Origin of the sequence: Ornithinimicrobium sp. CNJ-824 (assembly GCF_001942405.1) — a bacterium.
GTDB lineage: Bacteria > Actinomycetota > Actinomycetes > Actinomycetales > Dermatophilaceae > Ornithinicoccus > Ornithinicoccus kibberensis.
Genome location: NZ_MKKA01000011.1, coordinates 1 through 56,711 on the forward strand (window position 1 = coordinate 1; position 56,711 = coordinate 56,711).

The 56,711-nt window shown below is 69.9% G+C and carries 58 protein-coding genes and 7 pseudogenes (1 of these 65 running past the window's edge); 35 read left to right on the forward strand and 30 right to left on the reverse strand.

Annotated features, from left to right (window positions below):
- The 3 genes from BJF81_RS04340 to BJF81_RS19095 form a co-directional block, all read left to right on the forward strand.
- On the forward strand, positions 1-202 hold a 202-nt coding region (locus BJF81_RS04340), incomplete at its 5' end, for a helix-turn-helix domain-containing protein (RefSeq protein ID WP_143780662.1).
- Positions 199-474 (forward strand): hypothetical protein, encoded by a 276-nt coding sequence (locus BJF81_RS04345; RefSeq protein ID WP_075957312.1) that lies wholly within the window; start codon positions 199-201, stop codon positions 472-474. The genes BJF81_RS04340 and BJF81_RS04345, both read left to right, overlap by 4 nt.
- 944 nt (positions 475-1,418) lie before the next feature.
- Entirely contained in the window at positions 1,419-1,730 is a 312-nt protein-coding gene (locus BJF81_RS19095) for a hypothetical protein (RefSeq protein WP_237770018.1), read from the forward strand.
- A gap of 32 nt (positions 1,731-1,762) precedes the next feature.
- Here BJF81_RS19095 and lnt read toward each other — a convergent pair whose 3' ends face one another.
- From lnt to BJF81_RS04390, 9 genes and pseudogenes are all read right to left on the reverse strand, one after another.
- The gene (lnt, locus tag BJF81_RS04355; RefSeq protein ID WP_237770019.1) at positions 1,763-3,079 is read right to left on the reverse strand and encodes an apolipoprotein N-acyltransferase; all 1,317 of its coding nucleotides are present in this window, start codon (positions 3,077-3,079) and stop codon (positions 1,763-1,765) included.
- Complete coding sequence (locus BJF81_RS19100) at positions 3,076-3,312, reverse strand: hypothetical protein (RefSeq protein WP_237770020.1); 237 nt, start codon at positions 3,310-3,312, stop codon at positions 3,076-3,078. The genes lnt and BJF81_RS19100 overlap by 4 nt, the downstream gene beginning before the upstream one ends.
- A 43-nt stretch (positions 3,313-3,355) precedes the next feature.
- Positions 3,356-4,269 (reverse strand): annotated as a pseudogene (locus tag BJF81_RS04360) (cation diffusion facilitator family transporter).
- Positions 4,266-6,257: pseudogene (locus BJF81_RS20245) on the reverse strand (heavy metal translocating P-type ATPase). Before BJF81_RS20245 ends, BJF81_RS04360 begins: the two co-directional pseudogenes overlap by 4 nt.
- On the reverse strand, positions 6,254-6,682 hold the full coding sequence (locus tag BJF81_RS04370) for an ArsR/SmtB family transcription factor (protein ID WP_010148050.1): 429 nt from the start codon (positions 6,680-6,682) through the stop codon (positions 6,254-6,256). The pseudogene BJF81_RS20245 and the gene BJF81_RS04370 overlap by 4 nt, the downstream one beginning before the upstream one ends.
- A 55-nt stretch (positions 6,683-6,737) precedes the next feature.
- Complete coding sequence (locus BJF81_RS04375) at positions 6,738-7,280, reverse strand: vitamin K epoxide reductase family protein (protein ID WP_010148049.1); 543 nt, start codon at positions 7,278-7,280, stop codon at positions 6,738-6,740.
- 55 nt (positions 7,281-7,335) lie between these two features.
- Entirely contained in the window at positions 7,336-7,995 is a 660-nt protein-coding gene (locus BJF81_RS04380) for a DsbA family protein (RefSeq protein ID WP_006593161.1), read from the reverse strand.
- A 152-nt stretch (positions 7,996-8,147) separates the two neighbouring features.
- Positions 8,148-8,702 (reverse strand): cadmium resistance transporter, encoded by a 555-nt coding sequence (locus BJF81_RS04385; protein ID WP_075818543.1) that lies wholly within the window; start codon positions 8,700-8,702, stop codon positions 8,148-8,150.
- 91 nt (positions 8,703-8,793) lie between these two features.
- Entirely contained in the window at positions 8,794-9,240 is a 447-nt protein-coding gene (locus tag BJF81_RS04390; protein ID WP_237770021.1) for a signal peptidase II, read from the reverse strand.
- A 536-nt stretch (positions 9,241-9,776) separates the two neighbouring features.
- Here BJF81_RS04390 and BJF81_RS04395 point away from each other — a divergent pair.
- The 4 genes and pseudogenes from BJF81_RS04395 to ccsB all read left to right on the forward strand — a co-directional run bounded on the left by BJF81_RS04395 (position 9,777) and on the right by ccsB (position 13,800).
- The gene (locus BJF81_RS04395) at positions 9,777-10,373 is read left to right on the forward strand and encodes a TlpA family protein disulfide reductase (protein WP_006593164.1); all 597 of its coding nucleotides are present in this window, start codon (positions 9,777-9,779) and stop codon (positions 10,371-10,373) included.
- Positions 10,370-11,116, forward strand: a complete 747-nt coding sequence (locus tag BJF81_RS04400; protein ID WP_006593165.1) for a cytochrome c biogenesis CcdA family protein — start codon at positions 10,370-10,372, stop codon at positions 11,114-11,116. The genes BJF81_RS04395 and BJF81_RS04400 overlap by 4 nt, the downstream gene beginning before the upstream one ends.
- A gap of 124 nt (positions 11,117-11,240) precedes the next feature.
- A pseudogene (resB, locus tag BJF81_RS04405) lies at positions 11,241-12,766 on the forward strand (cytochrome c biogenesis protein ResB).
- The gene (gene ccsB / locus BJF81_RS04410) at positions 12,763-13,800 is read left to right on the forward strand and encodes a c-type cytochrome biogenesis protein CcsB (protein WP_006593167.1); all 1,038 of its coding nucleotides are present in this window, start codon (positions 12,763-12,765) and stop codon (positions 13,798-13,800) included. Before resB ends, ccsB begins: the two are co-directional and overlap by 4 nt.
- 208 nt (positions 13,801-14,008) lie before the next feature.
- Here ccsB and BJF81_RS04415 read toward each other — a convergent pair whose 3' ends face one another.
- Together BJF81_RS04415 and BJF81_RS04420 are read right to left on the reverse strand one after the other, a co-directional pair.
- Positions 14,009-14,566, reverse strand: a complete 558-nt coding sequence (locus tag BJF81_RS04415) for a methyltransferase family protein (RefSeq protein ID WP_075957313.1) — start codon at positions 14,564-14,566, stop codon at positions 14,009-14,011.
- A 66-nt stretch (positions 14,567-14,632) separates the two neighbouring features.
- Positions 14,633-15,250, reverse strand: coding sequence for a class I SAM-dependent methyltransferase (locus BJF81_RS04420; protein ID WP_187345494.1), 618 nt, complete (start codon positions 15,248-15,250; stop codon positions 14,633-14,635).
- Between the two features lie 118 nt (positions 15,251-15,368).
- Between BJF81_RS04420 and BJF81_RS04425 the strand changes: the two genes are divergently transcribed.
- Both BJF81_RS04425 and BJF81_RS19120 read left to right on the forward strand, forming a co-directional pair.
- Complete coding sequence (locus BJF81_RS04425) at positions 15,369-15,953, forward strand: FAD-dependent oxidoreductase (protein WP_446740542.1); 585 nt, start codon at positions 15,369-15,371, stop codon at positions 15,951-15,953.
- Positions 15,954-16,019: 66 nt separating this feature from the next.
- A complete protein-coding gene (locus tag BJF81_RS19120; protein WP_446740543.1) occupies positions 16,020-16,184 on the forward strand; it encodes a hypothetical protein in 165 nt (54 codons plus the stop codon).
- Here BJF81_RS19120 and BJF81_RS04430 read toward each other — a convergent pair.
- A pseudogene (locus BJF81_RS04430) lies at positions 16,159-16,488 on the reverse strand (transposase); the annotation flags it as partial. The gene BJF81_RS19120 and the pseudogene BJF81_RS04430 sit on opposite strands and share 26 nt — an antisense overlap.
- 165 nt (positions 16,489-16,653) lie before the next feature.
- Between BJF81_RS04430 and BJF81_RS18510 the strand changes: the two are divergent.
- Genes BJF81_RS18510 through BJF81_RS04445 form a run of 5 tightly spaced genes read left to right on the forward strand, consistent with a single transcriptional unit; the run spans position 16,654 to position 19,847 of the window.
- Entirely contained in the window at positions 16,654-17,268 is a 615-nt protein-coding gene (locus BJF81_RS18510; RefSeq protein ID WP_202817421.1) for a site-specific integrase, read from the forward strand.
- Complete coding sequence (locus BJF81_RS18515; protein WP_202817422.1) at positions 17,265-17,858, forward strand: tyrosine-type recombinase/integrase; 594 nt, start codon at positions 17,265-17,267, stop codon at positions 17,856-17,858. The genes BJF81_RS18510 and BJF81_RS18515 overlap by 4 nt, the downstream gene beginning before the upstream one ends.
- Entirely contained in the window at positions 17,855-18,811 is a 957-nt protein-coding gene (locus BJF81_RS04440) for a tyrosine-type recombinase/integrase (protein ID WP_075957315.1), read from the forward strand. The genes BJF81_RS18515 and BJF81_RS04440 overlap by 4 nt, the downstream gene beginning before the upstream one ends.
- Complete coding sequence (locus tag BJF81_RS18520; protein ID WP_202817423.1) at positions 18,808-19,017, forward strand: hypothetical protein; 210 nt, start codon at positions 18,808-18,810, stop codon at positions 19,015-19,017. Before BJF81_RS04440 ends, BJF81_RS18520 begins: the two co-directional genes overlap by 4 nt.
- Entirely contained in the window at positions 18,969-19,847 is an 879-nt protein-coding gene (locus BJF81_RS04445) for a tyrosine-type recombinase/integrase (protein ID WP_202817424.1), read from the forward strand. The genes BJF81_RS18520 and BJF81_RS04445 overlap by 49 nt, the downstream gene beginning before the upstream one ends.
- 89 nt (positions 19,848-19,936) lie before the next feature.
- Here BJF81_RS04445 and BJF81_RS19125 read toward each other — a convergent pair.
- Positions 19,937-20,898 (reverse strand): annotated as a pseudogene (locus BJF81_RS19125) (IS3 family transposase); the annotation flags it as partial.
- Positions 20,899-20,955: 57 nt separating this feature from the next.
- On the opposite strand from BJF81_RS19125, the gene BJF81_RS17235 reads away from it, so the two are divergent.
- Both BJF81_RS17235 and BJF81_RS04460 read left to right on the forward strand, forming a co-directional pair.
- On the forward strand, positions 20,956-21,102 hold the full coding sequence (locus BJF81_RS17235; RefSeq protein WP_237770077.1) for a hypothetical protein: 147 nt from the start codon (positions 20,956-20,958) through the stop codon (positions 21,100-21,102).
- A gap of 99 nt (positions 21,103-21,201) precedes the next feature.
- Positions 21,202-22,156, forward strand: a pseudogene (locus BJF81_RS04460) (arsenic resistance protein).
- A 169-nt stretch (positions 22,157-22,325) separates the two neighbouring features.
- On the opposite strand, the gene BJF81_RS04465 reads toward BJF81_RS04460, so the two are convergent.
- A complete protein-coding gene (locus tag BJF81_RS04465; RefSeq protein WP_075957609.1) occupies positions 22,326-22,919 on the reverse strand; it encodes a cadmium resistance transporter in 594 nt (197 codons plus the stop codon).
- Positions 22,916-23,275 carry a Cd(II)/Pb(II)-sensing metalloregulatory transcriptional regulator CmtR gene (cmtR, locus tag BJF81_RS04470; RefSeq protein ID WP_075957317.1) on the reverse strand — a complete coding sequence of 120 codons (360 nt, stop codon included), beginning with the start codon at positions 23,273-23,275 and terminating at the stop codon, positions 22,916-22,918. The genes BJF81_RS04465 and cmtR (BJF81_RS04470) overlap by 4 nt, the downstream gene beginning before the upstream one ends.
- A 224-nt stretch (positions 23,276-23,499) precedes the next feature.
- Here cmtR (BJF81_RS04470) and BJF81_RS04475 point away from each other — a divergent pair, with 224 nt between their 5' ends.
- The 13 genes from BJF81_RS04475 (at position 23,500) to BJF81_RS04530 (ending at position 39,185) form a co-directional block, all read left to right on the forward strand.
- A complete protein-coding gene (locus BJF81_RS04475) occupies positions 23,500-24,426 on the forward strand; it encodes a hypothetical protein (protein ID WP_143780664.1) in 927 nt (308 codons plus the stop codon).
- Positions 24,315-24,719 carry a hypothetical protein gene (locus tag BJF81_RS17240; RefSeq protein WP_143780665.1) on the forward strand — a complete coding sequence of 135 codons (405 nt, stop codon included), beginning with the start codon at positions 24,315-24,317 and terminating at the stop codon, positions 24,717-24,719. The genes BJF81_RS04475 and BJF81_RS17240 overlap by 112 nt, the downstream gene beginning before the upstream one ends.
- A gap of 67 nt (positions 24,720-24,786) precedes the next feature.
- Positions 24,787-25,137, forward strand: a complete 351-nt coding sequence (gene cmtR, locus BJF81_RS04480) for a Cd(II)/Pb(II)-sensing metalloregulatory transcriptional regulator CmtR (protein WP_029202581.1) — start codon at positions 24,787-24,789, stop codon at positions 25,135-25,137.
- Positions 25,134-25,730, forward strand: a complete 597-nt coding sequence (locus tag BJF81_RS04485) for a cadmium resistance transporter (protein ID WP_075957319.1) — start codon at positions 25,134-25,136, stop codon at positions 25,728-25,730. Before cmtR (BJF81_RS04480) ends, BJF81_RS04485 begins: the two co-directional genes overlap by 4 nt.
- A 248-nt stretch (positions 25,731-25,978) precedes the next feature.
- Positions 25,979-31,723, forward strand: a complete 5,745-nt coding sequence (gene mobF / locus BJF81_RS04490; protein WP_075957320.1) for a MobF family relaxase — start codon at positions 25,979-25,981, stop codon at positions 31,721-31,723.
- A gap of 265 nt (positions 31,724-31,988) precedes the next feature.
- On the forward strand, positions 31,989-33,023 hold the full coding sequence (locus BJF81_RS04495) for a tyrosine-type recombinase/integrase (protein ID WP_075957321.1): 1,035 nt from the start codon (positions 31,989-31,991) through the stop codon (positions 33,021-33,023).
- Positions 33,024-33,348: 325 nt separating this feature from the next.
- Positions 33,349-33,705 (forward strand): hypothetical protein, encoded by a 357-nt coding sequence (locus BJF81_RS04500; RefSeq protein WP_202817425.1) that lies wholly within the window; start codon positions 33,349-33,351, stop codon positions 33,703-33,705.
- 323 nt (positions 33,706-34,028) lie between these two features.
- Positions 34,029-35,048, forward strand: coding sequence for a hypothetical protein (locus BJF81_RS04505; RefSeq protein ID WP_143780666.1), 1,020 nt, complete (start codon positions 34,029-34,031; stop codon positions 35,046-35,048).
- Positions 35,049-35,229: 181 nt separating this feature from the next.
- Positions 35,230-35,898 carry a hypothetical protein gene (locus BJF81_RS04510; RefSeq protein WP_143780667.1) on the forward strand — a complete coding sequence of 223 codons (669 nt, stop codon included), beginning with the start codon at positions 35,230-35,232 and terminating at the stop codon, positions 35,896-35,898.
- 133 nt (positions 35,899-36,031) lie between these two features.
- Positions 36,032-36,934 (forward strand): ImmA/IrrE family metallo-endopeptidase, encoded by a 903-nt coding sequence (locus BJF81_RS04515; protein ID WP_158068611.1) that lies wholly within the window; start codon positions 36,032-36,034, stop codon positions 36,932-36,934.
- Positions 36,935-37,059: 125 nt separating this feature from the next.
- On the forward strand, positions 37,060-37,185 hold the full coding sequence (locus BJF81_RS20250; RefSeq protein WP_269087308.1) for a hypothetical protein: 126 nt from the start codon (positions 37,060-37,062) through the stop codon (positions 37,183-37,185).
- Positions 37,182-38,084: a nucleotidyltransferase gene (locus tag BJF81_RS04520; protein WP_143780668.1), complete on the forward strand. Its 903-nt coding sequence runs from the start codon at positions 37,182-37,184 to the stop codon at positions 38,082-38,084. Before BJF81_RS20250 ends, BJF81_RS04520 begins: the two co-directional genes overlap by 4 nt.
- Positions 38,085-38,606: 522 nt before the next feature.
- Positions 38,607-39,185: a hypothetical protein gene (locus tag BJF81_RS04530; RefSeq protein WP_075957325.1), complete on the forward strand. Its 579-nt coding sequence runs from the start codon at positions 38,607-38,609 to the stop codon at positions 39,183-39,185.
- A gap of 364 nt (positions 39,186-39,549) precedes the next feature.
- Here BJF81_RS04530 and BJF81_RS04535 read toward each other — a convergent pair whose 3' ends face one another.
- From BJF81_RS04535 to BJF81_RS04550, 4 genes are all read right to left on the reverse strand, one after another.
- The gene (locus BJF81_RS04535; protein WP_158068612.1) at positions 39,550-40,374 is read right to left on the reverse strand and encodes a transposase; all 825 of its coding nucleotides are present in this window, start codon (positions 40,372-40,374) and stop codon (positions 39,550-39,552) included.
- Positions 40,263-40,805: an IS110 family transposase gene (locus tag BJF81_RS04540; RefSeq protein WP_075957327.1), complete on the reverse strand. Its 543-nt coding sequence runs from the start codon at positions 40,803-40,805 to the stop codon at positions 40,263-40,265. Before BJF81_RS04540 ends, BJF81_RS04535 begins: the two co-directional genes overlap by 112 nt.
- Positions 40,806-41,036: 231 nt before the next feature.
- Positions 41,037-41,684, reverse strand: coding sequence for an adenylate/guanylate cyclase domain-containing protein (locus BJF81_RS04545; protein ID WP_075957328.1), 648 nt, complete (start codon positions 41,682-41,684; stop codon positions 41,037-41,039).
- A 25-nt stretch (positions 41,685-41,709) separates the two neighbouring features.
- Positions 41,710-42,186 (reverse strand): hypothetical protein, encoded by a 477-nt coding sequence (locus BJF81_RS04550; RefSeq protein ID WP_143780670.1) that lies wholly within the window; start codon positions 42,184-42,186, stop codon positions 41,710-41,712.
- A gap of 191 nt (positions 42,187-42,377) precedes the next feature.
- On the opposite strand from BJF81_RS04550, the gene BJF81_RS04555 reads away from it, so the two are divergent.
- The 6 genes and pseudogenes from BJF81_RS04555 to BJF81_RS04580 all read left to right on the forward strand — a co-directional run bounded on the left by BJF81_RS04555 (position 42,378) and on the right by BJF81_RS04580 (position 46,509).
- The gene (locus BJF81_RS04555) at positions 42,378-42,707 is read left to right on the forward strand and encodes an ArsR/SmtB family transcription factor (RefSeq protein ID WP_075957330.1); all 330 of its coding nucleotides are present in this window, start codon (positions 42,378-42,380) and stop codon (positions 42,705-42,707) included.
- Between the two features lie 124 nt (positions 42,708-42,831).
- Positions 42,832-43,938, forward strand: coding sequence for an ACR3 family arsenite efflux transporter (gene arsB / locus BJF81_RS04560; protein ID WP_075957331.1), 1,107 nt, complete (start codon positions 42,832-42,834; stop codon positions 43,936-43,938).
- A gap of 34 nt (positions 43,939-43,972) precedes the next feature.
- A complete protein-coding gene (locus tag BJF81_RS04565; protein ID WP_237770023.1) occupies positions 43,973-44,566 on the forward strand; it encodes an arsenate reductase/protein-tyrosine-phosphatase family protein in 594 nt (197 codons plus the stop codon).
- A 37-nt stretch (positions 44,567-44,603) separates the two neighbouring features.
- Positions 44,604-45,023, forward strand: coding sequence for an arsenate-mycothiol transferase ArsC (locus BJF81_RS04570; protein WP_075957612.1), 420 nt, complete (start codon positions 44,604-44,606; stop codon positions 45,021-45,023).
- A pseudogene (locus tag BJF81_RS04575) lies at positions 45,020-46,089 on the forward strand (ArsO family NAD(P)H-dependent flavin-containing monooxygenase). Before BJF81_RS04570 ends, BJF81_RS04575 begins: the two are co-directional and overlap by 4 nt.
- 3 nt (positions 46,090-46,092) lie before the next feature.
- On the forward strand, positions 46,093-46,509 hold the full coding sequence (locus BJF81_RS04580; protein WP_075957333.1) for an arsenate reductase ArsC: 417 nt from the start codon (positions 46,093-46,095) through the stop codon (positions 46,507-46,509).
- 22 nt (positions 46,510-46,531) lie between these two features.
- On the opposite strand, the gene BJF81_RS04585 is transcribed toward BJF81_RS04580, so the two are convergent.
- The 11 genes from BJF81_RS04585 to BJF81_RS04635 form a co-directional block, all read right to left on the reverse strand.
- A complete protein-coding gene (locus BJF81_RS04585) occupies positions 46,532-46,909 on the reverse strand; it encodes an ArsR/SmtB family transcription factor (RefSeq protein WP_075957613.1) in 378 nt (125 codons plus the stop codon).
- Positions 46,910-47,075: 166 nt separating this feature from the next.
- Positions 47,076-47,624 (reverse strand): hypothetical protein, encoded by a 549-nt coding sequence (locus BJF81_RS04590; protein ID WP_143780671.1) that lies wholly within the window; start codon positions 47,622-47,624, stop codon positions 47,076-47,078.
- A gap of 169 nt (positions 47,625-47,793) precedes the next feature.
- Positions 47,794-48,450, reverse strand: coding sequence for a hypothetical protein (locus tag BJF81_RS04595; RefSeq protein WP_075957335.1), 657 nt, complete (start codon positions 48,448-48,450; stop codon positions 47,794-47,796).
- Positions 48,447-49,922: a type IV secretory system conjugative DNA transfer family protein gene (locus BJF81_RS04600; protein WP_075957336.1), complete on the reverse strand. Its 1,476-nt coding sequence runs from the start codon at positions 49,920-49,922 to the stop codon at positions 48,447-48,449. Before BJF81_RS04600 ends, BJF81_RS04595 begins: the two co-directional genes overlap by 4 nt.
- Positions 49,919-50,368: a hypothetical protein gene (locus BJF81_RS04605; RefSeq protein WP_075957337.1), complete on the reverse strand. Its 450-nt coding sequence runs from the start codon at positions 50,366-50,368 to the stop codon at positions 49,919-49,921. Before BJF81_RS04605 ends, BJF81_RS04600 begins: the two co-directional genes overlap by 4 nt.
- A gap of 66 nt (positions 50,369-50,434) precedes the next feature.
- Positions 50,435-52,009 carry a peptidoglycan DD-metalloendopeptidase family protein gene (locus BJF81_RS04610; protein WP_075957338.1) on the reverse strand — a complete coding sequence of 525 codons (1,575 nt, stop codon included), beginning with the start codon at positions 52,007-52,009 and terminating at the stop codon, positions 50,435-50,437.
- Between the two features lie 5 nt (positions 52,010-52,014).
- The gene (locus BJF81_RS04615; protein WP_202817426.1) at positions 52,015-53,034 is read right to left on the reverse strand and encodes a hypothetical protein; all 1,020 of its coding nucleotides are present in this window, start codon (positions 53,032-53,034) and stop codon (positions 52,015-52,017) included.
- Between the two features lie 523 nt (positions 53,035-53,557).
- Positions 53,558-55,066, reverse strand: a complete 1,509-nt coding sequence (locus tag BJF81_RS04620) for an SCO6880 family protein (protein ID WP_075957339.1) — start codon at positions 55,064-55,066, stop codon at positions 53,558-53,560.
- A gap of 70 nt (positions 55,067-55,136) precedes the next feature.
- Positions 55,137-55,805 (reverse strand): hypothetical protein, encoded by a 669-nt coding sequence (locus tag BJF81_RS04625; protein WP_075957340.1) that lies wholly within the window; start codon positions 55,803-55,805, stop codon positions 55,137-55,139.
- On the reverse strand, positions 55,796-56,590 hold the full coding sequence (locus BJF81_RS04630) for a hypothetical protein (RefSeq protein WP_075957341.1): 795 nt from the start codon (positions 56,588-56,590) through the stop codon (positions 55,796-55,798). Before BJF81_RS04630 ends, BJF81_RS04625 begins: the two co-directional genes overlap by 10 nt.
- Before the next feature lie 22 nt (positions 56,591-56,612).
- Positions 56,613-56,711: the 3' end of a hypothetical protein gene (locus BJF81_RS04635; RefSeq protein ID WP_075957342.1), read on the reverse strand. It continues 726 nt past the right edge of the window; only the last 99 of its 825 coding nucleotides appear in the window; the start codon falls outside the window, past its right edge; its stop codon occupies positions 56,613-56,615.

Here is a 56,711-nt window from a genome sequence, read left to right on the forward strand (position 1 = left end):
GGTGGCCCGGACCCCGCAACGGCTGAACATGGAGGTCCTGGCCGCCCTGTGCGACATCCTGGACTGCGAACCGAACGACCTGCTGGTCCCCACCGCCGTGCAGGAGCAAGCCTCCAAGACCGGTACCGGGGAGGGCGGACCGGGCATCGGTGACCTGCGTCCGATCCGGGCCCGGGTCCGCCGCCCGCCCGAGGACCGGTGAGCCCACGCCCGCGGCTGCCGCGCCAGGACTGCGCGCACTGCGGGCGACACGACCGATGCACCCGGGTCGTCCTGGAGAAGGCCGTCTGCCAGCGCTGCACCCTGCGCTTCGCCCGCACAGCCACGGCCTGCCCCGGTTGCGCCAACATCAGGGTGCTGGCCTTCTACGACACCGCACGCCGGCCGGCGTGCGCGCCCTGCACCGGCAACGAGGCCATCTACGCCTGCACCGCCTGCGGGAGGGAGGACTCCCCGTGGGGCCGGCTGTTGTAGGTTCTCGGGCGACCTGTCGGGCGCGCAGCCCACTGACCTGCGCAGCGACATCTTGGTGAGACTCCGGCTGTCTCAACAACTTGTCGGAATCTCGGCCCTGATCTGCAGACCAGGCTGGCTGGGGGTCGGCAGCATCGGTTCGTGGGCGGCTAGCGGGGGGCGCTCCCCGCATCTTCCTCGATCACCATCCCGAGTCGATAGAGAGCGTTGCGGCTCGCGAGCAGTTGCCCGAGCCGGATGATGGGGGTCGTAGCAGCCGCTGCGACCTGCCCCAGACCACGCTGCCGAGGACGAGGTCCACCTGAGTCCCGCCAGCGATCGGGGTGACGGTGACGCGAAACCACCGTCCCGGTCCGGAACGGGACGAGCGCAAGACTTCCCGACAGACTGCTATTTCTCCTGCCACAACACGTGGCCCGCGGTCTCATCGGCGGTCGGCTCCAGCGCGCGGAACCGGCGCACGTAAATGCCCTGCAGCCTGCCCTCAGTGCGGTTGCCCTTGCGCATCGTGCCGATAGCCCGGGCCCTCGTCGGGCTGCAGATGTGGTGTCCGGAACGCCGGTGACCGGCGAGCCTGTCCAACTCGGCTCAGCGGCCAACTGGTGAAGCACCGGTCGCCTACAACTGGCCATTGACACCTACCGTGTGCTTGCAGGTTGCCGCTGTACCTGCGGTGCCCCGGTTCTGGTTGCCCCGCCGAGGCGTGGTTCATCCGTCGCCCGGGGCCGCGGAGTCGCGGGGACCGGGTCGTTGCAGTCTTCGGAGAGGTATCGCATGTCCCGTGCTGAGCCAGCCGAGTTCGTGGTGGACCGGCAGGTCTGGACCAGCTATCGACCTTCCTGGACCTCGGGTCCGTGGGGGTCGTGCTGGGTGGGTTGCTCGCTGCCGTCACAGGGCCTCTGGCGCTGCCCATGGGGTCATGGGCAGCTGCCTACCTCGTGCTAGTGGTCGGGGTCGGCCAGATCGTTCTTGCTGGCGGTCAGGCGTTCGTGGGCGGGTCGGACCTGGCGTCGTGGCGAGTCTGGTCCGAGGTCATGGCGTGGAACCTCGGTAGCGGCATCGTTCTTGTCGGTGGTATGCCCGGGATCCCCGTGGTGGTCGCCGTTGGGGGGCTGGTGCTGCTGGCGGCCCTCGTACTCTTCGCGACCGCGGTGCGTGGCGGGGGAGCAGCCGTGGGCCTGTATCGCTTCTTCACGCTCTTCCTCGCGGCGAGCGTGGCCGTCGGGGTCGGACTCTCTGCCGTACGCCACGGATAAGCCGCCCCCGGCGTGATGGCCCCCACCTTGGATCAGGCGCCTGTGTGGGCCCCGGGTGATCCACGGCGAGGCAGCCGTCGCCGTGGTTGCCAGAAGAGCCCAACGGCGACGACGAGGGCGGCGGCGGGTACGACCCAGGGGCCGGTGTGGACGGCGAGGGTCTGCTCGGTGCGCACCGGCAGCTGCCCCAGCAGGGTCGCCTGGGTGTACGGGTCGCTGCGTTGGTGAACGACTCCGTCCGGGGTGATGAGTCCGGAGACACCGACGTTGCTGACGTGCGCGACGGAGCGGCCGTACTCGACCGCCCGGACCCGGGAGATGGCCAGATGCTGCGCGGACTGGTCTCCGTCGCCGAACCAGGCGTTGCTGGTGGGGACCACGAGCAGCTGCGCGCCGCCGGTGACGAGGTCGCGCACTGCCCGGTCCACGACGATCTCGAAGCAGATGGCCAGTCCCAGGTCCACGGGCCGGCCGTCGGCAAGCGGCACCGGCACCACGCCGGGGCGGTCGCCGGCGCTGAGGTCGACGATCCGGTCCACCCACGGGCTGAGGTGCCTCAGGAGCGGGCGCAGCGGCATGACCTCACCGAAGGGCGCCAGATAGATCTTGCTGTACGTCTGGTCGAGCCCTAGCCCGGGCAGGTAGCTGAACACCATGTTGGCGGGTGGCCCGGCACCGCCCTGTCGGGACAGGCCACCGAGCACCAGCGGGGCGCCGACGGCTTCCACTGCCGCCATGATCTGGTCGGTGGCCGCCTGGCCGACCCGCGGGTCCAGCGGGTCCAGGTCGGTGGCGCCCTCGGGCCACACGACCAGGTCCGGAGCCGCAGCCTGGCCGGCGTCGACACGGGCCGCTAGCTCGTGGGTGCGGTCGGCATACCGGTTGAGCATCGTCCCCGGCTCGGCGGTCAGGGTCCGGGTGTACCCCTCGGGGATGTCTCCCTGGAGCGCGGCCACGCGCACCGGCTCTCCCCCGGTCGGGCGGGGAACCAGCACCGGCCCGACCACCAGGACAGCGGCAGCAACCAGCGCTCCGGTGGCCCTGCCCAGGTGCGTGCGCCCAGGTGCGAGGAACCGCTGCACGGCCACGGCGAGCAGACCACCGGTCAAGGCGAGGAGGAAGCCGAATCCCGGGACTGCCAGGAGGCTGACGGCGCCGAGCATCGGTGAGTCCGCCTGGCTGAAGCCCAGCCGTGCCCAGGGAAAGCCGCCGAACGGTGTTACCGAGCGGGCCCACTCCATCAGTACCCACGCCGCGGCACCGACGACGGGGCGGACCGCGCCCGTGCGCTGCAGCAGCGTCAGCAGCACGCCGAGGGCGGCCGGGTAGAAGGCGGAGGCCACGCTCATGGCAAGCCAGGCCGGAGCGCGGCGTAGGTGCCGGCCCAGGTGAACATCGGCGTGAACCAGGCCAGTCCCAGCAGCAACCCGGACAGCGCGCCGGCCCACCAGGACGCCCCTGCGGTGGCCAGCGCGAGCGCGGCGCACCCGACGATCGCCAGCCACCACACGTCGTGCCCCGGGAACGCCAGCCACAGGGCGGCACCGCCCAGCAGACCGAGCAGCATGCGTGCCGCGAGCACCAGCAGGAAGTATCCATGGCCCGTCCGGACCGGACGGGCCAGCCTATGCATGGGCGGCGTGCTCGCGTTCGGCGTGGTGCGGGGGTTCGAGCTGGATGGTGGAGTGCTCGATGCTGACGGTGAAGTGGGCGGCGACGCAGTCCTGGAGCTGGGCGAGCATCTCGGCGGCGTGACCGTCGGCGAAGCACTCGTCTCGAGGACGACGTGGGCGGTCAGCACGGGCAGTCCGGTGGCGATGGTGGAGGCGTGCAGGTCGTGCACGTCCTGAACGTGCGGGACGGCGAGCAGGTGGGCACGGACGTCGTCCAGGTCCAGACCCTTGGGGGTCGACTCCAGCAGGATGTGGCCGGCCTCGCGCAGGATGGCGATCGCCCGGGGCACGATGAGGGCGGCGATGACCATGCCGGCGATCGCGTCGATGCGGACCCACCCGGTGGTCGCGATGACGATGGCGCTGATGATGACGGCCACGGACCCGAGGGCGTCGTTGACGACCTCGAGGAAGGCGGCGCGCATGTTCAGGTTCGCGGCCCTACCGGTGCTGAGGACCAGCATCGAGGCGATGTTGCCGGCCAGGCCGACGATGCCGAAGAGGAGCAGGCCGGTGGAGCTGACCTCGTGCGGTTCGTAGAGCCGCCGTACGCCCTCGACGAAGGCGTAGATCCCGACCCCGAGGAGCACGGTCGCCTGGGCGCCGGCGGCGAGGACCTCTGCACGGCGGAACCCCCAGGTGCGGGCCGGGGTGGGTGGGCGCAGCGCCAGTGACGCGGCGACCAGTGCCATGGCCAGCCCGGCGGCGTCGGTGAGCATGTGCCCCGCGTCGACCAGCAGCGCCAGTGAGCCGGTCCACAGGGCCCCGATCACCTCGGCGACCAGGATGGTCGCGGTGATCGCGAACGCGACCGCCAGCCGGCCCCTGTGGCTGGTCCCGACGCCGTGGTCGTGACCGGCGCTCATGCAGTCGCTCCTTCCAGACGGGCGGGATCCGCCGGGGAGGCGGTCAGGGTGGGCAGCTGCCGGGTGCGTCCGGCGCGGACGCCGTTGGCGATGACCAGGACCTCGGCCAGCTCGTGGACCAGCACCACGGCTGCCAGGCCAAGCACACCGAACAGGGCCAACGGGATGAGGACCGCGATCAGGACCAGGGACAGCACGACGTTCTGCAGCATGATCGTCCGGGTGCGGCGGGCGTGGTCGAACGCGAACGGCAGCAGCCGCAGGTCATCGCCCATTAGGGCCACGTCGGCGGTCTCGATCGCCACGTCGGTGCCCATGGCGCCCATCGCCACGCCGACGTCCGCGGTCGCCAGCGCTGGTGCGTCGTTGACGCCGTCGCCGACCATCGCGATCGCGCCGCGGCCGCGCAACCCGGTGACCACTTTCGACTTGTCCTCCGGGCGCAGGTCGGCGTGCACCTGCTCGATCCCGGCCTGGTCCGCCAGGGCAGCGGCCGTGACGTGGTTGTCGCCGGTGAGCATGGCCACGGTATAGCCGTGGTCGCGGAAGCGGGCGATGACCTCGGCCGCCTCCGGCCGCAGCTCGTCCCGGACGGCGATCGCGCCGACCGGTTGACCGTTGACCTCGACCACGACCGCGGTCGCCCCCGCCCGCTGCATACTGATGACGTCCCCGGACAGGTGCCCGGGTCGACCCAGTCGGGCTTGCCCAGCCGGACCCGGGCACCGTCCACGGTCCCGACCAGCCCGGCGCCGACCACCGCGTCGACGTCCTGCGCGGCAGCGCCCGGTCGGCGGCGGCCAGGATCGCTGCGGCGAGCGGGTGCTCGCTGCGGGCCTCCAGCGCGGCCGCCCAGGCCAGCACCTGCTCCCGGTCGGTCCCGGCGCTGGTGGCGACGTCGACCACGGCCGGCCGGTTGCGGGTCAGGGTGCCGGTCTTGTCCAGGGCGACGGTGCGCACCCTGCCCAAGGTCTCCATGGCGGCGCCACCCTTGACCAGGATCCCGCGGCGGCTGGCGGCCCCGATCGAGGCGACGCTGGTGACCGGCACCGAGATCGCCAGCGCGCAGGGAGAGGCGGCGACGACCATCACCAGGGCCCGGTGCACCCACACCGACGGGTCGCCCAGGAGCGCGCCGAGAAGGGCCGTCAGGCCTGCGGCGACCAGGATGCCCGGCACCAGCGGGCGGGCGATCCGGTCGGCCAGTCGCTGGGTGGCGCCGCGGCGGGACTGCTCGGCCTCCACGACGTGCACGATCCGGGCCAGCGAGTTGTCCTGCGCGGTGGAGGTGACCTCCACCTCCAGGGCGCCGGTGCCGTTGATCGACCCGGCGAAGACGTCCTTGCCCGGCCCGGTCTCCACCGGCATGGATTCACCCGTGATGGCCGAGGTGTCCAGGGCGCTTCGACCGGTCCGCACGGTCCCGTCGGTCGCCAGCCGCTCCCCGGGCCGCACCACCATCACGTCGCCGATGACCAGCTGTGCCGGGTCCACCACGAGCTCCCGGCCGTCGCGGAGCACGCTCGCCTCCTTGGGCACCAGGTCCAACAGCGCCCGCAGGCCGTGCCGGGTGCGGGCCAGGGAGTACTCCTCCAGGCCCTCGCTCAGGGAGAACAGGAACGCCAGCGCAGCAGCCTCCTCGACCTGCCCCAGCAGGGTCGCCCCGACCGCGCCGATCGTCATCAGCAGACCCACGCCGAGCTTGCCGCGCGCCAGACGGCGCAGCGCACCCGGCACGAACGTGGAGCCACCCACGAGCAGCGCCGCCGCGGCGAGCACAAGCTCGACGGTCTCCCATCCCCCGAGCCCGGCGAGAACCCGGCCAGCAGCAGCGCACCGGAGGCCAGACCCAGCTGCACCTCCCGCACCTGCCACAGCCGGGTCGCCGGCTCCTCGACCTCTCCTGCTCGAGCTGGTGGGGCGACGGGAGCCTCGCATCCGCACGCGTCCACCGCCACCTCCCGCTGCGGCGTCTGCGGCCCGCTCACGCCCCCGCCTCCTGCCCGGCGTGGGGGCGCAGCTGCTCGGGGGCCGGGTTCCCCGCGGTCCCCGCGCCGTAGTTCGGGCACAGCGCGACCGCATACCCCGACGTCGCGAGCAGGCGCTCCGCCGCGTCCAGCACGTCCAGCAGCTCCGGAGCACTGGTCAGCGAGAACATCGAGGCCCGGCCCTCCGGGCGCGAGACCACCAGGCCGCAGTCTCGCAGGCAGGCCAGGTGCGCACTGACCGTGGACTGCGCCAGCCCCAGGTGCTCCGTGAGGTCGCGCACCTTGTGCTCCCCCAGCGTCAGGTGCTGCAGGATCGCCAACCGTGACCGGTCTGACAGACCGTGGAACAGCGCGGCCGCCACGTCGAGCCCTTCAGCTCGGGTGCCGTCGCCTGGCGCGGGTGCGCTCTGTGATGTCATCGTCATGCGCCGATCATAGCCGGATGCCGGCCGTCCCGGCGCCTGAGCCGCGGCAAGCGTCCTAGGCGAGGGTGATCCAGTAGTCCCAGAACCGGACGGCGATCAGAGCCGCGACCACCAGGCACCATGTCGTGACGATCGTGACGGCGTAGTCTCCGACCCACCGTGGAAGCGCCCCGGCGCGGGACCACCGGGCCAGTACCGCGACGAACGCGGCCACGGTGACGACCCAGACCACCATGCAGTACGGGCACAGCGCACCGATGCGGTGGACGCTCTGGAAGATGAGCCAGTGCACGAACACCGTGCCCAGCGCCGTACCCGCGGTCAGGCCGATCCAGTACCAGGACGGCAGCCGGGCGCCGCTGATGATCGTGACGGCGACGGTGACCAGGGCGGCGAAGCCGGCCACGCCCAGGATCGGGTTGGGGAACCCGAACAGCTCCGCCTGGGGGGTGCTCATCACCGACCCGCAGCTCAGCAGCGGGCTGATGCTGCAGCTGGGCACGTAGCTCGGGTCGGCGACCAGCCGGATCTTCTCCACCAGCAGCACGAACGCCGCCGACAGACCGACCCAGCCGCACACGAGCAGGACCCACCCCACGGCCCTCCCGACCGGCGCGCCGGGCTCCTGGGAAGGAGCGGTGAGCGCGGCGGGCTCAGCGGTTGACGGCTGCATCGATCTGGGCGCGGAAGTCGCCCTCGGAGGTGGGCTGCAGCAGCTCACCGTCCAGGAAGAAGGTCGGGGTTCCCTGGACACCCAGTGCCATGCCGTCCTGCCGGTCCTGCTCCACGCGCTGCTGGGTGGCGGGGTCGGCGACGGCGGCGTCGTAGGCGGCCATGTCCAGCCCGAGGTCCTGGGCGAACTGCCGGAACAGCGGCGCCTTGGAGTCCTGCTGCTCGCCCCATTCGCTCTGCGTCTGGTACATCCGCGTGTACATGTCCTCGAACCGGCCCTGCTGGGCCGCCGCCTCGACCGCCACCGCCGCGTTCATCGCGTTGGCGTGGCTGGGGATCGGGAAGTACCGGACCACGAACGTCAGCTCCCCGGCGTACTCCTCGCGGATCTGCTCCACCAGCGGGTAGGCCGCCAGGCACGCCTCGCACTCGAAGTCCAGGAACTCCACCAGCACCGGCGCGCCCTCACCGGCGTCGGAGAGCACGTGGCTGTCCTCCCTCACGACCGGCACGGCCGAGCTCGTTCGCGCCGAGTCCGCGACACCGGTGCCGGACGGCGGGCGGGTCACGCCAACGGCGACGGCCACCACCGCAACGAAGACGGCGATCAGCAGGAGGGACAGGATCACGTTGCGCCGCACGGGCACTCCTTCATCAGGCGACACGGACGATCGGCCAGTCTGGCCGAGGATGCGGGAAGTCCCGACGCGGATCGTAGAGCCAGACCCTGAGAAGACTCTGGCCCGGTGCGACAAACGCCATTCGGACAGGGCAGGGACCGATGCGCCCCTACCTACAGGCCGAAGGCGCCACCTTCGACGAGGATCGCCACGCCGAGTCCGATCAGGACCAGAGGGAACAGGACGTGCTCCCAGCGTTCCAGGACCTCTGCGATGGGCCTACGGGTGGCGACGAACTTGGCGAGCAGGACAAGCACCATGACGAGGACGAGGAAGACGACGCAGTAGGCCACGACCGCGCCGGCGCCGACGGTGACGAAGACGGGGACGTAGACGCCGATGTTGTCACCGCCGTTGGCGAAGGTGACACCGGCGACCGTCAGGGCGCTGATCGTCTTGTCCGCGACCCGGTCGTCATCGTCTCCGTCGCCGCGCCAGACCTTCCATGCGGTCAGCAGGCCGAGCAGCAACGGGATGAGCCCGAAGTAGGCGATCGCCGACTCGGGCAGGAAGGTCACCGCGCCCAGGGAGACCAGTACCGAGGCGACGAGTATGCCGCCGAAGCCCAGGTACTGACCCACGACGATCTTCCTGGTCGTGCCGCGCAAGCCGGCGCCCCGGGCGAAGAAGAGTGACAGCACGATGATGTCGTCGATGTTGGTGGCCATGAACAGCCCGAAGGCCTGCAGGACTGAGGTGAGCACAGGGTGATGCCTTCGGTCGTGTGTGGTGGGTCAGGCGGGCGACGTGGCCACGCGGTCAGCCACTGGTGTCGGTCCCGGCCGGCTGCCGTGGTGAGCGCAGCTCGAGCAGCGCCAGCAAGACGACCCCGGTGACGATCGCGGTGTCAGCCAGGTTGAACGTGGGCCACCACCCGCTGTGCAGATAGTCGGTCACCACACCGTCAAGGGAGCGATCGATCCAGTTGCCGCACCCACCACCAAGAATCGCCGTCACTGCGGCGAGCCGCCAACAGTCCCACGTCGGAGCGGCCCGCCAGGCCACGACGGCGATCGCGACGATGACCAGGCCGGTGAGCGCGACGACCAGTGCGGCCGGCGCGTCAGCGCCGAGGGAGAACGCCACCCCCGGGTTGTGACTCAGCACGAGGTCGACCGGACCCAGGGCCAGCCCCGCCTCCAGCGCGCTCTCAGCCCACGCCTTGACCAACAGGTCCGTCACCGCCACCGCCGCGGCACCGGCCACCAGGACGGCGCGACGCGGTGCCAGTTTCGTCACGGACGCTGCTGTCCATCCCACACGACGCCCACCAGGGGTCGTTGACACCCGCTGGCGGGGATCGGCCGGGGCAGAACCGGACACGCCTGCTGCTCGAGGGCCACGCGCCGCAAGGCGGTTGGAGCGCCTCTGGTTGCCCCCAGCTCCTGGCGGGTCAGGCTGGGACCCACCGGGCGGGGTTAGAATCGACATGCGGCGATGGTAGCGAGTGACGCTGCTGTCAGCAAAGGGTAGAGTCGCACGGGCGGCCGTGTGGCCGGCTCGTCACCACCGTGGCGACCCTCAACCATCGCGTTCGGCAGGCAGAGTGGTAGCGGATGGAAGGTAAGCGGCATGGGCACCATAGGGCGACCCCGGGTGGAGCGAGGCGGTGGACGAGCAGGACGCCCCGACCCCCTCGAGCCGGCCAGCGGTCGACGGCCTCGCCGACAGACGATCTCGGTCGTGCGCTCGCGAGGCATGCTCGCAAACGGGGCACACGGCGACTTCGACGGGCTGCTCCGGTGACCCGCGGGCACCTCCTGGCCCTGCTCGCGGCCGTAGCAGTGGTCCTGGCCGGCTGCGGTGGCGAGGGCTCGACGATCAACGACCAGATGCGTCAGGGCGACCAGAAGGGATACGTCGCCGGTGACGGCACCATCCAGGTGCTGGCGCCGGAGGAGCGCGAGACCGTCATCACCCTGGAGGGGACGACCCTGGAAGACGAGGCGTGGTCCTCGCAGGACCACCTGGGCGAGGTCGTGGTGGTCAACGTGTGGGGGTCGTGGTGCGGGCCGTGCGTGGAGGAGGCGCCGGACCTGGAGGAGGTGGCCACCGAGTTCGCCGAGGCGGGTGAGCCGGTGCAGTTCATCGGGGTCAACAGCCGTGACTCGGTACCCAGCGCCCTGGCCTTCCAGCAGAAGTACGACGTGTCCTACCCCTCGCTCCAGGACGACGGCGGGCGCACCCGCGCCCAGCTGCAGGGGCTGGCCGTCGCGACGCCGACCACGATGGTCCTCGACGGACAGGGGCGCCTCGCCGCCCGGGTCAGCGGACCCGTGGAGGCGTCGACGCTGCGCGGCCTGGTCGAGGACGTGCTGAAGAGTGAGTCCGCCCGGTGAGCGAGGTCGTTCTCAGCGGGCCGCTGCTGCTGGCCGCCGCGATCGCCGCGCTGGCAGGTCTCGTCTCGTTCGCCTCGCCGTGCGTGCTACCGCTGGTCCCCGGCTATGTCGGTTACCTCTCGGGAATGGCGTCGCCCATGTCGGGCGCTCACGCGCCGGGGCGGTGGCGCCCGACGGTCGGGGCGCTGCTGTTCGTTATGGGTTTCTCGGCCGTCTTCATGGCGATGAGCGTGGTCATCTCCTCCCTGGGCATGGCCCTGGCGCAGCACCAGGGGCTGCTGCTGCGCCTGTCCGGCGCGGTCGTCCTCGGCCTCGGCCTGGTCATGCTGCTGCAGCCGACAGCATCAGTTTCGGTGCGATGGCGACCGGCCGCCGGGATCGCCGGGGCTCCGCTGCTCGGGGTCGCCTTTGGCCTGGGATTCAGCGCCTGCACCGGACCGGCGCTCGCCGCGATCCAGACGCTCGGCACCTCGATCCTCCCGGGGGACGACCAGGTGGGCCGCGCCCTGGTGCTGGGCACCGCATACAGCCTGGGACTGGGGGTGCCGTTCGTGCTCGCCGCCGCCGGGCTGGGCTGGGCCAGCCGCGCCTCGCGCTGGCTGCGCGACCACTACCTGCTCGTGCAGCGCGTCGGCGGCGGGCTGCTCGTCCTCCTCGGCCTGCTCATGATCGCCGGCATCTGGGCCGAGGCCATGGCGTGGGTCCAGACCCGACTGACCAGCAACTTCACCACGGTGATCTGACATGGCCAGCACGCGAACACCGGAACGGATCGAGCCGTCCTATCCCAAGGACCGCACCACCTTGGGCGGCCCCCGGCTCGGCGCACTGGGCTGGGCACGTTGGGCCTGGCGGCAGCTGACCAGCATGCGCACCGCCATCTACCTGCTTCTGCTGCTGGCGGCCGCGTCCTTCCCCGGCTCAATCTTCCCGCAACGTTCCGTGGACCCGGTGCAGGTGCGCACCTTCTTCGAGAACAACCCCGACCTGGCGCCCTGGCTGGACCGGTTGTTCCTCTTCGATGTGTTCTCCTCCCCGTGGTTCGCCTCGATCTATCTGCTGCTGGTGATCAGCCTGGTCGGTTGCATCATCCCGCGGATGCGCCAACACTGGCGTTCGATCCGAGCCCAGCCGCCGCCGGCACCCCGGCGCCTGGCCAGGCTGCACGCCCGCGCCGACGGAACCCTCACCGCCGAGGCACCCGAGGTACTGGCCGCAGCCCGGCAGTCGCTGAAGGCGAAGGGCTACCGGCTGCGCGAGGCCGAAGACGGCGATCTCTGGGTCACTGGCGAGAAGGGGTACCTGAAGGAGACCGGAAACCTGCTCTTCCATCTGGCTCTGCTGGGTGTGATCGTCGCCTTCGCCGCCGGTAACCTGTTCGGCTGGCGCGGGGAGATCATCATCCAGGAGGGGCAGTCGTGGACGGCCACTGCCGGCACCTTCGACACGCTCAACTTCAGCCCGCTGGCCGGTGAGGGGGACATTCCCACGTTCACCGTGGAGCTCAACAAACTCGACGTAGCCTTCGAGAGTCAGGCCGAAGGCGCCCAGTTCGGCCAACCCCGCAGGTTCGACGGGTTGGCCACCGTCGAGGTCCCCGGCCGGGAACCCGAGCAGCAGGAGTTCGCAGTCAACCACCCGATCTCCGTGGCCGGAGACTCCATCTTCCTGCTCGGCAACGGCTACGCCCCCATCGTGACCATCCGCGACCCCGACGGAGAAGTCCTCTACTCCGACGCGGTCACCTTCCTCCCACAGGACAACAACTACGCCAGCGAGGGCGCCATCAAGGTCACCGCGCGAGACCCCGGCCTCGGTCTGGTCGGCGGCTTCCTACCGACCCTGCGCATTGATCCCGAGCTGGGGATGACGTCCTCCTTCCCCGGCCTGGTCGACCCCGTGCTGGCACTGACGGCATTCGAGGGAAACCTGTTCCCCGACGGCGCCCGCAGTCGGTCTTCAATATCGACACCGACCAGATGACCCAGCTCACCGACGAGGAGGGCAACCCCGTCGCGATGCTGATCCGCCCGGGCGAGTACTTCGAGCTACCCGACGGCACCACCGTGGAGTTCGACGGCATAATCCGCTGGGCCGGGCTACTGGTGCGGCACGACCCGGGCCGGATACCAGCCCTGGGCTTCGCGATCGCCACCACCGTCGGCCTGGCCCTGATGCTCGGTATCAAGCGACGCCGGATCTACGTACGGATCAACCCTGAACACCCCATCAATGGTCCGATGCAGACACTAGTGAGCATCGGTGGCCAGTCCAAGGGCAGCGACCCCGGACTCCAGGCCGTCGTCGACGACGTCCTGCTCCGGATCACCGGGACCACGGGTGGCCGGACCAATACTCCTAAAACCCACCATCGAGACAAGGACACGGTATGACCGACCCACAGCTGGCCCTGTCCAGCGACATCGCCATCTGGGCCAGCCTGGCCGTGCTCGCGCTGGCCCTCATCTCCTTCTCGGCACACCTGGCCGTCACCGGAACCGCCAGGGAACGCCACGATAAAATCAAGGCCCGCGAGAAGGTCCGCGTGGGTGTTGGCGCCGACGGTGAGCAGCCAGCAGACACAGTCGTTGACGACTGTGCCACTGGACTGACGGACTCGACCACGCCGACCACCGCCGCAGTCGAGCCACCAACAGTCAGTCATCCCGCCGAGGTCACCCGCCGCTGGGGCATCATCGGGGTCCAACTCACCTGGCTGGCGACCTTCGGAGTCGTCGGCGGCACGATCTTGCGTGGCCTGTCGGTACAACGCTGGCCGCTGGGCAACATGTACGAGTTCGCGATCGTCGCCGCATCCTTCGCCCTCATCGTCTACTCCACGTGGAGCCTGAAACGCGACCGGCTGTGGCTCGGTCCCTTCGTCGTGCTGCCAGTCATGGCCGTCCTTGGCGCTGGCAAGATCTGGTACACCGAGGCCTCCCAACTCATGCCCGCCCTGGACAACACGATGTGGCTGTCCATCCACGTCACCCTCGCCACGCTGTCCGTGGCGCTGTTCATCATCGGGGCCGCCCTCGGCGTCGCCTTCCTGCTCCGCGACTCAGCCGAGAAGAGAAACCGCATCCGGGGTTGGCTGGCCGGCCTGCCCCAGGCAGACAAACTGGAGACGATGACCTACGGGATCCACATCTTCGCCTTCCCGCTCTGGACGTTCACCCTCATCACCGGCGCGATCTGGGCCGAGGTGGCCTGGGGCCGCTACTGGGGCTGGGACCCTAAGGAAATCTGGACCTTCATCATCTGGGTCGTCTACGCCGCCTACCTGCACTCCCGCGCCACCAGCGGCTGGACCAAACGACACGCCACCTACGTGGCACTCCTCGGCATGCTCTGCATCATCCTGAACTACACCGTCGTCAACCTGCTCATCACCGGCCTGCACAGCTACTCGGGGGTGAGCACGTGACGCCTTCCGCTACACCGTGAATGCGGCTGATGAACGCCAGCAACCCCAAGAACGTCGACTCCGACCACTACCAGCAAGATCATGGCCGTCAAGTGACCGACGCCCGTGGCCAAGACGGACCCGACCTGAAACGCCATCCCGCAATCGCTGGCCTCCAGCGACGTCATGTCCCTGGGGCACCAGGGCCTAAAGCGTGGCTACCTGGAACTCAAGAAGTCGGACGCAGGCGTCCAATCCCGGGGACGAACCGCCCCACGCGGGCGGCATAGTCGGCATAGGCCCGCCCGTGCGTGGCCAGCAGGTGCGGCTCCTCGACGGCGCGGACCTGCATCTGGATGCCCGCATAGACCAGGACCAGGCCCGCCAAGGCAACAAGGCTCGGGGAGGCCAACGCGAGCCCGGTGAAGGTGATAAGAGCGGTGGTGAAGATCGGGTTGCGGACGAACGCGAAAGGCCCGGAGGTGACCAGCTCGGTGCGTTCTGTCGGGTCGACACCGATGCGCCAGGCGGTGCCCATGGCCAGCTGCGCAGCGTAGGTGCAGAAGATGCCTGACGCGGCCACCACGGCCGCTGCAGTGCGCAGGGCCGGCGAGCTCAGCGGTGACACCACCGGGTCGAGCCCGAGTAGGTCTGCGACCGGTGCGGCGACGCCGACCAGGAGAGAACCCGCACCGCTGATGCGATTGGCCCACCACTGCCGGGTGCCGCGCGCGGCGGCCGCGAAGCGGAATCCGCTGTCACCGGTGCGCCGCCGCTGGACGGCCATGCGACCCACCCCCGGCGAGCAAGGCCCACACGACGAACAGCGCCAGACCGAGGATCGTATGGCCGCTCACAGCGGACCTGGGCTCGCGGCCGCCGGCTTGACGGCGACGCCGAGGACGAAGTCACCGAAGAACCGCGTCACAGCAGGGACCGGCAGCGACAGACCCAGCTCCCCCAGCGCCTCGACGAACTCCTCGGCGCTGAACCGGTCGACCTTCGGGTGCTCGAGGAACGTGCGGTAGGACCAGCGCTGCAACGCGTGGCGGGTGACCTCTTCAAACACAAGCTGCCCGCCCGGGCGCAGCACCCGCACCGCCTCGGCCACCGCCTCGCGCCAGACCGGGACGTGGTGGACCACCGCGAAGTCCACGACGGCATCCACCGCCGCGTCGGCGACCGGCAGCGCGCGTGCGTCACCGACGCGCACATCGACCCGCGACCCGAACCGCGCCAAGCGCCGCCGGGCACGCTGGACCATCACCGGGTCCAGATCCACCGCTGTGACGTGCGCGGCGCCCCACCGCTGCAGCAGCAGCTCGGCACCGGCGCCGCGCCCACAACCGATCTCGACCACGCGCAGGCCGGCGATCCGGGCGCCCAGACGCTCCAACAGCGGCAGTTCGTACGAACGCTGCAGCCACGCCCGGGGTGGGCTGTCGACGAGCATCGTCTCGATCCGGTTCATCAGCACAGCTGCCCTCCCTGGGCCTCGGTCTTGCCTCGTTGCCGTTCATCCCGCATGGACGCTAGCATCGACCAATACCGATCATCGCTGCAAGTCCAAGTCTACGTAGCCGGCCGACCTGACCTCGACCACCGCCATGGAGCAACAGGACCTGCCCACCACCTCCATGGTCGTGCTCGGTGGTGGGTACGTCGGCTTGGAGCAGGCCCAGCTCTGGGCACACCTGGGCGTCGACGTCACCCTCGTGGGCCGAGTGGCCCCCTACGCCGAACCCGAGGTCGCTGACGTGCTCCGCACCGCCTTCCAGGAGGAGGGCATCACGGTGCTCGAGGAATGCGGGCGGGAAGTAGCGCCTCACGCCGGAGGGGTCATCGTCACCACCGACAGCGGCGTTCAAGTCCATGGCCAGCGGTTGTTGATCGCCACCGGCCGCCGCGCCAGCACCAGCGGTCTGGGGCTGGAGGCCGCCGGGATCGGCACCGACGCACGCGGATTCATCCTCGTGGATGAGAACCTGCGCACGACCAACCACCGCGTGCACGCGGCCGGGGATGTCTCCGGTGCGCCGCAGTACGTTTACGTCGCCGCGAAGACTGGCCGAGTTGCCGCGGCCGGTGCGCTGGGTGAGCCCTCCACGGTGGACTACCGCGCGGCCTGCCGGGGGTCACCTTCACCACTCCGCAGATGGCCAGCGCCGGACTGACCGAAGCCCGCGCCCTCGAGCTCGGCCACGACTGCGACTTGCCGAATCCTGGGTGCACAGGACATTCTGCGCGCACTGGTCAGCGAGGACACTCGGGGGGTCCTCAAACTCGTCATCGACGCCCAGACCCGCAAGGTCCTGGGTGTGCACGCCGCACCTTACGGCGCCGGAGAGCTCATGAACCGCCCCAGGTTCTCTGCCGGTCCTATACGGGGTGCGGCTCTCGGTTGAGAGCAGCGTAGTGGGCTTGCTCGTACTCCGTGGGTGGGACGTTGCCCAGCGAGCTGTGGAGCCGGCGGGTGTTGTACCAGTCGACCCAGCCGGCGGTGGCGTACTCGACGTCGGCGATGCTCTTGTAGGGCCCGTCGTGGAAGACCGTGGTGCGGATGCACTCGGCCTTGTAGAGGCCGTTGACCGTCTCCATCAGCGCGTTGTCGTACGCGTCGCCGACGGATCCGATGGAGGGCCGGATCTCCTCCAGCGCGAGGTGCTCGGTCAGCCTCAGACTCGTATATTGCGACCCCGCGTCTGAGTTCAGCGGAATTCCGCTGAACTCAGATTATGCCGAGCAGTGCGTTAAGCCGAGGCCTGTGCGTCTGGCCTGCGTGTGAGGGGGTGGCCGGCTGGTTCCTCGGCTTAACGGCCGGGGGTCCGTGGCTAGCGTCCGCTGTGTTCGTGCAACCAGCGGAAGGAGACGGTCATGGGTGCGACGGTGGAGGAGCTCGGCGCGGTGGTCCTGGACGGGCTGCGCACGGCTGGCTACCAGGAGTCGACGGTCGGCCAGTACGAGAAGACGATCAGGGCACTGACCGGGTTCGTCGCGGCGCGCGGCGGCGTGTACACCCCTGCGCTGGGGGCCGCGTTCGCGAGGCTGACGGTCAGTCCCCGGACCGGGCGGTTCAGCGCTCAGCGCCGGTTGGACTACAACCGACTGGTCGCCCTGCTCGACACCTACGTCCTGACCGGACGGTTCGACCTGGCGACGCGGAAGCGCGGTGGTGGGGGGCCTCGACCAGCCTCGGAGCAGTTCGTGGCACTCGATGCCTCGTGGGAGCAGGACATGGCCGATCGGGGATTGGCCCCGGCCACGCGCGCGGCGTACGGGCGCATCGCCCGCGCCTACCTGGTGTTCCTGGAGGACCAGGGGGTCACCGGCCTGGACGGTGCCGACGGGGCCAGCGTGCTGGCGTTCCTGGAGTCGCTGACCGAGCGGTGGGCGAGGTCATCCTTGTTCTGGGTGGTGTCGAACTTCCGCCCGTTCCTGAAGTTCACCGGGCGCACCGACCTGGTGGACGCGGCGGCCTGGCCGGCGTGAGGCGCTCCCACCGGATCCTTGCCGTCCTCGACGACGCCGACACCCAGCACGTCGTGCAGGCGTGCACCGGCCCGGCGGTGTCCGCCCGGGACGGCGCGCTGACGTTGCTGGCGCTGACTACAGGGTTGCGTGCCTGCGACATCGTCGCCCTGCGGCTGAGCGACATCGACTGGCGCGGCGCGACGGTGGGGATCGTGCAGCAGAAGACGAAGAACCCCCTGACCGTGCCGTTAGCAGCTCTGGTGCTGGCCAGGCTGGCGGACTACGTCCTTGACGAACGACCCGCCTCGGGCGACGATCACGTGTTCCTGCGGTCGGTGGCCCCGTACACCGGGCTGGCCGATCATGCCTCGATCTACCGGGTGATCGCACAGACGTTCCGCACGGCTGGCCTCGCCCAGGTCAAGGCCGGGACCTCGTTCCTGCGGCACAACGCCGCCTCCAAGCTGCTAGCCGCCAGCGTCCCCCTGCCTACGATCTCGGCGGTGCTGGGCCATGCCAGCCAGGAGTCGACGAGCACCTACCTGAGCCTGGATGCCGACCGCCTGCTCGAGTGCGTGCTGCCCGTGCCCGTCGGTGGACGATCATGAGCACCGGTCACGGCTTCACCAGCGTCTTCGCCGCACAGCTGGATGAGTATCTGGCGTTCAAGGAGGCCATGGGCTTCCACGGCGCCTCCCGGGTCTGGTACCTGCGGAAGTTCGACGCCTGGTGCGCCGAGCGCGGCCTCGACACGTTCGACCAGGTCACCGTCGAGGGCTGGGTGACCGACCGGCTGTCCCGCTGCGGGGCCTACCGATCCTGGATGTCCTACATCCGCGACTTCGGCCGCTGGCTGCAGGCTCACGGCCACACCGACGCCTACGTGCTCTCCGAACGGTGGAAGGCACCCTTCGTGCCGGCCCACCCCTACCTGCTCAGCACGGCCGAGATCGACGCGTTCTTCACCGCCGCGGCCCACCTTCGCGCCGCCTCCCCGTGGGCGTGGCAGGCGGTCGCGTTCTTCACGCTTATGCACTGCTGCGGGATCAGGACCGGGGAGGCCCGTGCCCTGGCCACCCAGGACGTCGACCTGACCCACGCTCGCGTCGACATCGTCTCGGCCAAGGGTGAGCGCAGCCGCCGGCTCCCGGTCACCGAGGACGTCGTGAAGGTGCTGCGGGCCTGCGACCACCTCTCCCGTCGTCGCTTCCCGGCACGGCCCACGTTCTTCATCTCCGCGGTCGGAACCCAGGTCAGCCCTGCCGCGGTCGGGGTGATCTTCAACCGGATCTGGGACCAGGCCGCCCTGGTCCGGCGTCCCGGCGGGAAGGCTCCCCGCCCGTACGACTTCAGGCACCACTTCGCCTACGCCAACATCGAGCGGTGGGCGGCCCAGGGCAAGGACGTGGCCGCGCTGCTGCCCTACCTGGCCGCCTACATGGGACACGCGACCTTCGAGTCCACCTACTACTACGTCCACACCTCCCCGGACTTCATGACCGCCTACGCCGACACGGTCTCCTCGGCCGCCTCGGTGCTGCCGGAGGTGGGGTTCGAATGAGACGCGACCCGGACACCGACGCCCCGAACTTCTGGGTCTTCGCCAGGGACTACCCGCACGCCTACATGCCCAGGGCCCGGCGGCTCTCACCCAGGACGGTCCAGGCCTACCGGATCAGCCTGGAGTGCCTCATCGGCTACCTGAGCGAGTCGAAGGCGTGGACCGTGAGGACGTCAGCTTCGACCACCTCGAACGGGCCCACCTGAAGGCGTGGCTGGCCTGGATGAGCGAGCAGAAGGGCTACGCGCCGAACACGACCGCGCTGCGGCTCAGCGCGGTCAAGGCGTTCCTGGCCTACAGCGCGGCCGAGGACATCACCCTGGTCGCGCTCCACCAGGGCGCCCAAGCCCTGCGAGCCCCGGCCAGCCCCAGGAGGCCGGTCGAGTACCTCACCGGTGATCAGACCAGGGCCGTGCTGGGCGCGTTCACCGGCAAGACCGTCAAGTCGCGCCGGAACCGGATGCTGCTGATCCTGCTCTACGAGACCGCCGCCCGCGTCAGCGAGATCACCGACCTGACCCTGGCCGACCTGAGCTTGGACAAGCCGGCCCACGTCAGGCTGACCGGCAAGCGGAACAAGACCCGCACCGTGCCGTTGGCCGACGTCACGACAGCGCACCTGGGCGTCTACCTGGCCGAGTTCCACCCCGACCAAGACCGACTCCCGGCCAGCAGGCCGGTGTTCTACAGCAACCACCGTGGGCAGCCGACCGCCCTGTCGGTCGACACCGTCGCCACCGTGCTGAAGACAGCCGCGAGCACCGCACGAGCCACCAGCCCCACCGTCCCGGCGAGCATCCACTGCCACATGCTGCGCAAGACCAAGGCGATGGACCTCTACCAACAAGGCATCCCGCTGCCGATCATCATGCGCCTGCTCGGCCACGAGAGCGCCTCGACGACATCGGCGTTCTACGCGTTCGCGACCCTGGACATGATGCGCCAGGCCGTCGACGCCGCCACCCCCGCGATCAGCACCCCACCCACACAGCCACTCACCCAGGAAAAGCTCCAGGCCCTCTACGACCTGCGGTAGCCCAGGTCGTTAAGCCGAGGAACCAGCCGGCCACCCCCTCACACGCAGGCCAGACGCACAGGCCTCGGCTTAACCCAGTCCTCGGCATAATCTGAGTGATGGATCAGCTCACCGGCGGGGGTGGGGTGGCCCTCGCGGTCGCGCTGCCACAGCGCCATCCGCAGCGGGATCATCACCAGGTCGGTGTGCTTGGTCGTCGCGGCGTGCCAGGCCACGATCCGCTGGGCGTAGACGTCGAGGATGAACGCGACGTAGGTGAACCCGGCCCACGTCCGCACGTACGTGAAGTCGGTGACCCAGACCCGGTTCGGCGCGCAGGCGGTGAAGTCGCGGTCGAGCAGGTCAGCGGCGCGGATGCCGTCCTTGGCCGGGATCGTGGTCCGGGTGCCCTTGTCGCGGCGCACCCCGACCAGGTCCAGCGTGCTCATCGCCCGGTCCACCGACCCCGCGCTGGCCTCGGGCAGGTCGGTGCGGCGCAGGTAGGCGGTCATCTTCCGCCGCCCGTAGAGGCCCTCCGGGGTCAGCTTGCGTCGCCCGTGCCGGTCGGTGGTCCAGGCGACCTGCCGCACGGCGGCGACGACGTGAGCGTCGGAGAGCGTCCGTGCCGCGACCACGCGGCCGGGCTGCCTCCAGCTGCGGTAGGTCCGCGCGGCGACCTGGCAGCCCTGCTCGCGCAGCACCCGACAGATCGACTCGACCGCGTGGCCCTGAGCCTTCATGGTGTCGATGAACCCCATGATCAGCGGTTGCGGGGGTCGAGTTCCCCGGCGAAGAAAACCGTCGCGGCCTTCAGGATCGCGTTGTCCTCCTCGAGGCGGCGGACCTTGTTCTTCAGCGACCTGATCTCCGCCAGCTCCTCACTCGTCGGTCCCTGGCGCTGGCCGCTGTCGACCTCGGCCTGGATCGCCCAGCGGCGCACGGACTCCTTCCCCACGCCGAGCTGCTTGGCCACCACCGCCGCGGCAGCCGTCAGCGAGGAGTACTCCCCGCGGTGGTCCTGCACCAGACGCACAGCGCGCGCCTTCAGTTCTTCATCGATCTTCTTGGGCATGGTGCTCATCCTCCTGGACTCAAACAGGAGCGGCATCAAACCTGGGGCGGTTCACTCATGCTCGCCGCGACGTACGCCATCAAGTTCGGGCTGACCGTCGACGACCTGGCCGACACCTGGGCGCCCTACCTCACGATGAGCGAAGCCCTCCGCATAGCGGCCGGCCTGTTCCGGACCACCATCCCCACCAGCTGCTGCGCCTGAACAACGCTCACGCCGAGCGTGGACCCGTCCCCAGGTACGAGTCGCCAGCGCGGGCCTCTTTACGCTGGCACGGTGCCGTTGACCCCCTTGATCCAAGCGATGGAGCGCCACCAGATTGGCCTGTATCTCCTCGCCATCGCAGGTGGAGCGATCCTTGGCTGGTCGCTGCCCGCTGCCGCCGGGCCTCTTGAAAATGCCATCACTCCCGTGCTCGGGCTCTTGCTGTTCGCCACGTTCCTGGGGATCCCGTTCTCGGCGATCGGTCAGGCCGTGCGCGATGTGCGCTTCATCGCCACGATCCTGGTCCTCAACTTCGTCATCGTTCCCGCCGTGGTCTTTGCCCTGTCGCGGTTCGTGGCCGACAGCCCGGCCCTGCTGGTGGGTGTGCTGCTGGTGCTGCTGACCCCGTGCATCGACTACGTGATCGTCTTCGCCGGGCTGGCAGGCGGCTCCAGTGAGCGTCTGCTCGCTACAGCGCCGCTGCTCATGCTGGCCCAGATGCTGTTGCTGCCCTTCTACCTGCTCCTATTCGTCGGGCCGGAGCTCGTCTCGGCCATCGAGCCAGGCCCCTTCCTCGAAGCGCTCATCGGGCTCATCATCGTCCCGCTCACCTTGGCGGCTTTGACCCAGTGGCTGTCCCAAGAATGGGCAGCCGGCAAGACCGTGATGACCGTTATGCAGGCGATGATGGTCCCGTTCATGATGGCGACACTGGCTGTGGTGATCGCATCGCAGATCCACGCAGTTGGGCAAGAGGTCACCGCGCTGTTGGCCGTCGTCCCTCTCTACGTAGCCTTTCTGGTGGTGATGGTTCCCCTCGGGATGGCGTGCGCACGAGTCGCACGGCTCGATTCGGGCAGCACGAGGGCCGTGATCTTCAGTGGCGCCACTCGAAACTCGCTAGTGGTACTCCCGCTGGCGCTGGCCCTGCCGGCGCCTGGGCCTGGTTCCGCTCGTCGTCGTCACCCAAACCATGGTCGAGCTCCTCGGCATGATGATCTACGTGAAGGCCATCCCACGCCTGGTCGCCTCGGAGCCGATTCTGCGGAACTGATCCAAGGGTTGACGTGCCGTGAGAGTCCATGGGCATCCGTACCGCGACTCGTTGCAACAGAGGTAACTCATCGACGCACTGCGCCCCGTCGGCTTCCGTGGAACGTCAGGAGTGTTCGGAATGCGGAGGCCGGGTAACTGGCGCACGATCGTAGCCCCGTCGGCCCTGGTCAGAGGCCGAAGGCTCCGCCACCGACCAGGATGGCGATGCCCAGTCCGATCAGGACGATGGGGAACAGGATGTGCTCCCACCGCTCGAGGACTTCGGCGATCGGGGGGCGGGTGGCCACGAACTTGGCCAGCACGACCAGGACCGCCACCAGTACGAGGAAGACGATGCAGTAGGCCACCACGGCCGCCGGTCCCACGCTGAGGAAGACCGGGACGTAGACGCCAATATTGTCTCCCCCGTTGGCAAAGGTGACCCCGGCGACGGTCCAGACCGCGACGTTCTTGCCGGCGACCTTGGCGTCGTCATCATCGTCCCCGCGCCAGGCCTCCCATGCGGCCCACAGACCCAGGACCAACGGGATGAGTCCGAAGTACGGGATGACTGCCGGGGGCAGGAACGCGTCCGCGCCCAGGGTGACGAGCACTGCCGCGCCAAGGATGCCCGCGAACCCCAGGTACTGGCCCAGCACGATCCGGGCCGTGGTCCCGGCTTGCCCTGCGCCGCGGGCGAAGAACAGCGAGAGCACGATGATGTCGTCGATGTTGGTCGCGATGAACAGGCCGATCGCCTGCAGGACCGAGGACACGATCATGCGCCAGCCTCGGCGGCGCAGCATCCGGCGACCGAGCAGGCCGGATCCAGACACGGGGCGTTCTCGTCCACTGCGAGGGTCACCTCGACGAGGGCGGTCAGCGCCCGTGCCAGGTGCGGATCCGCGATCTCATAGCGTGTCCGGCGGCCTTCGAGCTCGGCGACCACGATGCCGCAGTCCCGCAGGCAGGTCAGATGGTTGGACACGTTTGATCGCGTCAGGCCCAGGTCGCGCGCCAGCTCCGCCGGGTAGGCCGGCCGCTCGAGCAGCACCAGGAGAAGTCGTGACCGGGTGGGATCGGCCAGCGCCCGACCCAACCGGTTCATCACATCGAGACGAGAAGCAATGGTCAGCACACGCTGAACTATACAGCAGTAACTGTATCGACCCCAGTGACTGCAGCGCCTAGCTCGAATCAGTGGCGGGACCCGTCTGAACAGCGCCACCAGGACCCGCGGGACCGGCGATGTCGCAGTACCGCAAGGAGACCTCGCGCACATGCACACAGCCATCGTGCCCCGCCTGACAGATGCGTGAGAAAACTGACACGCGACTGACAACTAGGTGAGAAATGGCCAACTTGGCCGAGAACCTACAGCGGCCGATGTGCGGGCACTGCGCCCTGAAGGAGAAGACCACCGCGCTGCTGTCCGGCCCCGACGGCGGCATCAACCCGCGACTGCGGCCGGTGTACGAAGCCCTGATCTCGGGGCCACGACCGCAGACCACCCTGTACTGGTTCACCCGCTCCACCGGCCCGGCCACCCTGGGCGCGATGGCCCGCGACGAGCTCGAAATCTCCCACGCGACCTTCGACACGCTCCCGGCCGACAGGACCAACACCTACCTGCGCGACCTGCTCACCGCCCTGGGGGTCCTGCCGCCCTTCCACGCCGAGCTCGAGCGGGTCAGCCCGTGGCTGGAGGAGCTGCTGGGCACCCTGCCGGCCGGGCAGTCCGAGGTACTGGCCCGGTTCGCCCGCTGGCAGGTGCTGAGCAGGCTGCGCCGCCAGGAGCAGCACGGGACCCTCACCCACGGCGCGATCTCCGCAGCCCGAGCGACCATCGTCGTCACCGCCCGCTTCATGAACTGGCTCACCGAGCACGGCACGGACCTCGCCGACATCGAACAGGGTGACCTGGACCGGTTCGCCGAGGAGCACCGCGCCCGCGCCCTCGCGCTGCGACCGTTCCTGGCCTGGTGTGCCCGCACCGGCCTCGGAGGGGATCTGTCCGCGGCCACCCGCCCCACCACGCAGCCCGCCGTCACCCTCTCCGACGAGGCAGGTGGTCGCACGTCCAGCTGCTCCTGCACGACGACACGATCCGCCTCTACGCCCGCGTCGCCGGTCTCTTCGTCCTGCTCTACGCCCAACCCCTGGCCCGGGTTTGTCGCATGCGCGCCGACCAGATCACCGTTGACGCCGTCGGCGTCACCACGGCCACGTTCGACACCTTCCCCGTCGAGCTGCCGGGCCCGCTCGACCGCCTCGTCCGCACCCACCTGACCCGTCGCGGGCAGGCCTCCTACGTCAGCCGTCCCGACACCTGGCTCTTCCCCGGCGGCATCCCGGGCAAGCACCTGGCGACGGAGAACGTCCGCGCCCAGCTCGTCGAACGCGGCATCCAGCCCATGGCCGCCCGCAACGCCGCCATGTTCCAGCTTGCTGCGAGCATGCCCACCCCGATCCTGGCAGAGGTGCTCGGCCTGGCCCCCAACACCGCCACCCGGTGGGCCGCACTGGCCTCACGAGACTGGAGCGCCTACACCGCCCAACGCGACACCCACCTCCGACGCTGAAGCTGATGACTTCCCGTTGCACCCCCGACCTCACGGACGGTTCAGCACAAACTGTATAGTTCAGCCCGTGCTGACTACTTCCTCCAGGCTGGACGCGATGCATCGGATCGGCCGGGCCCTGGCAGATCCGACGCGGGCTCGGATCCTGCTGTCGCTGCTCGAACGGCCTGCCTATCCCGCTGGACTTGCCGAGGACCTCGGCCTGACGCGGCCCAACGTGTCCAACCACCTGACCTGTCTGCGCGACTGCGGCATCGTCGTGGCCGAACCGCAGGGACGACAGACCCTCTACGCGATCGCCGACCCGCACCTCACCAACGCGCTGCTCGCGCTGGTCGAGGTGACCCTCGCCGTGAACGAGGACGCCCCGTGCCTGGATCCGCAGTGCCCCGTCGCCGGCTGCGAGGTCAGCCGGTGATCCTCACCACGGTCCTGCAGGCGATCGGGCTGTTCATGGCCACCAACATCGATGACATCATCATTCTTTCTCTGTTCTTCGCCCGAGGCGCCGGCCAACGGGGCACCACCACCCGGATCGCGCTGGGGCAGTACCTGGGGTTCGTCGGGATCCTCGGTGCTGCGCTGCTGGTCGCCTGGGGGGCCGGGCTGGTCCTGCCGTCCAGCGCCATTCCCTACTTCGGGCTCATCCCCCTGGCGCTCGGTATCTGGGCGGCGTGGCAGGCATGGCGAGGCGACGGTGACGACGACGACGAGAAGGTCGAGGGCAAGAAGGTCGGCATCCTGACTGTCGCCGCGGTCACCTTCGCCAACGGCGGAGACAACATCGGTGTCTACGTCCCGGTGTTCCTGAACGTCGGCACGGCAACCGTGGTCATCTTCTGCGTCGTGTTCCTGCTGCTCGTCGGCGTGCTGGTCCTTCTCGCCAGGTATGTCGCCACCCGCAGGCCTATCGCCGAGGTGCTCGAGCGGTGGGAACACGTGCTCTTCCCGATCGTCCTGATCGGCCTCGGCATAGCCATCCTCGTCAGCGGCGGCGCATTCGGACTCTGACAAACCGGGACCCTACGAAGCGCCGAACGACGGAGCGTGACGCCTCCCATTCCGGGCGCCTGACCTGCGGGGCGTCGCCTGCTTCGGGCCAGCCATAAGGACTGGTTCCGATAGGGCTGTCCACCAGTAGACCGTGACCAGTCCCGTCTAGCGGGACTGCCGTTCCGGGGTCGCGTCTCTGCCAGATCGTGACCAGAAAGTTGCCCGGGAATGAGTCCCTGAGCCTCGGATCTCCGCTTTGTATAGGTATGGCGATGACGATCCACCGGCTGACTGCCGGGTCGGGGTATGACTACCTGACCCGGCAGGTCGCCCGGCAGGACGCCACCGAGGTCGGCCACAGCGGGCTGGGCAGCTACTACACCGCCAAGGGCGAGGCTCCGGGGGTGTGGGTCGGCGCCGGCATGGCCGGGATCGCCGGCCTGGCCGCCGGCGAGGAGGTCACCGCCGAGCACATGACCCGCCTGTTCGGCACCGGGGAGCACCCGCTGGGTGATGAGTCCGGGCAGAGCCTGGGCCGTCCGTTCCGGGTGTACGGCGGCCGCGACGACGTGACCCCGTTCCGCATCGAGGTGGCGCGCCGGTTCGAGAAGCACAACAAGGCTCTCGGGCTACCGGTGGACCACCCCATCCCGGTGGAGGAACGCGCGAGCATCCGCACCCAGGTCGCCCTGGAGATGTTCCGCACCGAGCACGGCCGCGACCCGTTCGACGAGCGGGAGCTGGCCGGGCTCATCGCCAAGCAGTCCCGACCACGGACCACCGCCGTGGCCGGGTTCGACCTGACCTTCTCCCCCGTGAAGTCGGTCTCCACCCTGTGGGCCGTGGCCGACCGCCCCCTGGCCCTGCAGATCGAGGCAGCCCACCAGGCGGCTGTCCGCGACGCCCTGGGCTACATCGAGAAGCACGCCCTGTTCACCCGCACCGGTAAGGACGGTGTGCAGCAGGTCGACGTGCGCGGCATGGTCGCCGCGGCGTTCACCCACCTCGACTCCCGGGCTGGGGACCCGGACCTGCACACCCACGTCGCGGTCGCGAACAAGGTGCAGACCGTAGAGGACGGACGGTGGCTCTCGCTGGACAGCCGGCTGCTGCACAAGGCGACCGTTTCCGCCTCCGAGGCGTACAACACGGCCCTGGAGAAGCACCTGCGCCCACTGGGGCTCACGTTCGCCCCGAGGACCCCGACCACGGGGCCGGAGGCCCGCAAGCGGCCGGTGCGCGAGATCGTCGGTGTCGACGACCGGCTCAACCAGGCGTGGTCGACCCGGCGGGCCAGCATCCAGGCGCGGCGCAGCGAGCTGGCGCAGGCGTTCCAGGCACAGCACGGTCGACCGCCCACCCCGGTGGAATCCATCCAGCTGGCGCAGCAGGCCACCCTGGAAACCCGCGACGCCAAGCACGAACCCCGCTCCGAGGCCGAGCAGCGGCAGACGTGGCGGGCCGAGGCCCTGGCCGTCCTTGGGGACCAGGACGGGCTGGCCTCGATGGTGGACGCGGCGCTGTCCGGGGCTCGCACCCACGGGCTCGGCGAGCGGGTCGACGAGGCGTGGGTGGAGCGGACCGCAGCGCGCGTGGTCGACACCGTGCAAGGGTCCCGGTCCACCTGGCAGGTGTGGCACGTGCGCGCCGAGGCCCAGCGTCGCGTCCGCGCCGCCGACGTCCCACTGGAGCGGGTCGAGGACCTGGTCGAGCAGCTCACGCACGCAGCGCTGTCACGCAGCAAGGCCATGACCTCGGCCAGGGCCGATCCCATCGTCGAACCGGAACCGTTGCGCCGGGCCGACGGCGCGAGCGTCTACACCGTCGCCGGGTCACAGTTGTTCACCTCCACCGCGGTCCTGGAGGCCGAACGACGGCTGGTCACCGCTGCCGGGGCCACGGACGGGCGCCGCGCCTGCGTGCAGGACGTGGACGTGGCCCTGCTGGAGTCGGTCGCCAACGGGGTACACCTCAACGCCGGGCAGGCCGCCCTGGTCAAGGGCATGGCGACGTCGGGGGCGCGGCTTCAGCTGGCGATTGCTCCCGCAGGGTCGGGCAAGACCACCGCCATGCGGGCCCTGGCCCGGGCCTGGGAGTCCTCCGGCGGGACCGTCGTCGGGCTCGCCCCGTCCGCCGCGGCCGCAGCCGTACTGCGGGAGAACGCCGGCACCCAGGCCGACACCCTGGCCAAGCTGGTCTGGCACCTGGAGCACGACCCCGAGCACCTCCCCGCTTGGGCCAGGGACATCGACGAACGGGCCCTGGTGGTCATCGACGAGGCCGGGATGGTGGACACCCTTTCCCTGGACAAGGCGGTGGAGTTCATCACCTCCCGGGGCGCCTCGGTGCGGCTGGTGGGGGATGACCAGCAGCTGGCCGCGGTCGGCGCCGGAGGGGTGCTGCGCGACATCCGCGCCACCCACGGGGCCCTGCACCTGACCGAGCTGATGCGCTTCACCGGGGTCGCCGAGGGCGGCGCCTCCCTGGAGCTGCGCGACGGTCGCCCCTCCGCGCTGGGGTTCTACCTCGACGCCGGGCGGGTGCACGTCGGTGACCTGGCCACCATGACCGAGGACGTCTTCGGTGCCTGGTCCGCCGACCGGGCCCGCGGCAAGGACGCGATCATGCTCGCCCCCACCCGGGAGCTGGTCGCCGAGCTCAACCAGCGTGCCCGCGACCACCGCCTGGACGGAGCCCCCCGGCCCGCCGACGAGGTCGCCCTGTCCGACGGCAACCACGCCTCGGTCGGGGACACCGTCATCACCCGCCGCAACGACCGCCGCCTGCAGACCGCACCGACCGACTGGGTCAAGAACGGTGACCGGTGGACCGTGCTGGACACCACCGACGCCGGGGCCCTGGTCGTGCAGCACACCCGCACCGCCCGCAAGATCGCCCTGCCGGCCGACTACGTCGCGGCCAACGTCGAGCTGGGGTACGCCTCCACCGTGCACACCGCCCAAGGGGTGTCGGTCGACGTCACCCACGGCCTGGCCACCGGGGCCGAGTCGCGCCAGCAGCTGTACACGATGATGACCCGCGGCCGGGACGCCAACCACGTCTACCTGGAGGTCGTCGGCACCGGGGACGAGCACGACGCCGCCAAGCCGGACACGGTCAGCCCGCGCACCGCCACCGACATGCTCGAGGCCATCCTGGCCCGGGACGAGGCACCGGCCTCGGCCTCCACCCTGCTGCGGCAGGCCGACGACCCGGCCGTCCTGCTCGGCCAGGCCACCGCCCGGTACGTCGACGCGCTCTACACCGCAGCGGCCGCCACGGTCGGCACCGAGCGCCTCCAGCGCCTCGACGAGGCCGCCGAGCACCTGGTCCCCGGCATGACCGGCGCGGCGGCGTGGCCGACCCTGCGGGCACACCTGACCCTTCTCGCCGCCGTCGGAGACGACCCGGTGCAGGTGCTGACCGGCGCGGTCACCGCGCGGGAGGTCGACACCGCCGCCGACACCGCCGCCACGGTCGACTGGCGCCTGGACGACACCGGGATGCGCAACACGCCCACCGGGCCGCTGCCGTGGATCCCCGGCATCCCCGCCACCCTGGGCACCGACCCGACCTGGGGCCCCTACCTGGCCGCCCGCGCCCAGCGCGTCACCGACCTCGCCACCGAGGTCGCCGAGCACGCGGTCACCGCCCCAACCCCCGAGTGGGCCGCACAAGGCACTGCACGCCCGGCCGACGACGTGCTCGCAGCTGTCGCCGTCTGGCGGGCTGCCAACCAGGTCGAGGCCACCGACCTGCGTCCCACCGGCCCGCCCCATGCCTCCAAGGCCGCGGCGACCTACCAACACCAGCTGCGGTCCCAGATCCAGGGCGACCGCTCCCCCGCCCTGGCCGAGTGGGGGCCCCTGCTTTTGCAGGTCGCGCCGGGATCGGTGAAGGACGCCTTCGCCCCGGTCCTGGCCGAGCGCCTGGCCGCCGCCACCCGGGCCGGGATCGACGCCGCCACGCTGGTCCGCGACGCCGCCGGCACCCGGGACCTGCCGGACGACCACGCCGCGGCCGCCCTGTGGTGGCGCGTCGCGCAGCACCTGGCCCCGGCCGTGGACACCACCGCCGGGCCCGACCAGCTCCTGTCCACCGCATGGGTGCCGACCCTGACCAACACGCTCGGCAACGACCGGGCCCAGGCGATGCAGACCAGCACCTGGTGGCCAGCCCTGGTCACCACCGTCGACCACGCCCTGCAACGCGGCTGGTCCCTGGACGACCTCGCCGCCACCGCCCCCGCACCCGGGACCGACGTCGACGACGCCGCAGCCATGACCTGGACCATCAGCACCCTCCTGGACGACCCGACCCACCTGCAGCAGGCCGCCGGTCCCCACGAGCAGGACCTCGAGCTGGCCGTTGCCGCGCCTGAGCCGGACCCGGTCTCGGTGCAGGCCACCGACGCCGAGTACCGCGAGTACCTCGACACCATCACGGCCTCCTCCGCTGCCACCGACGTCGGCGACCTCACCGACCAGGTCGACGACGTCGACCTCGCGCAGGTGAACGCCGGTCTTGCCCTGGCCGCGCAGTACCGCCGGCTCATGGGGCCGCTGGACCCGACCGAGGCCGACCTGCAGCGGGCCTACGACCGCGCGGTCCAGGCGCAGGAGTCGCCAGTGCCCCTGGAGAGGCTGGCGCAGGTCAACGCGATGGCGCTGGACTACTACGAGCACCAGCTGACCGCCGGTGGCTGGGCCCGCGACTACCTGACCGACCGGTTCGGCCAGGACGTCGCCGGCCACCCGCACGTACGCCCCGGGTACGCCCCGACCGGCTGGACCCGCCTGGCCGACCACCTTCGCAGCCGAGGCGTCACCGACACCGAGCTGCAGACCACCGGGCTGGCCACCACCACCAAGGACGGCCGCCTCATCGACCGGTTCCGAGACCGGGCCGTCTTCCCCATCACCGACACCACCGGGCAGGTGCTCGGGTTCGTCGGCCGCCGGAACCCCTCCATCACCGATGACGCCCCGCACGCCGGTCCCAAGTACCTCAACACCCCCACCACGCCACTGTTCTCCAAGGGCCACCAGCTCTACGGCGCCGACGCCAACCTCATCAAGGCCGGGGCCACCCCGGTGCTCGTCGAGGGCCCGATGGACGCCCACGCCATCACCCTCGCCACCCGCGGCATGTACGTCGGGGTCGCTCCGCTGGGCACCGCACTCACCGAAGACCAGGCCGCCCAGGTTGCCCGCATCGGTGGCCCGGTTATCGTGGCCACCGACGCCGATCTGGCCGGTCGCATGGCCGCCGAACGGGCCCACTGGCTCCTCGCCCAGCACAATGTCCCCACCTTCGCGGCACCCCTGCCTGAGGGCACCGACCCCGCGGCCATGCTCCACGACCAGGGCGCCGACGGTGTGACCGGTGCCATCCTCGGCTCCTCCCCCCTGGCCGAGGTCCTGCTGGAGGAGCGGCTGACCAACCTGCCCGTCGACGGGGCGCTCGAGCCGGCGGCCCGGGTGCTGGCCACCGTCGACCCGTCCAGCTGGGATCGGGCCGGCGCCGAGATCGCCGACCGGCTCGGCATCGACGAGGAGATCACCCGGCGGGCCCTGTACCAGGCCGTCCGCGCCTGGCACGACGACCCTCACGTGGTCGCCACGCAGCAGCTCGAGAACGCCCGCGACGTGCGTATCCGGCTCGAAGCGGCCGCCCGGCAGGCTCCCGAGCAGCACTGGGCTCACCTCGCCGACCGGCTCGACCCCCGGCTCACCGCCCAGGAGGACTGGCCGGCCCTGGCCCATGTCATGCAGCACCTGCACGACGAAGGCCACGATGTACAGGCCCTGGCCCGGGCTAGCGTCACCGACGAGCCGTTGGTCTCAGCCCGTCCTGCGCAGGCGCTGCGCTACCGCCTCGCCGTTATCGCTCCACCCACGGACAGCACGCCCCGGCCAAGGGACGCGGCACCCGCAAGGCCTGCACGTCCAGAGACCGAGCGGGCCGCCGCCAATACGCCTTCCCGCCGTCCCGCCGGTCCCGGACGATGACCCCCGATGCCCCAGTGGTTCAAAGCTCGGCGCGCTGCTGCGGGCGTTCAGCACGGCGAGGCGCGCTTCGAGAGGCTCGTGACAGACCGGATCCGCTTGATATGTAGGTGATCTTCCGGGTCACCGGCGCGGCATCGTTGGCCTCGTCGATCCACTCGAGGAGGAGCCTGCGATGAGTGCTGTGCTGCCGTGCGTCGTCCCACCGGTCCAGGCGCGGACGCCGGGACCGCCGGGGTCGTTGGGTGATCCGTTGCTGGATGCGTACGTGGCGTTCGTCGCGGCGCGTTCACGCCCGAACACTGTGCTGGCGACGTGGTTCGACCTGAAGGTCTTCGCCACGGTGGTCGCCAAGCCGGTCGATGAGGTCGCCCCGTGCGACGTGCTGGGCTTCATCACCGCGCAACGGGCAGGACGGGCCAGCCTGCCCGACCCGCACCTGGTCACCGCCGGCGTGCCTGCGGACGGGGCCGGGGTCTCGGCTCGCACGATCCGGCGCCGGCTGTCCACGATCACCGGGTTGTACGCGTTCTTGACGGTGCGCGGTGACGTGCCGGCCAACCCGGTCCCGCGCGGGCTGCCGACCCGTCGGGAGAAGTCCCGCCCGGCCCAGGGCGTCCCGCTGGTCCGGGCCCCGCGGACGCTGCCCCGGATCCTGTCCCCGGCCGAGGTCGACGCCCTCACCAATGCCCTGCGCACGCACCGTGACCGGGCCATGGTCGCGGCGATGCTGCTCGGCGGGCTGCGTCGCTGCGAGGTCCTGGGCCTGCGCCTTCAGGACGTCCGCGCCGGTGAGCGGCAGCTGTTCGTCGCTGAGGGCAAGGGTGGCCACCAACGGCTGGTTCCGATCTCGCCTCGGTTCTTCGAGCACCTGGGCGCCTACCTGGATACCGAACGCCCTGCCGACGCCGCCAGCGACGCGGTGTTCCTGGTGCTCAAGCGCCCGCACCGCGGACGGCCGCTGTCGGCCAAGGGCCTGGAACAGGTGCTGGACTCCGCGCGGGAACGGGCCGGCCTGGCTCATGGGTCCTGCCACCAGCTGCGGCACACCTGCCTGACCCGGCTGCGTGAGGCCGGGATGGCCCTGGAAGCCGTGCAGGCACAGGCCGGGCACGCCTCGATCGAGTCGACCCGGATCTACCTGCACCTGGCTGATGACTGGCTCGCCTCGCAGTACCGGCGCGCGGCCGAGGTCATCGACGCCCAGGTCTACGCCGCCGGCCCCACCGGCCTCCCCAGGCCACCAGGCCCTGCCGGCGGGACCGTGCCGGTGTCCATCCCCGGTTTCCGGAGGCTGCGATGAGCACCGGGCAGCCCGCGCGGTTCTCCCCCGACCAGTACCAGCGTGGTGGCGGTGCCCCGGTCGCTTCCTGGGACCAGATCGCCGCCGACCTGCCGGCCGTTGCCGCCACGATGCGGGCCTACCTGGGTCAGATCGCCGTGGTGCTGCGCCCGGGCAGCGTGCACAACACCGACCAGTGCCTACGCGCGTTCGCCACCTACCTGCTCACCCATCACCCCGAAGTCACCTGCGTCCGCGACGTCGGACGGGCACACATCGAGGCTACAAGCCGTGGCTGGCCTCCCGTCCCGGCCGCGCCGGCGCACCCCTGGCCAAGGCCACCCTGGTGTACGCCAAGATCGCCAACCGCACCGTCGCCAACGAGTACTTCGCCGTCGCCGAGCAGGTCGACGCCCTCTACGCCCGCCCCGCCCAGCTGCCCGCCGACGCGCTCGGGCCAAACATGGCCCGCCTCAAGCAAGAGCACTCCCGCCTGCTCGGTAACGGCTACTGCACCCGCCCCAAGGTCATGGACTGCGTCTACGAGAGCATCTGCGAGTCCTGCACCTTCTTCCAGACCACCATCGAGTTCCGCCCCACCCTGCTAGCCCAGCGCGACGACGCCTGCGCCAAGGGTCAGGTCGCCCGTGCCCGCATCTACGACAACCTGCTCGAGGGCCTCGGCAACCACGAAGCCTCTTGACAACCGATACCTACATAACGCCGATGTCCGGACGTTCGGAGCCGGTGACAGCTGCGACTCGCAGCGCCGATGAGCGGACGCCCCGGCGAAACGCTGCAGTCGAAGGGACTGGCCCACCGACCCAGGGAGCGCGCGACAGATTGCCGGACTGTGTACGCGTGAGCGCGCAGACGGTAGGGTTCGCCTTAGCGCTCCTAGAAGGTGACTTCCCTCTAGAACGCGCTGGGGATTTCGTCCTACGCTGCGGGATCGGGGGCTGCGTGACAATAACCGGCTCTGCAGCGGAAGGTCAAGGTTCGACCATGCGGCACTAAGGGGGGCATGTGAGCGAGTATGACGACTGGGAACGAGCCGGCAAGATTGACGCTGATGCGTTTGCTGCTCTCCTACTGCGGCTCTGCGCACTTGTTGTGCGTACGAAGACGTACCCGCCGCCTGAGCACTACGACTCATGGACTAACGAGGCAGTGCAGGAGCTCGCGAGCAAGGTCTATGAGCGGAAGGACTCCGACAAGGAAGACAAGCGCCTAGCGCTCAAGGTCCTCGAGAAGGCACGAGACCAAGGCTCGCTTGAACGTCTTCTGCTCACGACTATTGAGAATGTCCTGATCGACGAAGCGAAAGCGACCGAGACGGGAAAACTCCGCCGACGACTGATCAACGTCCTCGGTAAGGACGCCCGTTTTGTCCACCTCTCTGAGCCTGAGGAATGCTGGGCGCTCCAAGGGGGACCGCAGTCCATGTGGCAGGGCGACCTCGACGTGCTCATTCAGGCTGCGCTGCGCGTGCGTGGGTACGAGATCCGGTCGTGGAACACGGCTGGTCCTACAGCGGCACCCGTGGCGCTGGCGCTCCGGCAGATTTCCCACGGTGTCCTTGCGCACGCGGACGCCGCTGTCCGGGCCCAGGAGCTCGCGACCGTTCTCAGGATTCGGTTCGTTCATATCGCCCCGTTGAACGCCGCCTCCATGACGGCTGTGCCCGCCGAAGCCGCCCCCGTCACCCAAGAGAAGGACAACCCCGAGAACGTCGTCATCCTGGAGATAGCGGCCGATACGATCTGGTCAACCCTGACACCGACAGAGCGGATGGTCGTGGCCTACATTGGCCAGGACCCGAATGAATGGGCGCGCTCATGCAGTTTGCGGCCGCGCCAGGCCGCGGCGATTGTGGCAGCGCTCATCGCGAAGCTCCAAGCAGCCGTCTCTGACGAGGAACGGGCCGAAGATCTTATTCGGGAGCTCCATGGGCGCTCGGTGGAGGAGGGCCTCGGTCCTCCAGAGTTGCGTCGTCTGCTGATGTTGACCCACGACGACAGCACGGACGGAGAAGGTCATGCCTGACAGTCAGCGTGCAAGCGATGGGCTTTCGACTGCTCTCCAGCTTCCCACCGCTGTGCACGTAGCGTGGAGCGGCCCTATGCCCTCGCCTGCTCCAGGGCAGCTGTGGCGAGCCCATTGGAAGGACGTCTCGCGCTTCGTCGTTGTGATACACGCCGGGGGGTCGACGGCGGAGGTCGCACCGGTGTCCGTGGACGTAGAGCTGGCAACGGATGATGCCGTTCTCTTGGAGGCATCTGAGTCCGACTTCGACGTGCCGGTGGCGGTATGGCTGGGCCTGCGAGCGGCAGTGCCATTGCGAGTCCTAGAGCGGTACGCCGGCACTATGCACCTGAACATTGCAGCGCTACTCAGAGCGCCTCAAGGAAGACCGGTCTTGACCCCGCTGGACGACCGGACGTTGGAAGTCGCCATCCTCGGTGACGACATGGACGATCTCGCCACAGCGCCGGCCGCCGATGCCACCCTTCAGGACCTTCTCCGCGGCGTCGCCCTTCAAGAACTTGTTAATGTGGGAGTGCCGACACAGATGGCTCTCGCCCTCAGCCGTGGTCTGCGGCCGCTCACCCCGGAGCTCGCTGCGAAGGTCGCTCCGTTGACCCGTGCCACCCCGGAAATGCTGCTGCGGGCCAACCCTCCGCTGCCGACTGAGGTCGTGCGAGACCTCGACAGCGAGCCAGTACGAGCCCTTGTCTCCGAGCTGGCTCGGCGGCGAGGGATCTCCGAGGTTGACGCTCGACTGATGGCGGGTTACGGCGGCTACGCCCTCGCCGCCCGGGAAACCGGGGCCGGCTCCGTCGATTGGGTTGCCCGCATAGCAGCGTACGTCAGGGGGCTACTCGGCGATGAGTAGCGGGTTCGCCACATCACGCGTCGAGGTTGCGGCCACGCTCGCGAAGGTCACGGCGCGACTTCAAGCGGTGTGGCCAGGCGCCACCGAGAGACTCAGGCATGACCCTTGCCACGCGATCTCCGAGTGGGGCCAGGTGCAGCTGCGGTTCGTCCCGGCAGTCGACACCGACAGCCGATGCAGCGTCGCGGGTGCCTATATCTGGGAGGACCAGCCGCCGGTTCTCGCTGTCGCCCGGGCATCGAGTGTCGGGCGGCGTGGCTTCACGGCCTTACACGAGCTCGGGCACCACTTGCAGCAGACCGATCTCTACCTCGCTCAGGAACTCGCCAGCGCCGGCGCACGCGGCCAAGTCCTCGAGGACGCCGTATGCGATGCCTTCGCCGCGTCGATCATCCTTCCGGATGAACTCGTCGATCAACACATCAACGCAGCTGGACCGACCGTGCACGACATCGTTGACCTCCACGGAGCCTCAAGCGCCTCCCGGGCTGCGGTGTGCGTCCGTGCGGCGCAGCGAATTCGATCGCCAGGCCACGTCGTCCTCCTCGACTACGACGGCAGTGTCCAATTCGCTGCTGCACAGGGACTGCCACCTGTGAGGAAGGGCAGCGACCAAAGCAGCGCGCCAGTGATCCGAAGTGCGCTCGACTCGTCCCGGACGGCTACGGGCCGCACCCGGCTCATATACCGCGATGGCATCCGCGGCGAGGAGCTCTTTATCCAGATTGGAGACTTGAACGGATACCTCGTTGCGGTGCTGACGACGGACCGGCCGCCGTGGGAGACGGCGTTCGTGCTCCCGTCCGCGGGCACGGCGCCTCTCGGCTCGACATGGCTATGTACAAATGCCGGCTGCGGCGAGGAGTTCGAGACGTTTGGGGTGTCTTGCGACAGGTGCGACGTCCCGAAATGTCCGGAGTGCGGTGCCTGCGAGTGCCTGCCTGCGGTCGCCGAGCGTAGGTGCACCAGGTGCTTCCTTGTCTACCCGGCTCGGTACTTCGACGGCGACTCCATGGTGTGCCTGGACTGCTCGTAAGAGCCTCCGGACAAGCACAGAGACACGTCGTCTGTTCTCGGTGAGGGTGCAACGTCCTCACCCCTGCGGAGTCCCGTCGGCCTCCGCAGACGGGAACGACAGTCGGCGGAGGACTGAGGTGGAGCATGACCGGCAACGGGAGCATGGATCTGGAGCAGATTCTCATGAAGGGGCGGAAACGCGTCGAGGTCACCGACGTGAGCTCGACGAAGCGACGGAGCGGCGAGACGCCGTCGCTGCGGCCCTGGTGAAAGCGTTCCCGGGCGCGCGGGTGTACGTCAACGGCAGCGTGGCCCACCGCGACGCACTAACGCCGCTGACCGATGTGGACCTCGGCGTCGTCGTCCCCGACCCAGACGGGATCTATGGGCCGGGCAAGAAGGGGCCCACCGAGCTGAGGGAGAAGGCCGCCCGACACATTCGGGATCAGCTTCGCCCGACGTACGGCGACTTGAGGGTCGAGGCGACCGGTCGAAAGCGCTCGATCCTAATCAAGTTCAACGAGCCAGTCAGCGACCGCGCTGAGGACTTCACGGCTGACGTCATCGTGGCGATCGACTACCCGGACGGGCCGGGTCTGCTCATCCCAAGGTGGAACGGCTGGGACCGCTCACATCCGGAAGAGCACACCCATCTCGTCCGTCAGGCGATCAAGGACAGCCGCGGTTCCTACGCGCGTGTCGTTCGTCTCCTCAAGCGCTGGAACCGCGCGCACGGCAAGCCGCTGTGCTCGTGGAACGTCAAGGCGATTGCCCTCGGCTGCATCACCACCCCGACCACGCAGCTCCAAGGCCTGCTGACGTGGTTCACGTACGCTGTCGTCGAGCTGCGTAAGGGGGAGACAAGAGATCCGGCCGGCGTTGCTCCGAAGCCGATCAAGCTCAACGAAAGCATGACCCGGACGCAGGTCGTGCAATGCCTCGAGGATGCCCTCTCCATACTCCGCGATGCAGTCCGGTTCCAGGAAGACGGCTACCCGGTCCTCGCGGCCGACGCGCTCGCGCGATTCTTCGACGACGATGCCATGCTCCCCCGCCCCGACCAGGGTGCCGTCCGGCGGGCGACCGCAGAGCGCTTCAGGGCGCGCCAAGCGTCGGCGTCCCCGCCTTCGGCGTCGGCGTTGGTGAGGGTCGTGAACGAGTCCCCGTGAAGTCGTGGGCGCCGTGAGCCGCCGCCGTACCGGCCGCCGGCAGGCCGTTAAGCAGCGGAAACGTTGGTACGGACAACGTCGCGCGTGGCTCGCACCCCTGGAGGCTGAAGCGCGACGCGTACACGGCGCCAACCTGCGGGTCTTGGCGCTCGGGGGCAGGCGGGTGTATCGCGTGCCGGTCGACGTCCCAGGCCGGCTCCGGCCGGTGGAGGTAACGATCACCTTCTACGAGCAGCCGCCGTACCCCTGCTTCGGCCTGAGCGCGCCGGAGTACCCGCGCGTGCTGGCGCGAACGGAAGGAGCATCCCCGCACCGAATGCCGGTCGACGGAGCGTTGTGCCTTTACTACCCCGGATCTCCGCCTGAGCTGCGGTGGCGACCCGAGAATGGTCTGCTCAGCCTTATCGACCTTGCTCGTGATCACATCTTCTTCGAGGATTACTGGCGGGAGACTGGTGGCGTCCACGGCGGTGAGTGGCTAGGTGACGAGCAGCCGCATGGTTTTCCGTGGCAGGTGAGCCCATGAAGACCATCGTGTGTGTCGCCACGACGAAAACTCAGCTTGCGACGGCCGAGGAGGTTGCCAGCGCCGGCCTGAAGGCCGGCGACATCATCACCCTCGTGATTGGACTCCTCGCCTTCGTGGCGGCTGTGGCAACAATCGTGGCGACGATCCACGTCGCGTCACGGAACATCATCGCGCAGCAGAAGGAAAATCGGCGCCAGGAGCGCGCGAACGCGTATGCGGAGGCGATCCGTGCGGTTGAGGACTACTTGGAGACGCCCTACCGCATCCGGCGCCGGGATGGTTCTGTGGGGGTGCGGTGGGAGCTGACCGAGTCAATCAGTGCAATACAGTCCAGGATCAGCTTCCACAAGGACTGGCTGCGCATCAACGCCCCTTACGAGGTCTACGAGGCATATCTCGAATTCGACCAGGCGGCGCGGGTGGAGGCAGGCAGGCAGATGACTGCTGCATGGAACGGACCTGTGACGAAGAAGGACCGACAAGTCCCACTTAGGACTGCTCTGCAACAGCCACAGTCGGCCGCAGCGAAGGACGCGGTCTTGGACGCGATGAAGAACTGTCTGAAGACGTGAGGTGGGCGCTCTTTCTCGTAGGCCGCGACCATCTCTGAAACGAGTGGCGAATCGTGCTGGTCCCGCATCCACCGCGGACGCATACTCCAGGTACCTGGAACCGTCGTTGTCGGTAGGCCAAGAGGCGTCCGGTCATCAGCGTGAGGCGTTTTACGTCAAGGGGTCGGGTGCCCGTGGCCCGTCGTCGTCCCTGCATAGCGGTAATGGAGCTTGGTGTCTCGACAGCGTGTGATCGGGTTCGGTGACGACGGGCCGGGGCGGCCCTTGATGACCGTCGAGATACCGGTGGTGGTTCTCAATGCCGCGGAAGGCTCGCCCCGGCCCTGCTGGTGACGCGCGAACGCCTCGCGCGATGTGTGGGGGGTCAGGCGGCCACGAGCGGCCCCTGGGTCTTGGTGGTGCTGGTGGCCAGGGCCGGGTCCCAGGCCTGGCGGTGGACGACGACGGCGTGCAGTTGGCGCAGGATCGCGGCGGCGATGATGGTCTGGGCTTGGGTCGGCTTCAGCTTGTTCTTCTCGCGGGTGGTCAGGTGCCGGTAGCGGGCGGCGTAGACCTTGTTCGTCTGCAGGCAGCCCCATACCGCCCGCCACGCCGCGGTGCGTAGGCCAGGGCGGCCGGCGCCGGTCAGGCGGGCCTTGCCGGTGAACGTGCCGGACATCCGCTCCCGTGGGGCGAGGCCGGCGTGCTTGACCACGGCCCGGGCGGAGGTGAACCGGGATAGGTCGCCGGTCTCGGCCAGGATCGCCGCGGCACCGACCGCGGACAGGCCGGGGATGGTGGTGACGAGCTCGGTGAGCTCCAGCTCGTCGAGCACGGTGACCATGCGGGTCTCCACGTCGGCCTGCTGGGCCCGGGCGGTGTCCCAGTCGCTCAGCACCCACTCAGCCCGCTCCAGCGCACCGGCCCGGTGATCCAGGACGCCGGCGCGGTCGGCCAGGGCGGCGTAGACCTTGCGCACGATCCGCAGGCACGGCCGCACCTTCCCGCGGCGGGTCATCTCGGTGCGCACGAGGCGTTCGAACCGGGCCGCGCCCAGGCGGCGGGTACGGTCCAGGTCACCGCCGTCGCGGCGCAGGATCACGGTGAGAGCGGCGACCCAGGTGGTGGACTTGAACGGCTGCGCCGCGGCGGCCAGCACCGCTGGCCAGACGCACTCGAGCAGGTCACGCAGCTGCTGCAGGCAGGCCACGTGCTCCTCGAGAAGTTGTTCGCGGCGGGTGCCAGGTGCCGCAGCCGGCCCCAGGTCTCATCGACCGGCTCGGGCAGGTAGCAACGCAGCTGTCCGACCAGCCGGGCGATCAGGACAGCGTCCTTGTCGTCGGCCTTGTCGAAGGTCAGGTCCTCGGACTTCCGCGCCCACGAAGAGATCGTCGGTTGCACGCACACGAAGCTCATGCCCCGGTCGGCCGCGAGCTGGCCCAGGATCCGCCACCGGTGCCCGGTCGGCTCGCAGCCCACCGTGACCCCGGCAAACCCGTACCGGGCGGCGTGGCCGGCCGCCCAGTCCAGCGCGGAGCCGAGGTCCCAGGCCTTGCACCGGAAGGTGCGCCGGGCCAGGACGCGGGAGTCGTGGTCGCACACCACGACCATCTGCTTGCGGTCGCCCAGGTCGATCCCCACGACCGCGTGACCTACTGGGACCGCTTCCCTGAGCCGGGCCAACCGGGCGTTCCGGTTCCGGTCACCACGTGAGACACCACTACGGTTAGACATTGAACGTCCTCCTGAAGGCGATGGGATACCAAGCCCGACAAGCGCATCAGGAGGACGTTCCTCACGTCCAGATCTCAGCGCTACAACGCCTTCCTATGCCGCCTTTCGCCGTCTCGCCGTCAAGGACCGCTTTGTCCGCTAGCCTCTCCAAGGCTGACTCGCCCTTGTATCGCCGAGGACCCCGTGGCGCTCCGCCTCGAGCAGGAAAGTGTCCATGACGCCTTTGCTCTTCACCGTCGTCCTTCCCCTGGGGCGGATGACGAAGCCGTCTCCGAGAGCTGCCGCAAGACGAGCCGTGATGTGGATCTGGCCCGGCAGCGCGTGGGCCTGCATGCGGCTGGCCGTGTTGACGGTGTCACCCCACAGGTCGTAGCTGAACTTGCTTCGCCCGATCACGCCGCCCACCGCGGGGCCGGTGTCGATGCCGATCCGCAGGGCCAACCAGGTCTGTCCCGTGGCGGAAGCGATGCTGGCGACGTCCTCCCGCATGCCCAGCGCGGTCCGGGCGACAGCCTGGGCGTGTCCGGATCGCGCCTCCGGCACCCCGCCGGCGAGCATGTAGGCGTCGCCGATCGTCTTGATCTTCTCCAGGTGCTCGGTGCCGGCGCGGTGGTCGAAGGCGGTGAAGATGCGGTCCAGCAGGGCCACGAGGTCTTCGGCCGGCATGGCCATCGCGTGCTCGGTGAAGTCGACCAGGTCGGCGAAGAGCACGCTTACGCTCTCGTGGCGCTCGGCGATGACGTCAGTCTCCTGCTTGAGGCGGGCGGCGATCGGTTGCGGCAGCACGTTGAGGAGCAGCCGTTCTGATCGCTCACGCTCGGCCTCCAGTGCCTGGTGGGCCAGAGCTCTCTGCTCGACGAAGTAGGTAGCCGAGCATCGCGTAGGCGCTGAGGGTGAGCCCCAGGACGTTGAGGACGAAGAACCAGATCACGATGCCGCTCGGTAGGTCCGCCGGGTTCTGTCTGAGGACGGGATCGAGCGCCGCCAGGACCGTCAACTCTGCCAGGAACGCTAGCAGCCAGGCCACGGAGTGCCGCACGCCCAGGAGCGCGAGCGCCGCGAGGGGCACGAACAGTGCCCAGAGGACCATGCCGCTGGAGGCGACGAAGCCACCGAGGGATGCCTGGAGCAGCCCGGGCAGGACCAGCATCGCGAGCAGCTGGCGCGTGCGGAACAGGCCGAACCGTCGTGTGCGGACCAGAACGACCAGCCCCGTCACGGTCAGGGCCTGGTACAGCGCCGGGATCGCGGCTGACCTGGGTAGGCCGAACGCGAGGTAGGTGCTCACCCAAACCGTTGAGAGCAGGGCGATGAGGACGGAGGCGAGGATGAGGGTTCCGGCTCGGAGTCGTTCGTCGTGGGAGGCGTGTGGGTCACCACCCAGGTCGGCCAGTCTGGCAACGAGGGCGGCGACGTGTCGCCTCAGGCGCGTCCGCGGGCGCGGGTCGACGGGCCGGATGGAGGACACCGATCAACCCTATGGCTGGCAGACTGCTGCGGGGGCGTGCTCATCTTGGTTCGGGGCTCCCCCCAACGGAAGCGAGCGAGCTGGCTCGTCGGTTCGCCGCGCTCGGCGATCCGGTCCGGCTACGCCTCCTCAACCTGCTCGCCACCAGCAGCGACGGAGCGGTGTGCGCGTGCGACCTGGTCGAGCCGGTCGGCAAGAGCCAGTCCACCGTCAGCCATCACCTCAAGATCCTGCGCGAGTCCGGCCTGGTCACCAGCGAACGGCATGGCACCAACATCTGGTACGCCGCTGTACCCGCCGCCCTGGAGTCGCTCCGGCACGCGCTGGCCCCAGCCTCCTAATCGAGCCGCACTCGCAACTGGTCGTCCGGGGTGCTGTCAGGCACGGCGCCGCTGACCGGATTGACAACTGTCGATGCGGCCGCCACGATGTTCGCATCGACGTTCGTCTATAGATCGGATCGGCATGAGTCACGGCGCACCCGCCACGCAGCCGGCTGTCGCGGCCCCCGCCGCGCACCTGTCCACCACCGACAAGTACCTCCCCGTGTGGATCGGTGCGGCGATGGTCGCCGGGCTTCTCCTGGGCCGGCTCGTGCCCGGCCTGGACGCCTGGCTGGGGGCGGTGGAGATCGACGGGATCTCCCTTCCTATCGCCCTCGGCCTGCTCGTCATGATGTACCCAGTGCTGGCCAAGGTGCGCTACGACCGGCTCGACACCGTCGTCGGCGACCGGCGCCTGCTCCTCAGTTCGCTGGTGCTGAACTGGGTGCTCGGTCCGGCTCTGATGTTCGCCCTGGCTTGGATCTTCCTGGCCGACCTGCCCGAGTACCGCACCGGCCTGATCATCGTCGGTCTGGCCCGGTGCATCGCGATGGTCATCATCTGGAACGACCTGGCTTGCGGTGACCGGGAGGCGGCCGCGGTGCTGGTCGCGCTCAACTCGGTCTTCCAGGTCATCGCCTTCGCCGGTTTGGGCTGGTTCTACCTCTCGGTCCTGCCCGGCTGGCTCGGCCTGGACCAGGCCGTGCTGGACGTCTCGGCGTGGCAGATCGCGAGGTCGGTCCTGATCTTCCTGGGCATCCCGCTGCTGGCCGGCTTCCTGTCCCGCGTCTGGGGCGAGAAGGCCAGGGGCCGCGCCTGGTACGAGGAGCGGTTCCTCCCCGCGGTCAGCCCCTGGGCGCTGCGCGGGCTGCTCTTTACGATCGTGCTGCTGTTCGCGCTGCAGGGGGACCGGATCACCTCCCAGCCGCTGGACGTGGCCCGCATGGCGGTGCCGCTGCTGCTCTACTTCGGCCTGATGTGGGGCATCGGGTTCGCCCTCGGCAAGGGCCTGGGGATGTCGTACGAGCGCACCACCACCCTGGCGTTCACCGCGGCCGGCAACAACTTCGAGCTCGCCATCGCGGTCGCGATCGCCACCTTCGGCATCACCTCCGGGGAGGCGGTCGCCGCTGTGGTCGGCCCGCTCATCGAGGTCCCGATCCTGGTCGGGCTTGTCTACGTCTCGCTCGCGCTGCGTGACCGCTTCTCGCACCCGGAGGTCCCGACCGATGTCCGTTCCCACGCCTGACGCCCCCGCCCAACGCGGGCCACGCCACGAGGCCGTGCCGAAGATCATCGAGGACCTCTCCTACGCCCTTGATGGCACCTTCACCGCGGAGGAGGTGCGAGAAGTGGTCGAGGCCTCCTGGTCGGAGCTGGCCGCCGTCTCGCGCATCCCCACCTACCTGCCGGTCCTGACCTCCCGCCTGGCGCGGCAGCGGCTCACCGCAGCTGGGCAGGCGGACGGCCGGATCGTCAAGACCGTCCCTGAGCTGCTGTTCGTGTGTGTCCACAACGCCGGTCGCTCCCAGATGGCCGCCGCCCTCGCCGCGCACCTGGCGCCGGGCCGGGTGCACGTCCGCTCGGCCGGCTCGGCACCCACCGGCGAGATCAACTCGGTCGTGGTGGAGGCCCTCGCCGAGCGTGGCATCGACCTGCGCGAGGTGTTCCCCAAGCCGCTCTCCGACGACGTCGTCCGGGCCGCCGACGTCATCGTGACCATGGGCTGCGGGGACTCCTGCCCCGTGCTCCCCGGCAAGCGCTACGAGGACTGGGACGTGGCAGACCCGGCCGGCCAGCCGATCGAGGTCGTGCGCGACATCCGCGACGAGCTGCAGGCCCGCGTGACCACGCTGCTGCGTGACCTCGCCCTCTGACCCCGCCCCACACCCTGACCCGAGAGGCTCTGTGCCCGTGACCGACGTCCCCACCGTCCTGTTCGTCTGCGTCAAGAACGGGGGTAAGTCACAGATGGCCGCCACGCTCATGCGGCAGCGCTACGCCGACGCGGTCCGCGTGTTTTCGGCCGGGACCCGCCCGGGGAGTGCGTTGAACGCCGAGTCGGTGGCCGCCCTTGCGGAGGTCGGGGCCAGCACGGAAGGTGAGCACCCCAAGCCCGTGGACGCGCAGTTGGTGGACCAGGCAGACTTGGTGGTGCTGCTGGGTGAGGAGGTCGAGCTGGATCCGTCGAGCACTCCGGTGCAGCGGTGGGTGACCGACGAGCCCTCCCGCCGTGGGATCGAGGGTATGGAGCGCATGCGTCTGGTGCGCGACGACATCGCCGCCCGGGTGGCCAGTCTCGGTGAGCAGCTGGGCCTACGATCCGGGGCATGACCGACCATCGAGCCCGCCCGGTGCGGGCGCTGGTCGTCGGTGGCGGCCAGGCTGGTCTGGCGACTGCCTTCTACCTGCGCCGGCGCGGGATCAAGCACGTCGTGCTGGACGACCAGCAACGCCCCGGCGGCGCCTGGCTGCATACCTGGGACTCGCTGCGGCTGTTCTCGCCGGCCGCCTATTCCTCCCTGCCTGGCTGGCGCATGCCGGCCACCGCCGGTGAGGGCTACCCCGACGCCGGCCACGTGATCGACTACCTCACCCGCTACGAGGAGCGCTACGACATCCCGGTGCGCCGCGGGACGCGGGTTACCGCCGTGGACAGGTCTGGCGACGGTTATCGGGTGCTCACCTCGCAGGCACCTGGCACGCCGAGGTCGTCATCAACGCCACCGGGACGCGGTCCCGCCCGTTCGTCCCCACCTACCCCGGAGCCGGGACCTTCTCCGGCGTGCAGATGCACTCCGCGCAGTACCGCTCACCGCTGCGCCATGCCGGGCAACGCGTCGTCGTGGTCGGCGGCGGCAACTCCGGCGCCCAGATTGCGGCCGACCTGGCCGGCTACGCCGACGTCACCTGGTGCACCACCCACCCGCCGCGCTTTCTGCCCGACGGGGTCGACGGCCGCGAGCTCTTCCGGGTCGCGACCCTCCGCGCCCGCGGCCAGGGTGAGGGCGTCGGCGGCCTGGGTGACATCGTCGCGGTGCCCCCAGTGCGCGCCGCCCGCGACGCCGGGCGCCTGCGACGCGTGCCGATGTTCGAGCGGTTCACCACCGACGGCATCACCTGGGCCGACGGCACCACCCGCCGGGTCGACACCGTCATCTGGTGCACCGGCTTCCGCCCCGTGCTCAGCCACCTGGCCCCGCTGGCGCTCCGCCGCGTCGACGGCCTGCCCAAGATGGACGGCCCCCATGCCGACAGTGATCCCAGCCTTGCCTTCGTCGGCTACGGCGACTGGTCCGGCCTCGCCTCAGGCACCCTGATCGGCGTCGGCCAATGGGCCCGCCAAGCCGTCGACCGGGCCTTCTCCCACCACCCCTCCTCACCCCTACCGAAAGGCTGAACCATGTCCGACAAGCCCACCGTCCTGTTCGTCTGCGTCCACAACGCCGGCCGGTCCCAGATGGCCGCTGCCTACTTGCAGCACCTCTCCGGCGGCCGGATCGAGGTGCTCTCGGCCGGCTCCGCCCCGACCGACCAGGTCAACCCCGCCGCGGTGCAGGCCATGGCCGAGGAGGGCATCGACATGTCCGCTGAGAAACCCAAACTGCTCAGCGACGCCGCCGTCCGCGCCTCCGATGTCGTCATCACCATGGGTTGCGGTGACACCTGCCCCATCTACCCCGGCAAGCGCTACGAGGATTGGGAACTCGAGGACCCGGCCGGGCAGGGCGTCGACGGTGTGCGCATTATCCGCGACCAGATCCGCCAGCGCGTCACCGCCCTCATCGAGTCGCTCGGTCAACCGGTGACGACCGACTGAACGGGCCGGGCGGAACTCACCCTCAGCAGCAACGCTCAGCCTCGCCGCGCATCGGAAGCTCCAGGAAGGCCCGCACCTGTGACAGCGCCTCGGGGCGGACCGTGTAGTGCACCCAACGGCCACGCCGCTCCCGCTCCACCAGCCCCGCGCCGTGCAACTTCCGTAGGTGGTGGGACAGCGTCGGCTGCGTAATGCCCAACGCGTGCGGCAGGTGGCAGGCGCACGCCGTGCCGGACTCGGACTCGGCCAGGTACTGCAGCAGGCGCACGCGCGTCGGGTCAGCCAGGGCCCGCAGCACGCCCGCGAGGTCCTCAGCTTGCTCCTTGGCCATCAGCTCGCAGTCCGCCCCGGCGCAGCACTCGTCGACCCTCGAAACCATCGACTGCTGAAGGTGTGCCATGACACCAGGGTAGGCCCACATCGAAGTTCGTCCATGCTTGCGGTGGCGTGCTCAACCGCGCCTACCGGAAGCGCTACCAGGGAAGGTCAGAACGGGGCCGGCCACAGCCGGAGCTCTGAGGCCCCCAAGCGCACTCATCTGCCGCGGGTGGTTTGTCCGTCGCGGCTCAGGTTGGGCGGCCATCGAACCACGTGAGCGGGACGGGTCCGCGGTACAGGACATGGGGAACATCAACCCACGGAAGCCAGGGATCGTCGGGTTGGAGGGTCCGGAGCCGTCGCACGGCCTGGACCGTGACTCGGTTGACCGCGCGCAGGCTGGCAGTGGTGAACGGTAGGTAGTCGTCCGCGTCGGGAGGGTCGGCGTGGTGGCCAGCGGCGCCGGCGCGCATCAACCTGATGACGGTCCTGTCCGGATCGAGTCGGCCGGCGGGCAGCACCCAGGGTTCCTGCTCGGGCACGGTTCTGCCGGAGTGGCGCAGCGCGGCGAGCAGCGGCCTTGGGTGGACGGGTGAGAAGAACACGACATCGCCCCAGCTGCAGCCCAACGGTGCCACGACCTGGTCCAGCACTGCAGGGGCCGCGGCGTGCTTGGCGGTGTGCAGCTCGTACAGGTCAGGGTGAAGGTCTCGCAGACAGTTCAGGGGCAGGATCGCGTTCCCGCGGACCGCAGAAGCGGGCCGGTGGTACAGGATGCCGGTGATGGTGTGGGTCATAAAGAAACCCTCGGGCGCTTTCGCCTCGAGGGTTTCCATCATTCTAGCAACCATCGCTTGGATGCGGGTCCCGCCAGAAGCTGAGACGTCTTGCTGGACATGCCCATCTGCCGCCGGTCGGGAGTCCAGGTGATCCACCCGGCGCTCTTCTAGTCGATGACCCTGTCACCTAGTGCACCTCACCGGTAAGGGGGTCGACCCGGTGGCCGTCGACGACGTGCAGGCGTGGGATCTGCTGGGTCTGGTCTGGGGGTTGCAGCAACTGGCGGCGGTGGTCGACGTCGCCGGTGTAGTGCCGGGCCCGGTGCTCGTGGGCGTCCTGGAAGCGGACGTGGGCGGGGCGGGCTGGCCAGTCGTGGTGGCGGCTGTCGCAGGCTGTGCGTAGTCGGGTCTTGCGGCGGTCGAAGAAGGCGGGCAGTGCGTAGCGGTGCCATTCCTCGAGGGCGTCGCTGGCGATGGCCTGGCCGGCCTTGCGGCGCTGGTCGGCCAGGACGGCGATCTCGTGGACCAGGTGGGGGTGAGCGGGCCAGCACGGCGGGACGAGGTAGGAGGGGTCCCAGACGTGCTCGCTGTTGACCCATTCGACGACGGCTTCGAGCCATTCCCACAGCTCGGTCCGCATGGGTGGGTCCTGGATGGTTCCGGGGTCCCAGGGGCGGGGCAGCTTGCTGGGGTGGCCGACGGCCTTGCGTGCCGCGTCGTCCCCGTTGAGGGCGATGTCGAGTTCCCGGTAGGCGTGGACGATCAACGGGCCGGGGGCGGGGAAGGGCCTGGCCAGCGGGTAAGGTCCCCGTCCCTGTTCTCCTGCTTGGTGGGTGGTGCTCACCGGTCGTACTCCGCTGTGATGAGGCCGTGCTGACGGGCTGCGGCCAGGGCGGCGGTGGCGCGGGCCTGCGGGCTGATGGTGGCGCGCTGGTGGCCCCCGATCTGGGCCCGGAGCGTGGCCTGGTCGGCCAGGAGTCGCCTGCCGGGTTTGCCGTCGATGCAGCGGGCCAGGCGGGCCATGACCGGTTTGCCGTTCTCGGAGATGACCAGGGCGTGCCGGTCTTTGATCTGCCGTATCTCTGATCCGGTCAGGACGGGGATGTCTTCGGCCGAGTAGGTGCGTCCGCCGCGGTGTCCGGTGTTCCATGTGGCCCGGCCGACGCGGACCTTGCCGACGAGGTCGGAGACCTCCTGGTTGAAGGCGACGTCCTTGGAGCCGCCGAACAGGACGAGGTTGTTGGTGAGGCCGAGCACGGCGCGGGCTTCGGCCTGGCCGAAGATCGAGTCGAGCTGGGCGCGGGTCTGCGCGGCCCAGATGAAGGACAGGCCCAGTGCTCGTTCGTTGGCCATCCGGGTGCGCAGGGTGGGCAGGGGCGCGGTGGAGGGCAGCTCGTCCAGGCAGGCGAGCAGGGGCGGGCACAACCTGCCCCAGCCGGACCGTTGGGCCATGCCCAGGGCCGTGTCCAGGACGTGCTCGGCCAGGGCGGTCATCAGCGGGGAGGCCGAGGCGTAGGGGTCCTCCCGGCCGAGCAGGTAGATGGTGCCGCCACCGGCGAGCACCTGCCCGATGTCGGTGGCCGGTCGCCCGGGGCCGGGGACGCACCGCTGGCGCATCGGTTCCTGGAAGAACAACGACAGGGCCTGCTGCACGGTGGTGACGGTGTTGCCGGCGGTGCGTTCGTCTCCGTGGAGGGCCCCGTGCAGCAGTCCGTGCCAGAACCGGGCGGCCTGGGGGTGGGTGCGCAGGATCTCGGCGGGTTCGACGGTGGAGCGTGGGTCGGCGACCCACTCCAGCACGTCGTCCAGGGTGCGGCTGGTCAGCGCGGCCGCGTGGAAGTAGGCCTGGATGACCTTGGCGGCCTCGGCGGCGTAGAACCGGGCGGCCTGGTCCCCGTACCCCTCGGCCACCGCACCCTTGATCGTGCCGGCGGTGAACGCCTTGGCCCGCCGTTCGGCCACGACGGCGTCCACGCACCCCTCGATCGGGTCCCACACGAGCTCGGGGAGCCCGGGCACCAGCCCGAACGGGTCGAGCACGACGCAGGGACGCCCGTCGCTGGAGCGGGCGGTGAACGTCAGGAGCAGGTCGTCGGGTTTGGTGAGGGTGACCAGGGCCGCTCCGGGTGCGTCGAGCAGGGCGGGGGTGAGCAGGTCCAGGGTCTTGCCTGAGCCTTGTGGTCCGATGACCCCGGCGGTGCGGTCCCACGGCACCCACAGGTCGACCCCGGCGGGGGCGGTGGACCGTCCAAGGTTCCATCCCGCGTCCCGAGGGTCGAAGCGGCGGCCGCGCTGGAAGGGGTTGGGCAGGTTCATCGTGCGGCCTTTCCGTAGAGGTCGGGCCGGATGACGGCCCGGTGCCTGCGCAGCCGGGGTAGACCCAGCAGCGACGCGGCCTCGGTCCGGGAGGCCATGCCCCGCAGCCGGCCCGGTCCCCAGCGCCGGTAGGCCACCACGGACAGGACCAGAGCGCAGAGGAGGTTGACGGCCTGGGTGATGAGCACCCAGGTCCGCAGCGCCCCCGGTTCGGCGACGACGCCGGGGTCGCTCAGTCCGGCGCCGGCGTCGCCGCGCAGGAGGCCGGGCAGGCTGGGAAACAGCTCGGTGGCGGGGGGCCATCCCCAACTTCCGCCGGCGAGGAGGTTGGCCACGGCCCGCCCGGTATGCACGCCCAGCACCGCGATCAGCACCAGGGTCAGCAGGATCGCCAGAGGGATCTCGTAGGTCCACGGGTGCGGGTTCCTGAGTCTGTCCTGCTGCATCGCACTCTCCTCCGGCGATCGGACGGTCGTTCTGTTTCCTGAAGCGGACGAGGACGGCCCAGGGACTCAGCTGGGCGCTTTCGGGTTGTCGTCGATGTTGCCCAGGCGCCAGATCTCGAAGATGTTGTTGTCCAACGCGTGGCTGTAGCTGAAGAAGCCGACCCCTTTGGCGGGGTTGGCGGCCTCGATGCTGGTGTAGGTGGCCGGGTCCCAGACGAACCCGACATGCCCGATGGTGTGCGGGCCCAGGTAGGAGTCGAAGAAGAACAGGTCCCCCGGTTGGGCCTGGTCGAGGGGCACGCGGAACCCGTTGCCCATCGCCAGCCAGTCCCGCTGGGCCTGGGCGGTGCGGGGGGCGGTGATCCCGATCTGGGCCATCGCGGTCTGGGTCAGTGAGGAGCAGTCCCAGGCGTTCGGCCCACCGGCGCCCAGGATGTAGGAGTCCCCCTCCTGTCCGGCCGCGAACGCCAGCATCTGGGCCACCCGTTCGCTGCTGACCGGGGGCAGGTCGGGGTTGCCGCCCTGGCCGTCACAATGCAACGGGTCTCCCAGCACCAGCCCGCCCCCGTACTGCTGGGCGTAGTACAGGACGTCGTTGACGTACCAGTCAGCGTGGTTGTAGGCGAACAGCGCATCACGCACCCCCTCCTCGCCTCGGTGCACCCCGGAGGCGGTCAGGTAGTTCGCCGCGGAGTGGGCCGAGTCGGCATCGTTGTCGATGTCGGCCAGCCCGTCCCCGTCCCCGTCGACCCCGTAGGCGGCGAAGGTGGCCGGCATGAACTGCATGAGGCCCCGCGCACCCGCCCAGCTGGTCCCGCTGTTGGCCCCGTGGGCAGTCTCGGCCATCCCGATCCCTGCCAGCAGGGCCCACGGGATGCCGTACTCCCACCCGGCCTGCTCGTACAGCTCCTGGATTCCCGACGGGATCGGCAGGGACGGGTTGTGCAGGGAGTCCTGGCGGGGCTCCCCCGGTGCGGGCAGCTCGAACCCGATGCCACCCTCCCCGTCCTCGGGGAGTTCAGGCACCCACGGTGGCAACGGTTCCTCCCCCGGCGGTGCGGAGGGTGCCACGGCGACACCGTTGAGGGTGGCACCGCGCTCGAGCATGAACGGCACCGGGTCGATCGGTTGCCCGTCCTGGCGGATCTCGAAGTGCAGGTGTGAACCGGTGGAGTCCCCGGTGGAACCCTCGGTGCCGACCCGTTGACCGATGTGGACCCGGTCCCCGACGGACAGGTCACTGGGGTGGGCGAGATGCAGATAGCGGCTGCTGGTGCCACCACCGTGGTCGATGGTGACGGTGTTCCCTCCCCCGCCTGTCCACCCGGCCGCGGTGACCGTGCCGGCCGCGGCGGCGACCACCGGTGCGCCCGCCGGCTGGGAGACAAGGTCGACCCCGGCGTGCAGGCGCCATTCCTGGTGGATCGGGTGGAAGCGCTGTCCGAACTGCGAGGTCTGGGTGTAGGCGGTCTCGTACGGTGGCCGCCAGTCCCCGGTGACGGGAAGGGTCCCCTCGCAGAACAGGGTGCGGTGCTCGGTCGCCGCCGCGGGCGTGGCCACCGAGGCCACGAGCACCGCGGTGGCCAGGGGAAAACCCAGCAGCAACGCGAGAGCGGCCATCACGGCCAGGACGCCTTTCACTCACCTCACCTGGCCGACTCGATACCGGTGTTGGTGTTGGCCAGTGCGGCCTCGAGGGGGTGCAGGACGGTGGCCACCTTGTACATGCGGTCCCCCACCTGCCACACGGCCCGGCCCGGTTCCTGCCGGGCCCAGGTGGTGATGGCGTGCACGGCCAGCGGGCCCAGGCCCAGGATCTCGTCGAGCTCGCCTGCGACCTTGGGGCCCTGGCCGTGCAGGATCTTGATGTCGGCCAGGTGCAGCATGTCCCTGGCGATGGTCTGGGCCACCGAGCCCTCGTCGCCGGCCGAGAGCAGATCAGAGGGTTTGTGCGCGACCGCGTACTGGATGTCCCCGCCCTGGCCGGCGAAGCCGCGGGACAGGCGCATGTCGGCGTCGAACGCCTTGACGGCCTCCGGCCCCAGCCGCAGCTGCCGCCACGCCTCGTCACGGACGACCACGCGCTGGTCGGTCCTGGAGACGACCTCGCGTTGGCCGGCGCCCCAGGAGCCCAGACACGTCAGGGCGATGCCCACGGCCTCCTGGGGCAGCCGGGACAGGGACAGGGACTGGATCGGCGCGAGCCAGTCGATGTCGAAGTTGGTGTGCGCGTCGAACATGCCGGCCAGCGCCCCGTTGACCAGCTGACCCAGGGCGTCGCGCAGCAGGCGCGTGGAGTCCATGAACTGCCGTGCGTTCTCGAACCGGGTGCCCGCCACCAGCTCGGGGGCAGGGTTGTCCAGGGCGTGCCACAGCCCGGGCAGCGTGGTCTCGGCCAACGAGGTGGCGCCGGCGGCGTACCCGGTCAGGTCGGCCAGGGCGGTGCGGACCACGGCCTCGTCGCTGGGTCCAAAGGGGACCAGGTTCTCCCCGATCCGTTGGGACCCGACCAGGGCACGGATCAGGGTCAACCAGCGGGAGAACACGGACTGGGCGCGACGCTGGGCCTCCACGGCGTCCAGCCGTTCCCACCCGTGGGCCAGCGGGCCGAGGGCCAGGGGGTTGACCCGGGCGCCCAGGCCGGCACCGAGGGCGATCGGCTGCACCCCAGGAAGGCGCACACCCCCTCGTACTCGTCCTTGGTGTCGCCCAGGATCAGGGCCCGGTACCCGAAGTCCATCATCCGCAGGACGAACGCCTTGGTGGTCCCGGACTTGCCCATCCCGGGCTTGCCGAAGCACATGATGTTCGGGTTGCTGATCGGCACATCGCCCCGGACCACCCAACCGAGGGGGTCGCAGTGGAACGCTGCCCCGGAGGAGACGTCGATGCCCATCTGCGCCCCGGTCGGGGGCAGCGCGGGGGTGGGGATGAACGGCCAGAACGCCGGAGCCTGGTCACTGGTCATCCGCCAGGTCGCCACCGGCGCCTCGCCGGGGCCCAACCGCGATCTGTCTTCCGTGGTCCTCTGGGACTGGTGGGCCGGAACACCCGCGGCTCCCGCTCTGGCCTCACTTGGGTGGGTACCGGCGGGGCGTCGTGGCCGAAGTCGGCCAGCAGACGGGCCACGTCCCGGCCGGTGCTCGCCCGGCGGCCGTGAGGGATTCGACTGCGTGAGGCGCCCATGCTTCACCCCGCCTTCCGGGTCAGGCTGATGCCCATCGGCACCACGGAGGCGGCGAAGGCCACGTCGTGGGCCAGGTCCAGGCGCAGCGGGGCGAAACCTGCCCGGCGGATCGAGGAGTCCAGGCGGCGACCGGCCTCGGCTGCCCGGACTGTCTTGGGCACCGTGACCGTGGCCACGGCGTAGGGAACGGTCAGGGAGTTGCCGCGGGCCAGCTTGGACTCCAGCCGGCGCACCTTCTCGGACTCGTCGACGTCCTTGGTGCGCTGCTTCATCCGTGCTGCGACCCGCAACGACTGCCCCAGGTCGGCACCGAACTCGCTGTTGGCCGACTGTCGGTCGGCACGGCCCGGCGGCACCAGGGGGTAGCAGACCATGAAGCTGCGCCGCTCCCCGTCCTGGTGTGCCGACAGGACCGGGGCCAGTGCCCCCATCGCGGCCCCCTTGACCGGCAGCTTGATCGTCGAGGAGACCGAGTTCCAGGCGTCGTGGGAGTAGTGCCGCACGGCGGCGTCGGCGCCGGACGGGCCGGCCATCTCCCACGGCACGTCGGTGCACACGTCGTCGTCGGTCTGGGATGCCGCGAGGGCGTCGATGATGGTGGCCCGGTCCCCTGGGGCGAACCCGGTCCGGCACGCCTGGGCCAGCTGGGGGCTGGTCAGCCACTCCACGCTCGAGACGCCCAGGCCGCCGCGCAGGTGGGACTCGACCTCGGCGATCGCTGCGTACAGAGCCCTGGCGCGACCGTTGACTCCCCCGCCGTACTCCCGGGCCACCTTGCCCAGCCGTGACTCGGGCACCACGACGGTGACGTACTGCTCGGTGCGCACGGTCGCGGCGGTCAGCGACTCGTGCAGGTCGTCGTTGATCGCCGTGACCTGGGCTGGGGCGTTGCCCGTGCGGTGGCGCCGGACCCAGTCGGCCCGCTCGGCACCGTCCTCGGGGACGGTGCGGACCATGAAGATCACCTCGCAGGCCAGCTCGGCCCGCACGGCCGCGTCGAGCAGCTCGGTCAGGCCCTGCCCGTAGACCTCCCGGTCCTCGGCCTCGGCCATGCCCAGTCCCGGGTGGACGATCGAGGCGGTGACCGCCCAGGTCCGTGTCGAGTGGTTCTGGATCAACGCGACCCGCCGATGGGAGTGCCCTGTCGGTGGGCCCTCGTGGATCACGACGCTGGCCAGGATCCCCGGCAGGTCCGCCTGCTCCTGCTCCTGGGGTCTGGCCTGCCCGGTGGTGGCCCGCGCCCGGAACCTGGTCCAGCCGGCCAGGGTCCCCGCAGCCAGGGACACGGTCGAGGTGATCCACCCGGTCATCGACCGGCCCCGCACCGGGACGGCCACGACACCGAACAGCAACCCCCACAGGAGGATGGACAGGCCCACCGCGGCCCAGTCCTGCTTGGAGATCGACCAGGCCACCGGCAGGACGGCTGCGGCCAGGAGACCGAGCTGGAGGCCGGTGAGGCCGAAGAACCAGCCGATGCGGGCTCGGGTGTAGTCGCGGTAGACGGTCATCGTGGGGTCCTCCTGCAGGCGGTTTCGGTCGGTCGCTTCCTAAAGCGGAGCTGCAGCGGCCAGGGACTCATCACTTCGCCGCTCCTGCGGCCGCTCCGGCCGCTCCGGCGCCGGATCCTCCGGCGGCACCGGCCGCACCTGCGCCGCTGGGCGGGGGCAGCGGCCCAGCGCCGGTGCTCGGGTTGGTCTGCGCCGGGGGTGGGGCCTGGACCGCTCCCCCTCCGGCCTCACCGTTGCCACCGCTGCCACCGCCGGTCTCCTCGCCGCGCTGTTCAGGGTGGCTGGCCCGCCGGCGGCCGCCACTTGTCCTGGCCGGCTGAAAGTCGGGGACATACGTGTTGTGCCCGACACCCATCTGGTTGGACACGTCCGCGCCGATGGCCGCGCCCCGGGTGCCGGCCGAGACCATCAGCCCGACCCCGACCCCGACCGCGGCGCCGATCCCACCGGCCACCGGTCCGATGGCAGACCCGCCCTTGGAGGCCAACGAGCTCGTGGCCTGTGCCGCCCGCTGGTTGGCCTGTCCCTCCTGGGAGACCTCGCTGCTGGAGCGGCCGTGACTGTCCACGCTCGAGGCGGCGTTGGAGGTCCCCACGGCCCGGCCGGCCAGACCACGCAACCCACCCTGGGCCTCGTACCCGGCGCGCATCGCAGCCCCGGAGGAGGTGCCGGGGTCCACGAAAGCCAGGAGCTTGAACAGGGCGAGCGGAGAGAACGCGGCGATGCAGATCAGGAACACCCCGGGGATCGCCGTGCCGATCGTCTTGGCCAGCCCGTCGCTTCGCCCTCGACGATGCCGGTGGTCAACGAGATGCCTAGGCCGAGCACCAGAGCGACCAGGACCGGGGTGAACGCGGCCGCGTGGAACCACCGGAAGGACTTCCAGAACCACGACCGTGAGAACCCGCTGGCCAGGCCTGCCGCGGCGATGGGGCCGGTGGCGACCAGCACCAGCAGCGCACCGGCCCGGGTCAGCATGACCAGCAGGAACCCGATCGCGGCCAGCCACAAGAACATGCCCATGAACCCCAGGACGGTGGCCAGCAGCGTGTCGGTGACGTCCTCGGTGGCGATGATGAAGACCTCGGAGGGTTCCCAGTGGGCGAACAGCTCGACCCCGAACATGGCCCGCATCAAGGACCGGGTCAGACCCTGGGCGGCGGCCAGGATCATCACGCAATACCCGATCCAGCCGGCGAAGATGACGACGAACTGCGCGACCCCGATGCCGGCCTGGGCGAGGTCTGCGCCGTCCCGACGCCACGCGGCCAGGCCCAGCTGGGCCATCGCCAGGATGAGGACCAGGGCCAGGGCCAGCCAGAAGGTGGTTCGGTACACCTGCCCGGCGGGTCCGGCGGCGGTGATGTCGGGGGTGAGGATGGCGTCCACGAAGCCCAGGACGGTGCGCAGGAACCACAGCCCGGCAGCCCAGATCCCCAACATGATGGAGGTCCAGACGTCGGCGGCCAGCTCGCCGACGGCCTTGCCTGCCAGGTACTCGAACGGGTTCGGGATACCGAACATGAGTCAGGCCCTTTCTGGTCTCTCAGTGGTTGTCGGCCCAGGGCCGCCACCCGGCCTGGGCGGCCAGCTCGGTCCCGGGCCACGTCGAAGGCGCCGAGGAGACCGGCCGGGTCGTGTCGAT

Coding starts and splice junctions, on each gene's coding strand:
- BJF81_RS17240 (WP_143780665.1), top strand. CDS start 24,315: ATGCGCGCCGACCAGATCACCGTTGACGCCGTCGGCGTCACCACGGCC.
- lnt (WP_237770019.1), bottom strand. CDS start 3,079: ATGAGCGTGGCCTCCGCCTTCTACCCGGCCGCCCTCGGCGTGCTGCTG.
- BJF81_RS04465 (WP_075957609.1), bottom strand. CDS start 22,919: ATGATCGTGTCCTCGGTCCTGCAGGCGATCGGCCTGTTCATCGCGACC.
- BJF81_RS04370 (WP_010148050.1), bottom strand. CDS start 6,682: ATGACGATGACATCACAGAGCGCACCCGCGCCAGGCGACGGCACCCGA.
- BJF81_RS18510 (WP_202817421.1), top strand. CDS start 16,654: ATGGGTGCGACGGTGGAGGAGCTCGGCGCGGTGGTCCTGGACGGGCTG.
- BJF81_RS18520 (WP_202817423.1), top strand. CDS start 18,808: ATGAGACGCGACCCGGACACCGACGCCCCGAACTTCTGGGTCTTCGCC.
- mobF (WP_075957320.1), top strand. CDS start 25,979: ATGGCGATGACGATCCACCGGCTGACTGCCGGGTCGGGGTATGACTAC.
- arsB (WP_075957331.1), top strand. CDS start 42,832: ATGAGTCACGGCGCACCCGCCACGCAGCCGGCTGTCGCGGCCCCCGCC.
- BJF81_RS04385 (WP_075818543.1), bottom strand. CDS start 8,702: ATGGCCACCAACATCGACGACATCATCGTGCTGTCACTCTTCTTCGCC.
- BJF81_RS04580 (WP_075957333.1), top strand. CDS start 46,093: ATGTCCGACAAGCCCACCGTCCTGTTCGTCTGCGTCCACAACGCCGGC.
- BJF81_RS04620 (WP_075957339.1), bottom strand. CDS start 55,066: ATGACCGTCTACCGCGACTACACCCGAGCCCGCATCGGCTGGTTCTTC.
- BJF81_RS04585 (WP_075957613.1), bottom strand. CDS start 46,909: ATGGCACACCTTCAGCAGTCGATGGTTTCGAGGGTCGACGAGTGCTGC.
- BJF81_RS04415 (WP_075957313.1), bottom strand. CDS start 14,566: ATGGCCGTCCAGCGGCGGCGCACCGGTGACAGCGGATTCCGCTTCGCG.
- BJF81_RS04590 (WP_143780671.1), bottom strand. CDS start 47,624: ATGACCCACACCATCACCGGCATCCTGTACCACCGGCCCGCTTCTGCG.
- BJF81_RS04555 (WP_075957330.1), top strand. CDS start 42,378: ATGGCTGGCAGACTGCTGCGGGGGCGTGCTCATCTTGGTTCGGGGCTC.
- BJF81_RS17235 (WP_237770077.1), top strand. CDS start 20,956: ATGCTCGCCGCGACGTACGCCATCAAGTTCGGGCTGACCGTCGACGAC.
- BJF81_RS04440 (WP_075957315.1), top strand. CDS start 17,855: ATGAGCACCGGTCACGGCTTCACCAGCGTCTTCGCCGCACAGCTGGAT.
- BJF81_RS04630 (WP_075957341.1), bottom strand. CDS start 56,590: ATGTTCGGTATCCCGAACCCGTTCGAGTACCTGGCAGGCAAGGCCGTC.
- BJF81_RS04420 (WP_187345494.1), bottom strand. CDS start 15,250: ATGAACCGGATCGAGACGATGCTCGTCGACAGCCCACCCCGGGCGTGG.
- ccsB (WP_006593167.1), top strand. CDS start 12,763: ATGACCGACCCACAGCTGGCCCTGTCCAGCGACATCGCCATCTGGGCC.
- BJF81_RS04605 (WP_075957337.1), bottom strand. CDS start 50,368: ATGCAGCAGGACAGACTCAGGAACCCGCACCCGTGGACCTACGAGATC.
- BJF81_RS04600 (WP_075957336.1), bottom strand. CDS start 49,922: ATGAACCTGCCCAACCCCTTCCAGCGCGGCCGCCGCTTCGACCCTCGG.
- BJF81_RS20250 (WP_269087308.1), top strand. CDS start 37,060: ATGACCGGCAACGGGAGCATGGATCTGGAGCAGATTCTCATGAAGGGG.
- BJF81_RS04530 (WP_075957325.1), top strand. CDS start 38,607: ATGAAGACCATCGTGTGTGTCGCCACGACGAAAACTCAGCTTGCGACG.